We start from the raw sequence: 51,649 nt of genomic DNA, 5'->3' as shown, positions 1-51,649 counted from the left end.
GTGACGTGGACGAGCTCAACGCGCTGATCGGAAGCCTGCTGGGCTGCGGCCTGCCCGCACCCCTGGCAGGCGCCCTCGGCCCGGTCCAGCATCAGTTGTTCAATCTGGGCGGCGGGCTGGCGATGCCCGGCGAGAGCCTGCTGGAGCCGTCACATCTCACGGGGCTCGAGCAGGCGGTCACCGCATTGAACGCCGAACTGCCGCCGCTCAAGGACTTCGTGCTGCCCATCGGGCCGCAGACGGTGACGACGGCGCATCTGGCCCGCGCCGTCTGCCGCCGCGCCGAGCGTGCGGTCTGGAAGGTGATCGAAGCGGAGCCGGAGGAACCCCGGGATGCCGCGATCTATCTCAATCGCCTGTCCGATCTGCTGTTCGTGATCGCCCGTCATCTGGCGCGGGATGCGAATCCGCAGGAGACGACCTGGCAGGTTTGACCCGCGCCAGCACGGCGCATACCGCGCGGGCGCCCTGCGCCAGCCGCGGCCCCGGTCGGGCTAGCAGGTCCGGCGAAATCCGCGCCAGCGTGGCATCCAGCACCTGCCGATCGGCCAGCAGGGGTTGCCACGGCGCCGCTCCGTCTTCGCCGCTGTAGAGGATCACGTCGGGCCGCTCGGCCAGCACGGCCTCGCGGCTGACCTGCGGCGCCAGCACCGGAGCATCGGCGAAGATGTTGCGCCCGCCGCAGAGCCGGATCACGTCCGAGGCGGCATGCTCGCCATTGAGCGAATACAGCGGCACGGCGGACACCTGGTAGTAGACACGCAGCGGTTCCTCCGTGACCACGCGCAACGACTCGATCTGTTCGGCGAAGGACCGGGCCGCGGCCTCCGCGGCGGTCGGCGTCCCCAGCAGACGACCGATGTGGCGCAGCGCGTCGGCGACGTCGTTCAGGCGTCGGACATCGACCGCATCCACGCGCAGTCCTAACGCCTCGAGACGGCGAATCTCCGGTTCCGGCGTTCCACCCGCCCAGGCCAGCAGCCGCGTCGGCCGTAGCGCCAGAATCTGTTCATGGTTCAGATTGAAGGCGTCACCGACTACCGGCAGCGACGTGACCTGTGGCGGATAGTCGGAATAGCGGATCACGCCGACCAACTGGTCCCCGGCACCGGCCTCGACCACCAGTTCGGCGAGATGCGGCGCCAGCGTGATCACCCGCTCGGCCGCCCAGGCCGGCACGGCGAACAATACCGCCAGCGCCAACAGGCCGATTCGGCCTCCGAACGCAATCACCCCAGCCAGCCACCGATGGTCGGCAGCGCAAGCAGTGCGAGCAGCACCAGCAGTGCCCGGCCACGCAGGCCCAGCACGGCCTCCAGCGCGGCATCCAGCGAGCGCGGCGCCACCGGTGCATCGCCTTCGTCCTCGACATTCAGCGCACCGACTCCGACCACCGCCAGCTGCCGCCAGGTGTCGGACACCCAGTCCAGTGCGGGTTTCTGCATCACGCGATGCCGCTCGGACAACGCATCGTCGGTACTGCCCGCCAGGGCGTACAACATCTGCGTGATGCGTGCGGGGACCCAGGCCATGATGGCGTGCAGGCGAGTTGCGGGTTCCAGGCTCCTCGGCGACTCGTCCATCAGCGCAAGCACGCGCGGCAGACCCGCCACCAGCCGATACCCCAGGGCGCCGATTGGCCCGAGCACGAAAAACCACATCAGCACGGCGAAACTGCGCTCATGCGCCTGAATGCAGATGGCGGCCACCACGGACCGCCGATCCGCGCCCTGGCAGCTCTGCGTCAGCCGCCCCGGCGTTTCCAGCAAATCCTGCCGGATGCGCTCGGCGTCCTCGGTATCACCGCGCTCCCGGGCCGCGAGCAGGGCACGGACTTCCTCTCCAAGATCGCGAGGTCCCAGGGACAGCAGCAACACCAGCGTCGAGAACACGAACCCCAGCACGCCGTAGACCGCCTCCGCCAGCAGATGCTGCAGCAGACCGGTGACCAGCAGCGCCGGCGCCAGCAACACGATGACCATCAGCGGGGAATTCCAGGTCTTGCGGCTTACCCTGCCATGGACCCAGCGCACATGGCGCTCAAACAGCGCGTGCTCGCGCCAGCCCTGCAGATGGCTGAGCACGCGTTCGAGCAGCAGCGCGAGCACCATGGACAGCAGAATCATGCGGCCTCTCCCTGAATCGACCGCCGATATCTCGCCCAGTCGAAAGCATTCCCCGGATCCGTCTTGCGACCGGGCGCGATATCGCTGTGGCCGACAATCCGATCCTCCGTGATCTCCGGATACGCCACCCGGATCGCCTGCGTCAACTCCGCCAGACGATCGTACTGCGCATCAGCGTAGGGCTGGTCATCCACCCCCTCCAGCTCGATGCCGATGGAAAAGTCGTTGCAGCGCTCGCGGCCACCGAACGTCGAGACGCCCGCGTGCCAGGCACGCCGCGTCGTCGGCACGAACTGAATCAGAGATCCGTCGCGCCGCAGAAGAAAATGCGCGGACACCCTCAACGCGTGAATCTGCGCAAAGTACGGATGCCGCCCGGGATCCAGTCGGTTGGTGAACAGATCGGCGATCCAGGGGCCACCGAACTCACCGGGCGGCAGACTGATGCCGTGAATCACCAGCAAGTCCACGGCCACGCCGGCCGGCCGCGCGTCGCAATTCGGCGAGGGGCAATGCTCGCCCTCATCAATCCACCCGGTCTGTTCGTTCAAGCGCAGCATGTCACGTAGCTTAGCGAGGCCGGCCTGCCTGCACACTTCTCTTTGAGCGCCCGCGCGACACGGACGGGGCTGTTCCGGGGAGAGCACCCGTCGATTCACCCTTGGCGGTGCAAATGGAGCAGTGTTTCCCTAGGCTTGTCGATCCCAGACGACCATCGCCATTGCCCATGCGCCAGATTCTTAGCGCGGCCGCCGCCATCGCTCTACTCGCCGGATGCGCCGCGATCCAGTCTCCCCGACCGGAACCCTCCAAGGCCGCGAAAACCGCGGACACGGCGATTCCGTCACTGGACATCCCCTACAGCGAATTCGTGCTCGACAACGGCCTGCGTGTCGTCATTCACGAAGACCACAAGGCGCCCATCGTCGCCGCCAACCTCTGGTACCACGTGGGCTCCAAGGACGAGGTGCCCGGCAAGACCGGGTTCGCCCATTTGTTCGAACACCTGATGTTCAACGGCTCGGAGCACCACGACGACGAGTTCTTCCGACCGCTGGAGAACGTCGGCGCCACCGGCCTCAACGGCACCACGAACGTCGACCGGACGAATTATTTCGGCACGGTGCCCGCGCCGGCGCTCGATCTGCTGCTGTGGCTGGAGTCCGACCGGATGGGGCATCTGCTCGGCGCGATCACGCAGGACAAGCTCGACGAGCAGCGCGAAGTCGTCAAGAACGAAAAACGCCAGGGCGAGAACCAGCCCTACGGCAAGGTCTGGGACACCATCGTCCGCTCCACCTACCCGGAGGGTCACCCCTACAGCTGGTCGACGATTGGCTCCATGGATGACCTGGAAGCCGCCTCGCTGGACGACGTGCATCAATGGTTCCGCAGCTACTACGGCCCCAACAACGCGACGCTGGTGGTCGCCGGCGATGTCGACACCGCCGCCGCCCTGGAGCGGGTGAAGCACTTTTTCGGCGGCATCGAACCCGGACCGCCCGTCTCGCGCCGCACCCAGTGGATCGCGAAGATGGAGGGAGAGCGGCGCGAGGTGCTGATGGACAACGTGCCCCAGCAGCGCATCTACAAGATCTGGAACGTCCCCGGCGTCAACACCCGCGCGGTCGAGGAACTGGATCTGTTCAGCGACGTGCTGGGCAACGGCAAGAACAGTCGCCTCTACCAGCGCCTGGTCTACGAGGATCAGATCGCCACGGGCGTCAGCGCCGGACTGTGGCCCAAGGAACTGGGCTCGCAGTTCATCATCAGCGCCACCGTCCGGCCGGGCGGTGACGCCGAAGCGGTCGAAGCCGCGCTCGACGAGGAACTGGCCCGTCTGATCGAGACCGGCCCGACGGCCGACGAGCTCGAACGTGTCCGCGCTCGGGTTGGCGCGGCCTTCATTCGCGGCGCCGAACGCGTGGGCGGCAGCTCCGGCAAGTCCGGCATCCTCGCCCGTTCCACCGTATTCGGTGGTTCCCCGGACGCCTACAAGCGTTATCTGGACGTCGTGGAGACCGCCACGGCGACCGACCTGCAGCGGGTCGGCCGACAGTGGCTCACCGATGGCGTCTATGTGCTGACCGTACAGCCGATGCAGGAGCTGGCGGCCGACGCCGACGCGGTAGACCGCAGCCGGCTCCCGACCACCGGCACGCCACCGGACCTGCGACTGCCCGCCGTCGAGGAAACCACGCTGAGCAGCGGCATGCGCGTGCTGCTGGCCCGGCGCGACGCGGTCCCGCTGGTCGAATTGCGGCTGCTGTTCGATGCCGGCTATGCCGCCGACCAGACCGCCCGACCCGGCACCGCATCAATGACCATGGCCATGCTCGACGAGGGAACCGCGCGACGCGACGCGCTGGGCCTGTCGGCGGAGCTGGAGCGCCTGGGCGCGAATCTGTCGGCCGGATCCAACGTGGACCAGTGCCATGTCAGCCTGTCCGCCCTCACGCCGCAACTCGATACCGCCATGGATGTCATGGCCGATGTGGTCCGCTCGCCGGCCTTTCCCCAGGAGGAACTCGACCGGATCAAGCCCCGCTGGCTGGCCGGCATTCAGCAGGAAAAGACGCGCCCGAACTCCCTCGCGTTCCGCCTGCTGCCACCGCTGCTCTATGGTGAGGATCACGCGTATTCTCAGCCGCTGACGGGTTCCGGAACCGAAACCGCGATCTCGGCACTGACCAGGGATGATCTGGTGCGCTTCCACCAGCGCTGGATCCGGCCGGAGCAGGCGACGCTAATCGCGGTCGGCGACATCGACATGGCGACGCTCAAGCCCATGCTGGAACGTCACTTCGGTGACTGGACACCCAGCGGTGACGCGGCACCCGCGAAGTCGCTGACCACGGTCGAACGTCCCGCGCAGCCCAAGGTCTTCCTGATCGACAAGCCACACGCCGAGCAATCCGTGGTGCTGGCCGGCGAGCTGATCCCCGGACGTGGTGACGTGGACGAGGCCGCCCTGCGAGCGATGAACGCGATGCTCGGTGGCAACTTCACCGCGCGGCTCAACATGAACCTGCGCGAGGACAAGGGCTGGTCCTACGGCGCCAGCAGCTTCGTGCCATCCACGGCCGCGCAACGCCCGCTGATTCTGTTCGCGCCGGTGCAAACCGATCGAACCGCCGAAGCGATGGAGGAAATCCTGCGTGAGGCGAAGACCTTCGGGGCGGATCGACCAGTGTCGGCGGAGGAACTAGCCGCCGCGAAGAACGGACTGACGCTGGAGCTGCCGGGTTCCAACGAAACCAGCGGACAGGTCGCGAGCACGCTGGCCGAGTCGGTGCGATTCGGCCTCGATCCGCGCTGGTACGAACAATTCGTCTCCCGCGTGCAGGCGCTGGACACCGCGACCGTCGACACGCTGGCGCAAACGCTGATCGCTCCGGAATCACTGACCTGGGTGATCATCGGCGATCTCGATGTCATCGAGGCGGATGTTCGCGCGCTAGGCCTGGGCCCGGTTCAGGTGCTGGACGTGGACGGCCAGCCCGTCGCGACCCCCTGACCGACCGCATGTTGCTGACCCTGGTCACCGCCTGCGTGGCGATCGCCGCTCTGGGCGGACTGGCGCTCGTCCTGGTCGCGGAAACCAGCTCGCGTCGCTGGATCATCCGCTGGACGCACGCCGCGTTCGGCGTGGTCGCGCTGGTCGGCGTCTTCGCCGGCGCGCATGACGCCGGCATCGCGGCGCAGGGACCGACGATCGGTTTGCTGGGATTCGCCACCGCCAGCGGGGGCCTGCTGTTTCGTCAGCGCACCCGGGCGGGCGCCACCACCCGACCCGCCCGGCTCACGCACGCGGCGCTGGGCCTCGCCAGTCTCGGACTGTTGATCGGGATCGGCTGGCACTGAGGGCACCGGCCGCGCGGTCGTTCAGTCCGATTCGCCCAGCGGTCGCGTGAAGGTGAACTGCGCCGGCTTCACGACCAGCGTGTCCGCGGCATCCAGCGGCGACTTGCCCTGAATGGCGGAAAACGGCACCGACAGCACGAACAGCCCCGCACCCGCGACCGTGGTGACCAGTCCCAGCGGGCGGACGATCAGCAAATCGAAGGTGATGGCACCGGCGGACGGTTCTTCATGCGGAGCGGAGGCACTGCCCGCCGAAGCGGTGGTGACACTCAAACTCAGTGCGGCGGCAAACAGTACGGCGATCCAGCGTCTCATGGCTCACTCCCTGCTGAGGATGGCTCGACGGTAGGTCGCCGACAGTCCGGAGTCAATCGGCGCTGGGCTCATCCCGGCGCGGCCTGGCGGCCGGCACTGCACCGTGCGGCCCGGGCTCCTGCTCGGGACTCTCATCCTCGTGGGTAAGCGCCCGCGAGGCGGACAGAGGCATGTCACCGGCACCGAAACGCCGCGCGCCTTCCGCCAGATGGGCGTAGACATCCTGATAACCAGTCGCCAGATGATCCATCAGCGTCGCGGTTTCGCGCAGATGGGCTTCCATCTCCCGCTTCAGGGCGGCCTGCGCGTCGGCACTGTTCTTCAACGCCTGACGATCACGCGACACGCTGCCACGACCGATGGCGAAACCGAGCGCCCCTCCGATCAGCAGTCCGAGAAACAGGGCAACCAGGCTGATTTCAGGTCCGAACTCCATCGGGCAGTCTCCATCTGCAAACGGGCATTCTTGTCTGTCGGCACACCGGGTCAGACCATCTCTGGCGCCCGGTGTTTCCGTGGGAACCGCGGTTTTTCGCGGCCCGTTACAATCGAGTCGATGCAGCATAACAAGCCTTCCCCGACGCTCGCCGACTGGCTGGCCCTGGCCCCCTTCGGGCTCACGCTATCGTCCGGATTCTTCGGCTTTTTCGCCCATGCCGGCGTGGTACACGCGCTGGAGGAGCGGCAGTTGCGGCCGGCGCGCATCAGTGGTTCCAGCGCCGGCGCGCTCATCGGCGCCAGCTGGGCGGCCGGGCTGACACCATCGGCGATCTCCGAGCGCCTGCTGGGCATCCGCAAGCAGGATTTCTGGGACCCGTTTCCGGGGCCAGGGCTGATCCGCGGCCGGCGCTTCGAACGTCTGCTGGATGAATGGCTGCCGGTGCGAACCTTCGCGGACTGCCGCATCCCCCTCGCCGTCTCCGTGTACGACGTCATCGGGCGACGCACCCGGGTGGTCGATTCCGGCCCGCTGTCTCGCGCGATCCGGGCATCCTGCGCGGTCCCGCTGATGTTTCATCCGGTGTGGATGCGCGGTCGGCCCTACCTGGACGGCGGCGTGCTCGACCGGCCGGGCCTGGTCGGCATGACCGCGGATCGCGTGCTCTACCACCACCTGTCCTCGCGCTCGCCCTGGCGCGCGGCGGACGGCGCGCAAACTGTGATCCCGGAGCGGCCCGGCCTGCTCGCGCTGACCTTCGACGACCTTCCGCGCGTCGGCCCGGATGCGCTGGACCAGGGCGTCGAGGCCTACCACGTCGCGCTGAACCTGACCCGCGAGGCGCTGGACCAGCCCGCGCCCGCCCACGTACTGCGGCTGAGCGCATGAAGTGCGTCTACGAGGCCTCCGATCCGGTCAACGCCGAGATCGTCAAGGATTACCTGGCCTCCTGGGGCATGGATGTGTTCATCCAGGGCGTATTCGGCTGGGGCGGGCGCGGCGACCTGCCCGCGAACGCCTACCCGCAGGTCTGCGTCGCCCGTGATGCGGATGCCGGGCGAGCCCGCGATCTGATCCGGATGTGGGAGCGCGGCGAGGACCCACGGCCACCCTGGACCTGTGTCGACTGCGGCGAACGCATGGACGGCCAGTTCTCGGACTGCTGGCGCTGCGGCGCGGAAAAACCGTGACTGACACGCCGGCGGCGCAGTTAGCCATTGCCCTGTTCGAACCGGAGATACCACCCAATACCGGCAACGTGATCCGGCTTTGCGCCAACCTCGGCGCCGAGCTGCATCTGGTCGAGCCGCTGGGATTCGAAATGGACGATCGCCGGCTGCGGCGCGCGGGACTGGACTATCACGAATTCGCGCCAGTGAAACGCCACGCCAACCTCGACGCACTGCTGGCCGATCAGGGCCATCGGCGCTGGCTGCCCTGCTCCACCCGCGGCGCGCGGCGCTACGACCAGGTGCGTTACGACACCAACGACCTGCTGATCTTCGGACCCGAAACCCGCGGGCTGCCGCAGGCCGTGCTCGACGCCCAGCCCGCTACGCAACGCCTGCGCATTCCGATGCGCCCGGACAATCGCAGCCTCAATCTGTCGAACGCCGTGGCGGTGATCGCCTACGAGGCCTGGCGCCAGCTCGGATTCGCGGGCGGCGGCTGAGCCAGGACCTGTTGACGGGGCCTACTACTCCGTCTCGGCGCGCTGCGGCCGTGACGACAGGCTCAACACGGCGGCCACCGGCGCCACGCCTTCGTAGAGCACCTGATAGACCTGTTCGGTGATCGGCATCTCGATACCCAGCGAGCGCGCCAGCTCGCGCACCTCGCGGGTGACACGGTAGCCCTCGACCACCTGCCCGATCGCCTCCATCGCCTCGTCCACCGACTCGCCCCGAGCCAGCGCCAGGCCAAAGCGTCGATTGCGTGACTGGTTGTCGGTACAGGTGAGCACCAGATCGCCCATGCCGGACAAACCCATCAGGGTTTCCGAGCGCGCGCCCAGCGCCTCACCCAACCGACTCATCTCCACCAGACCACGCGTAATCAGCGCGGCACGGGTATTGGCGCCCAGATTCAGACCGTCGGCGATGCCGACACCGATCGCCAGCACGTTCTTGACCGCGCCGCCGATCTGCACGCCAACGATGTCATCGGTGGTGTAGGCCCGGAATCCGGCGCCGTGCAGCGCTTCAGCGAAGGCCTCGGCGACCTCGATCGGGCTTGCGCCGATGCTCACCGCGCTGGGCATGCCCTGGCCGATTTCCCTGGCGAAGGTCGGACCGGAAATCACCGCCAGCGGCCAGGACTCGCCCAGCACCTCGGCGATGACATCCAGCGGCAGCTTGCAGCTCTCCGGCTCCAGGCCCTTGGCGGCACAGGCCACCGGCACCTGGTCGCCGATATGCGCGCCGATCGCGGTACAGGTTTCGCGCAGGGCGTGACTGGGCACGGCGACGATCACCGCATCGGCACCGTCCAGCGCCTGCTTCAGATCGGACAGCGGGCGCAGCGACTCCGGAAACGGACAACCGGGCAGATAGCGCTCATTGAGCCGCTCGGCATCCATCTGCGCCATGGCGTCGGCATTGCGCCCCCACAACCGCGTCGGATGCCCCTGTCGGGCGACCTGAATCGCCAGCGCGGTGCCATAACTGCCGGCGCCGATGACCGCGATGGTGGCCGGCTCACTCAATGTCGCGTCCCGTCTTCGCCCTTCTCCGCGCTCTGCGCCAGATGCTGCTGGTAGATGGCGTCGAAGTTCACCGGCTGAAGCAGCATCTGCGGGAAGCCGCCGCGCTGCACGAAGTCGTTGACCGCCTCACGGACGAACGGAAACAGCACGTTCGGGCAATAGGCGCCGAGGATGGCGCGACGCTCGGCGTCGTCGGCAATGCCCTGCAGCACGAAAATCCCGGCCTGCTGGATCTCGCAGATGTAGGCGACCTCCTCGCCCACCTTCGTCGTCGCCGTCACGGTCAGTGTGACCTGATAGGTTTCGCCCTCCACACGCTGCACCGCGGTGTTGATGGACAGGTCCACCTGCGGCTCCCATTTGCGCGTGAAAATCTGTGGCGCCTTCGGCACCTCCAGCGAGGCGTCGTGAATGAACACCTTCTGCATGACGACCTGCTTGCCGCCTGCCTGTTCCTCTGCCACCTGTTTCTCCGTCGTCGGTTTGCCCGCCCGGTGTCGGGCGGAACGTTGTCTGAAATCAGCCCTGTTGCTGCAAGACGCGCGTCAGCTCGCCGCTCGCATCCATCGCGTGCAAGTCGTCGCAGCCACCCACATGCGTCTCGCCAATGAAGATCTGCGGCACCGTGTGACGCCCTGCGCGCCGGGTCATCGCCCGCCGGGTGTCCGGATCCTCGTCCACCGCGATCTCGTCGAACGCCAGGCCGCGCGCCTGAAGCAGCCGTTTGGCCATCAGGCAGTAAGGGCAGTAGCGTGTCGTGTAGATCTCGATGCGAGGCATTATCTCGCCTTGGAAACGGGCAGCCCGGCTCCCTGCCATGCGTTGAGACCGCCGCGCAGCGGGAAGACCTCGTCCCAGCCCTGCTTCATCAGCTTTTCGCGCGCGGCGCCGGCCGCGGTGCCAATCGCGCAGTAGAGCAACACGGGCTTGGATTTGTACTTCGCCAGCTCCTTCTCGGCCTCGCCAATCCGGGACATCGGCAGATTCACCGCGCCGATGATATGCCCCTTGCGGTAGTCAGACTGAGAGCGCACGTCGACGATCACGGGCTCGCGATCGTTGATCAGCCGCACCGCGTCGGCCGGCGAAAGCTTGTGGCCGGAACGCAACGAAATCGCGATTTCGTTGCCGATCACCGCCACGAGCACGACAATGAGCGCGGTCGTCAGGACCGGATGCCGGGCCAGGAAGTCGAGTATCAGGTCCATACGTCAGGGATCGGACTGGATTGGGGAAGGGCGTTCGTGCAAAGCACACGATTATCGCATTGGGGCGCCATCGGTAGAAGGCCGGGATTCGTCGCGCGCGTCATTTGGGGCGTCGGGCTGCTGACTGCGGCAGCTCTGGCCTCTCCGGTTTTCGCGGAGCCCGACGGCGATCGCATGGAGCAGACGACGGCGGAACTGGAGCGCGTCCGCGCCCGCCTCCAGGCGCTGAAGAAGGAAGTCGACCGTGACCGTTCACGCCGCGGCAAGCTGTTCCGCGAGCTTGAGGCCACCGAGACCAGGATCGGCGAGCTGAGCCAGACGCTGACGACACTGCAAGGCGACATCAACTCGGCGGAATCCCGCATGCAGCGCACACGCCGCTCGCGCGATCAGGCGCTCAAGGACGTGGAGCGCGAGCGCGAGACGCTCAAGCACCAGATTCGCGCGGCCTACCAGATCGGCCGCCAGGGCCGGACCAAGTTGCTGCTCAACCAGGAAGACCCCGCCGCGATCGGTCGCGTGCTGACCTACTACGACTACCTGGCCAAGGCCCGCAGCGAGCGGATTCAGTCCTTCACCACCGCCGCCAAGGCATTGCGCAAGCTCGAGGACCAGCTCGCCGGCGAAATCCGCTCGCTGGAAGCCCTGTTCGCCAAGCGCAAACGATCGCTGGATGCCCTGGAGGAGACGCGCGAGCAACGGGAACAGGCCGTGGCCACGCTGGAATCGAAGATTCGCGACTCCGTACTGGAAGTCGAACAACTGGAGGCCGACGAGCAACAGCTGCGGGATCTGCTCGCCAGCCTCGAGGACGTGCTCGCCGACATCCCGCTGGTGCTGGACGACGACGAGCCAATCACCCAGCGCAAGGGTGCGGTGGACTGGCCGCTGCGCGGACGGTTGCTGGCCGGATTCGGCCAGCCCAAGGCCGGCAATATTCGCTGGAAGGGACTCTGGATCGCCGCCGACGAAGGCGACCCGGTCAAGGCCGTGGCGAGCGGCCGCGTCGCCTATGTCGGCTGGATGCACCGCTACGGCGTGCTCGTGGTACTCGAACACGACGATGGCTGGTATTCGCTCTACGGACACAACCAGACCGCCTATGTGCAAATCGGCGAATGGGTGCGCAGCGGTGAAGCCGTCAGCGCCGCCGGAAACAGCGGCGGACACCGCGAGAGCGGCGTTTATTTCGAACTGCGCAAGGGGCAACGGGCCGTCGACCCGATTGGCTGGTTGGCCTCGCGTTGAACAAGGCGCGGGCTCAGATGGTCTGATCCTTCGGACACGCCCGGCCAACGCCGGTCGGGCGGCACCGACCATCAGGCGGTTGGGCCTGATCAGGCATAGGCCTTGCCTGATCAAAGCCCCCAGAATGACCCTGCCCCTTCACGGGGCTGTACTATGATGCGGAGAAGGTCGGGACACACCGCGACATCCCTCCCGACCCACGGAGATCACAACAGCATGAACAACACCGTCAAGACCGCTCTGCTGCTCTGCACGGGCGCGGTGGTCGGCATATCCATGACCTTCACGCAGGGCGTGTTTGCCGGGCGCGAGACCGCCTCCGAACTGCCGCTGTCCGAGTTGCAGACCTTCGTCGAGATTCTGAACCGGGTTCAGCAGGACTACGTCGAACAGATCGACGACGACGCGCTGCTCGAATCCGCCATCCGCGGCATGCTCTCCGGTCTGGATCCGCATTCGGCGTATCTGGATGCGCAGGAATTCAAGGACATCACCATCTCGACCTCCGGCAAGTTCGGCGGTCTGGGTATCGAGGTCCAGGGACAGAACGGCTTCGTCCGTGTCATCGCCCCCATCGACGACACACCGGCCCAGCGCGCCGGCGTGGAAGCGGGCGACCTGATCATCAAGGTCAACGACACGGCGGTGAAGGGCCTGACACTCAACGAGTCCGTACGACTGATGCGCGGCGAACCCGGCACCAAGGTCACGCTGGAGGTGGTCCGCCAAGGCGAACCCCAGCCGCTGGAAATCGACATCGTCCGCGACATCATCGAAGTACGCAGCGTGCGTTCACGCATGCTTGAGCCCAACTACGGCTACGTGCGGATTTCCACCTTCACCGGTGGTACCGGCCGCCTGCTGGAAGAGGAAATCCAGAAGCTGCGGGAGAAGAACGAGACCGCGCTGCGCGGACTGGTGCTCGACCTGCGGACCAATCCCGGTGGTGTCCTGAACGCCGCGGTGGATGTCTCCGACGCCTTCCTGAACAAGGGCAAGATCGTCTCGATCAAGGGGCGCAGCGATCAGGCCAACCGCACCTTCAACGCCACGCCGGGCGACCTGCTCGACGGCGTGCCGATCGTCGTGCTGATCAACGAGGCCTCCGCGTCGGCATCGGAAATCGTCGCTGGCGCATTGCAGGACCACAGCCGCGCCGTGCTCGTCGGCGCCAAGACCTTCGGCAAGGGCTCGGTACAGACCATCGTGCCGCTCAAGAACGACGCCGCGATCAAGCTGACCACGGCCCGTTACTACACGCCGTCCGGTCGCTCGATCCAGGCCGAAGGCATCAACCCGGACATTGCCATCGAGCGCGTCAAGGTCGAGAAGCGTGATGGCCCGAAAGCCATCACCGAGGCCGATCTCGCTGGCCGTCTCGATAACGACCAGCTGAAGGATCTGCTCGAAGCCGACGATGAAGAGGGCGGGATCAAGAGCGACCCCAACCTCGCCGAGAACGACTTCGGCCTGTTCGAGGCGCTGAACATTCTCAAGGGTCTGTCGATTCTCGAGCAGGCCAGACGCTAGACTTCGCAGCCGAACGCCTCGCCGCCGCCCCGCGGCGGGGCGTTTTCGCGACACCGGGGCCAGGGACAGCAGAGCATGCGCGGCACGCAACGGGCCAGGGACGCCGACTGATGCGACGACGGGGAATCCGGGGGCTCTGTCTCGTGGCGCTGGCGTTCGCGCCGGTGCTGGCGCATGCCCAGGCGCGCATCGCCATCATCATCGATGACCTCGGCTACAACCGCGCGAGCGGGGTCCGCGTGCTGCAACTGCCCGGCCCGGTTGCCTGCTCATTCATTCCCGATGCACCGTTTTCCGCCGAACAGGCGGAGGTCGCGTTCGAGCTGGACAAGGAAGTGATGCTGCACATTCCGATGCAGCCGCATGCCGGCGCGCGCGCCCACCCGAATACGCTGACGATCAACAGCAGCGCGGACGACGTGCGCCACCTGCTTCGCGCCGCGATGCTGCACATCCCGCACGCGGTAGGCCTGAACAATCACCAGGGCAGCCTGCTGACCGAACGCAGCGCGTCGATGCGCTGGCTGATGGACGCGATGGATGCCTACCCGCAACTCTATTTCGTCGACAGCATGACCAGCCCGCACAGCGTCGCGCTGAACTCGGCCCGGGCCGCACAGATTCCCAGCACGCGTCGCAACGTGTTCCTGGACCACGACCCGCGACCGGAGGCCATCGACGCCCAGTTCGACCGGCTGGTACGACACGCCAGACGCCACGGCACCGCGTTGGCCATCGGTCATCCTTACGATGAGACGCTGGACGTGCTCGAACGCCGGTTGCCCGCGCTCAAGCGCCAGGGCATTCAGATCGTCGCCGTCAGCGACCTGATCCACACGCGCATGGCCCAGCGCGACGATCAGGGGTGGCGGGTCAGTCTGCGTCTGGGCGACGTGCCGACAGCCACAACGCCAGACCGGATGCTGCAAGCAGCCAACTGATCGCGGGCATCCCGTTCCAGATCGCCGGGCGATAGCCATCCAGCCCGAAGATCACCAGGGCCGACAGCATCAGCGTGGCGCCGATCATGGTGCGGCGATTGCGCTGCTGCTCCCGCCGGAACGACTGCGTCAGCCGCTCCAGGTCCGCCCGGGAGACCCCACCGGATTCCCCTTGCGCCAGACGTGACAGCGCGCGCGGGAGTTCCTCCAGCAGCTGCGGCCCCTGACGTCGCAATTGCGCCATGACCCGCTTGGGACTCATGCGCTCGCGCATCCACTCCGTCATCAACGGCTTGGCGGTTTTCCAAAGATCCAGATCCGGATATAGCTGTCGCCCCAACCCTTCGACCTGGAGAATGGTCTTCTGCAACAGGACCAGCTGCGGCTGCACGGTCATGTCGAAACGCCGGGCCACCTCGAACAGGCGCACCAGAAACAGTCCGAACGACAGCTCGCTCAACGGTTTGTTGAAGATCGGCTCGCAGACGGAGCGGATCGCGCCCTCGAACTCGTCCACGCGCGTCTCGGCGGGAACCCAGCCGGACTCCACGTGCAGCTCGGCGACACGACGGTAGTCCTGATCAAAAAAGGCGACGAAATTCTCGGCGAGATAACGCTGATCATCCGGGGTCAGCGAACCGACGATGCCGAAGTCCAGCGCCAGCCAGCGAGGATTGTCCGGATCGCTGGTATCCACGAAGACGTTGCCGGGATGCATGTCGGCGTGGAAGAAATTGAAGAAGAAGACTTCACGGAAGAAGATCTCCACCCCGCGCTCGGCCAGCAGCTGAATGTTCACGTTGCGTTGCCGCAGCGTGGCGATCTCGTCCACCGGCACCCCGTGGAGCCGCTCCATCACCATCACGTTGGGCCGGCACAGCTCCCACACCACCAGCGGGTGATAGATCAGCTCGCTGCCCAGCCAGTTGCGCCGCAGCTGACTGGCGTTGGCCGCCTCGCGCAACAGGTCCAGCTCGTCGAAGATGACCTTCTCGTACTCGGTGACGACTTCCTTCGGACGCAGACGCGGCGCCAGCGGCGAAAACCATTCAGCCAGCTGCGCCAGCGCGTGCAGCAAATCCACGTCGCGCCGAATCTGCTTGTCGATACCGGGGCGGACCACCTTGACCACGACGTCGAAGCCGGGCTCGTCGCCCTCGCCCTTGAGCCGCGCCGCGTGCACCTGCGCGATCGACGCCGAAGCCAGCGGCTTGTCGTCAAAGATCGCGAACACCTGGCCCACCGACTTGCCCAGCGCCTGCTCGACCAGCGCACGGGCCTCGGCGCCAGGAAATGCCGGCACCTGATCCTGAAGCTTCGCGAGTTCACCGGCCAGCTCCGGCGGCAGGATATCCGGCCGTGTCGACAGCGCCTGACCGAATTTCACGAACACCGGCCCCAGCTCTTCCAGCGCCTTGCGCAAGCGGACGCCGATGGGTTCGGGGAACGAACGCCGAACCGGTTTGCCGAGGGCTTCCGCCAGTCCATAGCGGCGATATACACGCCGAATCTGCCAGAGACGGCGCAACTGTCGAGGTGAGAGCATGCGCGCATTCTCGCCGCGCCGCGCGCGCCGGGCAAACATCGGACGACGAGGCCCGGCGTTGACCCGCCGTGGGCATGTCGTACCATGCGGACGCAACGGGGAGACACAAATGAAAACAATCACCTTGCTGGCCTGCCTGATGGCCGTCGGCATCATTCCGGTCCACGCCGCCGAGACCACGTATCCGGTCAAGGACGATCCGTTCACGCGCACGCTGCGCAGCCCCACACCGGACGACCTGGCCTCCAAGGGCTTTCCGATGGGGGTTTACCGCGGCTCGCCGAAGGTCCAGGCCGACGCCCAGTGGTACGAGGACAACTTCTACAACACCCTCGCGGCCAAGAAGATCTGGCACGAGGGCACCAGCCCGGCGACGCACGAGCGCAACGGCCCGATCACCTGGGACATCGCCCCGATCCCGCAGGCGCCGCCACCGACCTGCGACAACCCGCAGCCAACGAAGTACGACGCGGAAGGCTGTCGCATCGTCGGCGCGCTGTTCGAGGACGTGGAAGCCGAAGATCCCGACAAGGCTCGCCGACTGCGGGAGGCCGTGCGACGCGGTCGTGACGTCTGGTTCAAGGGCACCTTCGGCAACCAGGATCTCAACGACATCCACCTCGCCCGCACCATCGGCTACGAGAACATGCACTACGGCGAGTGGATGCACACCAGGCACCGACCTTACCGCTACACCAAATGGGGCCTGATCAACGATCCGGATTGCGAGCAGGGTGACGCCTCGACGTACTGGCTGGACCGCTGCGACGACCCGAAATCCTCCGGGGTGATCGGCTACCGCAAGTATTTCCGCGACCCGACCGTCGACGAGGCGGGAAATGTGGTCTACGACCCGCGCACCGCACCCTATGAAGACGGCGAGATCGAGTCGCAGAAGCGCTTCATGATCGGCCACCCCTGCGTGCAATGCCACGCCGCGTTCGACCCCACCAATCCGCCGGCGAATCCCAATGAGCCGGAGTGGGAAAACATCATGGGGCTGATCGGCAACCAGTACGTGAACCAGCCGCTGGCGGCGTTCCTGTCCGCCGTGCCGCGGGACAACTTCGCGGTTCAGGCCGTGGGCGCAGCCCGCGTCGGCACCGTCGACACCTCGCTCAACCCCAATGATTTCCAGCACAACCCCGGCACCCAGAACAACATCACCGACTTCATCAACAAGCGCATCTTCCAGCACGAGATGAAGCACCCGCTCACCGGTGAAATCAGCACCGCGCCGACCCAGCATGTGCTCAAGGGCGCCGAGGATTCCGTGGGCGACCGGCTGGCGCTGCTGCGCGTCTACATCAACATCGGCATGTGCACCGAGGAATGCTGGGTGCCAAACTTCCCGGTGCCGGGCGATTTCTTCGGTGACGGCTCGACCCAGAAACCCATGTCGATCCAGCAGTGCGCGATCGACTGCGACGCCTGGAATTACGCCGACGCCAAGATGGAGGATCTCGCCGCCTACCTGCTGACCGGTGGACCGACCTACCTGCTCCACGCTACCGATGTGGACGGCACGCCGGGTGACACGTTCATCGACCTCGAACAGGTGCCGGCCGGCCGCAAGGTCTACGCCCGCAACTGCGCGCAATGCCACTCCACCAAGGTGCCACCCGACGCCATCGTCGGCGACCCCGACGCGCTGGAGCGCTTCTACGAGGGTCACGTGTTCGGCTCCGAGGATTTCTGGCGGCACGAGTTCACCGACGCCCAGCTCGAATCCGAAACCTTCCGCGAGCAATACCTGGTGCGGACCGGGGACGACGAATGGCAGCCGAAGCAATTCGCCGAGAACGGCGTGTTCGGCCAGGACTGGCTGGGCAACGACGAGCCCACGGCCTACAACGTGGTCGGCGTGAACAGCTGCCGCGCTCGCCATGACAACCATTCCACCGGCCACATCTGGGAGGAATTCGCCTCCGAGACCTACCGCGACCGGCCGTCACCGGGCTCCGAGCCGAAGAAGATCAACCGCATGGTGCCGCTGATCGGCGGCAACGAAGTGGGCACCAAGACCATTGGCGGCCCCGCCGAGCAAGGGGAGACCTTTGCCGACGACGGCGCGGGCTACTACCGCAACATTTCGCTGATCAATGTCTGGGCAATCGCGCCGTTCCTGCACAACAACGCGCTGGGCGAGCTGACCTATCTGGACGACGGCGGCATCGACTACACGGTGGCGGGCCGAATCGCGCAGTACGAAATCGCGATGAAGCGGCTGCTGATGTCGGATGACCCCAACGACGAGCCGCACCGGCCACAAAAGGTCTCGGTGACCACGACCGACATCAAGGTCGCGCCACGCGAGGATGGGCAAGGCCTGATCCAGCTGCCAGTGAAGACGGGGACGCCGGTGGCGTACTTCGCCAGTTCCGATCCCCACAAGCCCGTGTTCCAGAAATGCGATGACCTGATCGAGAACAAGGGGCACCAGTTCGGCGTGGACCTGCCCGCCGAAGACAAGGCGGCGCTGACCGAATTCCTGAAGCTGATGTAGCCGTTGCGCATGTTCGGCCCTGGACAGCGGCGGCATCACGCGACCCGACGTCGCAGACTGCCGCCCATGAAGACCGTCGTCGCCGCCGCGTTCATCGCACTGCTCGCCACCGGATGTGGCGGCGGTGATGACAGTGTCGGCGTTCACGATCTGGCCGAACGGCTGCCGCCGCTTTACGACCCGGCCAGCCTGTCCGCACGGGTGATCCCGAATTCGGACCTGCCGCCCGAGGGCACCCGATCACTGTTCGACCAGCTCGTCGCGCAGAACGGCGCGCTGCCCTACCCGTTCGAATCCGTCGTCGACTGGCTCGCCACACTGGATGCCCAGGGCCGGCGCCCGACCACGGTACTCATCCCGCACGGCCGCTCGCTGCAGAAGGGACGCTCCTCCTTCGCCGATCCGCGCGTCGTGCTGTCGGCAGACATCACGCCGCCGCCCGGCTCCGCCCTGGCTCCGCCACTGCGGGGGCGGTTGTTCCTCGGCTTTGTCGACGCCGCCGACGAGATCGAGGTGCTGTCCTACAACGAGGCCGCCGGTCGCTACGAATTCCAGCTCGTCCAGGACTACTGCGAAGGCTGCACGCCGCGCATCGTCTATGCCCGGCGCGGGGTCTGCCTGACCTGCCACCAGAATGCCGCGGCGATCTTTCCGGTCCGCCCCTGGGAAGAAACCAACGCCGCCCCGGTGATCGCGGAACGCATCGTCGCGGCGCATCCCGAGGCCGCCAACCTGCACGGCGCGCCGACCAGCGTGCGGCTGGCCGCACCCGAAGCCATCGACAACGCGACGGACATCGCCAACATGATCCCTCTGGCCCAACGCATCTGGCTGGATGGCTGCGGCGAAGGCGGCCCCGGCGATCAATGCCGCCGCGAGCTGCTGACCGAGGCGCTGCGCTACGCACTGGCACCCGGCAGCTACGACCCGGCGTCGGAGTCAGCCACCGCACTGGCAACCCGTCTGGCCACCAACTGGCCCGAGCGCGGTTTCGAGGTACCGGACAACGACCTGAACAACCGCAACCCGCTGGAGGATGACCTGTACCAGGGCGGTTGGCTGGCCGGCCTCAAGCGCGCCGTGTTCGGCCGCGATGCTGGCGGTGACGACCAGCGCGGGGAGGACAAGCTGGAGGCCTTCGACGCGCTGCCGCCGCTGCCGGCCGAGTTCGATCCACTGACCCGGCGCCCCCCGGCACGCTGGGCGCAGCCGCGGGACCTGGATGCGGTATACGCGCTGGCGCAGGCCTTCACTCCAACGGACATCGACCGCCTGCGACGTACCGGAGGGGTCAACGCTATCCTCGCCGCGCTGAACGACTCATCGCTGAACGAGCACGTTGGGGCGGTTCCGTTCCGTCGCACCGAGATCATGCTGGCGTTGCTGGCCCGGCTGGGTGCGGATGCCCGAGCGACGCGCTGGGGCCTGCCGCTCACCGAACTGTCACCGCCCATACGCGAGGGCGAACCCCCGCTGCAACTGGCCGCCGACTCGCCGCTCAAACCCTTCGAGACCTACTGTTTCGGCTGTCATCGTGACAATCCCAACGCCCGCCTGAACTTCATGGCCGGCGGCACCGAGGCCGACGTGCTGGATCACATCCAGGCCACCGACAAGATTCGTGACGCGCTGGACTACGAGCGCTATCGCGGCACGCGCAAGGCCGGCCAGTTGATGCCGCCGGAAGGCTCCTGGCAACGTGAACATCTGGAACAGGCGCTGGCCAACGGCGACGACCCGCTGACACCGATGCGCGAGCAAATCCCCGCGCTGTTCGATTTCTGAGGACGACCGATGCGCCCCACCCCGTTTCGCAGGCTCGCACTACCCACGCTGATCGCCGCGGGCTGGCTGCTCGGCACGCCGGCGCAGGCGGAGCCCGCCTTCGCGCGGCTGTACAAGAACCAGTTCGGTTACATGCCCTCCTGCAACGCCTGCCACAAGGACGGCGGCGGCACGCCGGTCAACCAGTATGGTCAGCAGTTCAAGGATGCCGGCCTGAATGCCGGAGCCTTCGCGAAGATCGCGGCGCTGGACGCGGACGGCGACGGCGTCCGAAATGGCGCCGAGTCGGAGGCGCGATCCAGTCCTGGTTCGGACAGTTCGACCCCCGACGCGCCCGGCGACTGGCTGGACACCAGCAACCTGATCCCGAAAGCGGTCCGCGCGTTGTTCCCCGACGTGACGACCTACAAGCTCGTCGACGCGATCTTCACGGACCGGGAAATCGCCCGCGCCGCAGCCCGCGGCGTAACCCTCGCCGCCGAGGACGAGAACACCATCTACGTGCCCGTCCGGGAACGCCGCCCGATCGGCACGGCCATCATCGTGCCCGGGCAACACGAAGGACAGCAGTTCTTCGTGCTGCTCGCCACCGATCGGCAGCTGCGAATCACGCATGCAAGCGCAATCGACGCCGGCAGCCTGGAGGCGGCGCGGCGCGAGGCTCTGTACGACGGCTTCATCGGCCAGTCGGTCGAAACGCTGGAACCGCCGGACGCGGACGACGCCGTTCCCGCCGCGGTGAACCGCACGGTGCAAAAGGCCGCGACGATGTTGCTGGTGCGACTGAAATCCGGCTGATGCCGTCAGCCGCCTGACGCTGGCGAACGCACGGCCGCAGCGGGCTGCCGGGACCCAAACTTGCCTCTCCAGGGCAATGGCCGGCTCAGCCGGCAGGCTCCCGTTATCGTCCGGACCAGCGACCAGCAGTGAAACTCGAACGCAAGGCCAAGCGGATCATCGCCATCGGCGGCGGCAAGGGCGGCGTCGGCAAGAGCATCGTGTCGACCGCGCTGGCCTGTCACTGGGCGCGCCAGCAGCGGCGCGTCGTGCTGATCGATCTGGACCTCGGCGCCGCCAACCTGCACAGCTACCTGGGCATCCGCCGGCAGACACCGACACTGGCGGATTTCCTGCGTCGGAAAACCGACAGCCTGGAGCCGCTGCTCATCCCCACCGGCCTGCCCCATCTGCGACTTTGCAGTGGCGCGGAGTCATTCCCGGGCATGGCCAATCCGCCGCACTGGCTCAAGCAGAAACTGCTCCGTCACATTCGCGCGCTGGACGCCGATGTGGTCATGCTCGACCTCGGCGCCGGCGTCGCCTTCAACACGCTGGATTTCTTCGACGCGGCGGACGACGGCGTGATCGTCACCGAGCCCGAGCCAGCCGCGGTGATGAACGCCTATGGCTTCATCAAGAGCGCGTTGCTGCGCACGCTGCAATCGGTGTTCCGACACCACGAAACGCTGGGCGAGGCGCTGGAAGCCGATCTGGCGCTGCCGGAGGATCGACGCGCCTTCAGCCTGGACTGGCTGCGGCAGCAGGCCCGGGCGCAGGCGCCCGACGCAGTCGCGCTGATCGACGAGGTGCAGCAGGCGTTTCGTCCCGCGCTGCTGGTCAACCGGCATTCGGCCCAGGCCAGTCCGGTGCTGATCGACAATCTGCGGATGCTGTGCCGGCAAAAGCTGGGCGTGGAACTGGACTGGCTGGGCCACCTGCCGGACATGCCGGACCTGCGGCGATCGCTGCTGAACGTGCCGGGCTTTCTGGACTCACCATCGGGTTCGCCCCTGCGCAAAGCCGTGGCCGCAGCCGCCCAGCCGCTGGAAACCCATTTCCCTCCGGAAGCACCGCCGCGTGACTACTCCGATGATGACGTCCAGGCACTGCTGAACATGGTCGACTGGCTGGACGATCACGCACTGGGCGGCAGGCCCCGAGATGCCTGGAAGCTGCGTGTGTACTTCCGCCCGGAAGAGGTGGACGCCCATCTGCGCAGGCATGGCAGCGGCCTCGCCGCCTGAGACCAAACTGGCGGCCGCGCCGACTACGCCTCGGAATCGTCGAGCAGCTGCGCGAGAGGCTGCGGGCGTGCGTAACCAAACCCCTGCCCCCAGCCACAGCCCAGCTTGTAGAGCTGGCGACCTTCGGCATCGGCCTCGATGCCCTCGGCGACCACACGCAGCCCCAGTTCGTCAGCCATCGCCGAAATCCCTCGGACGATGCGGGCGCCGCTGGGGCCTTTGCGAACCTCGCGGGCGAAGCTCAGATCGAGCTTGAGCACATCCGCCGAGAACGTGTGCAGGTAGGCCAGCGAGGAGTAGCCGGTACCAAAATCGTCAATGGCGATGGAGATTCCGAGCTTCTGCAATTCGGCGAGCAATTCCGCCGCGTGGTCCGGGTCGGACATCACCACGCCTTCGGTGAGCTCGATCTGCAACCGCTCCGGCGGCAGCCCGGTGGACTGGAGCGTCGACTCGATCAGGTCGTAGGCCGTCGGTTGCGCGAACTGACGCCCGGACAGGTTCACGCTGACGTACTGGCCGGCCAGCCGCCGCCCCTGCGCCATGAAGTCCATACAGGCGCGGCGGATCACCCAGGCATCCAGTTCCAGAATCAGCGATGTCTGCTCGGCCAGCGGAATGAACTCGGCCGGCGAGATCACGCCGCCGTCGGCCACTGGCCAGCGCACCAGTGCCTCGTAGCCCACCGGCTTGCCCAGCGGCAGCTTTACGATCGGCTGGTAGTGCAGTTCCAGCGCATCCGCCGCGATGGCATCGCGCAGCCGCGCCTCCATGCGACTTTGCTGCAACACCCCGTGGCGCAGCGCCTCGTTGACCGGCGCATTCGGCAGGGCTTCGGCTTCAGGCACACGCCGCGGTGCAGGCTCCTCCTCGCCGCTACGCACGCGATGCATGGCCACGCGGAATCGGCCGAGCATGCTATGCAGCACGAGCTGAACCATCGGATCAACGGATTCCAGGCGATCGCTCAGGCCTTCGCGGCTGATCACGGTGAGCTTGGTGGTGCCGATGGCGCGGACGCTGGCGGAACGCGGCCGGGTATCAATCAACGCCATCTCGCCGACGATCTCGCCCGGCCCCAGCGTCGCGAACACCGTGCGCTGGTCACCGGAACCGGTGAAGACCTCGACGGCACCATCGTCCAGCAGATAGGCCACGTCGCCGGCATCACCCTCGGCGAAGACCAGTTCCCCGTCTTCGTATGTGCGTCGCTGACCCGCGTCGAGCATCGAATTTACCCCCCGGCGAACATTACGGCGCGGGCATTCCGGGCACAAGCGATTAGACTGACAAAAAACAAGGGGGAGACCACGTGAAAGCCATCTGGATGCTGGCCGTTCTGGCCATCGCCATCTTCGGGCCGGAATGGGCCCACGCCCAGGACGACCTGTCCGTGCTCGACGCGCTGGACATGGACGACCTGGTCGAAGTGGAGCCACCGCCACCAGCCTGGCAGTCCATCGGCAGCCCAATCGCGCTGGGCGCCTTCTTCTTCTTCGTGCTGTGGCTGGGCCGGCTGGCCGTGCCGTTCCGGGTCAGCAAGGAATCACTGACGCTGTTCTATTTCCCCACCGGCGTAAAGCGCGGGCTGGCCCTGGCGATCACCCTCTACGGCATCGCGTTCGCCTTCGGCGCGGCGGAAATCGCCTACCAGCTTCATCTGCACGGCAGCGCCGAGGCGTACTTCGCCAACATGTCGCAGGGCAAGCTCATCGCCTTCACCCACGCCCATTTGTTCGGGTTCACGACCAGCTTTCTGGTCATCGGCATCCCGTTCTCGATGCAGTTCAACCACCTCTGGATCTACCAGTGGGTGTTCCCCATCGGCCTGGCCGCCGCGCTCACCGACGTGATGTCGTGGTGGGGCATCAAGTACGTGAGTCCGAATTTCGAGGTCATCTCCATCGTCTGCGGAATCCTGTTCTCGCTCAGCTACCTGTACATGCTGATCGGCCTGCTGCGCGTGCTGCTGTTCCCACAGGTGATCTGGGCGACGGACAAGGATCGGGAAGAGCGGCTCAGCAAGAAGGAGCTGGATCCGACGAGTCATACCGGCTATTGAGTCGGGCGCTACCGTCGAGCAAGCACCTCAACATGATCGAAGCCATCTTCATCGCCGCACGCAGCGGGGAGCCGCAGGTGTCGGTTGACCGGGTTTCCGTCATCCCTGGAAAGGGCATCGTCGGCGATCGCAATTTCGACCGGTCGGACTGGCCCGGCCAGAACATCACGTTCATCGAAGCCGAGGCAGTGGAAGACTTCAACAGGACATTCAATCTCACGATTTCCCCCGGAGACACACGCCGCAACGTGGTCACACGGGGTGTTCGTCTGAACGATCTGGTCGGACGGTTGTTCGAGGTTGGCGGGGCGCGGTTCTACGGCGTCGAACTCTGCGAACCGTGCGCGACGCTGGGCGACGAACTGGCCACCGACACGCTGCCTGCCTCCCGGGTCGTGAAAGCCTGGGTGCACAAGGGCGGCCTTCGGGCGAATGTGATCTCGGACGGCGAATTGCGTTGCGGAATGCGATTCAGCGTCCAGGCCATGCCTGACTGAATCTCGTCACCTCGAATGCCCCGTGCTATCGCAGCAGCCAGCCCGCATCCGCCGCCGCCTCAAGCCTCGCCTTCAACCTGTTCCAGACATCCGGCAACGGCCCGGCGACACCGCCGTTGCGATCCAGCACCTGCGTCAGACGGATGCCGTGCCGGCGCCAACCCTGTCCTTCGGTGGCGAGATTCAGCAGAACGGGATTGACCCGATCCACGGCCTTGGCGAATTGCGCGTCCGGGGTCTCGCCGGCCTCGAATTCATCCCACAGCGCCCGGTCGGCGCTGCCCTGCTCGAACGGCAGCATGCCGAACAGGCGATCGGCGGCCTGTTGTTCACGTTCGGCCTGATCGGCCGCGGCTTCGGCGTCGTAGAGAAAGGTGTCACCGGCATCGATTTCGACGATGTCGTGCAGCAGCAACATGCGGATGACGCGGTCGACGTTGACCGGGTAGACGGCGAACGGCGCCAGCACCATGGCCGACAGCGCGGCATGCCAGGAGTGTTCTGCGGAATTTTCCTGCCGGGAGCCGTCGGTGATCCACGATTGCCGTTGGATCGTCTTGAGCTTGTCGACCTCGATCAGGTAGTCGAGCGTCTGTTCCAGCGACCGGCTCACGCCTCGGCGGTTTTGCGTTCCAGGCGCCGGATGCGGGCTTCGAGCCGGTCCGTTCCGGTCCGCAGGTCGTCGACGGCATCCATCCAGTCGTTGACGTCGTCGCCGTGGACGAGATCACCGGTTTCCTCGCGCAGGAACTCGATGGTGTCATCGCCCAGGGTCTTCATCGCCTCACGACCCCAGCCGAAAAAGCGCCGCGCGGTCTGACCGATGCGGTGGGCGGCGATCGGCCCGAACATCCGCTCCAGCGGCGCCTCAAGGTCGATATCCAGCGCCTCGAACACCTCGGCGAAGCGCTGCGCCAGCACGGCGTCGCCCTCGATACGCACGCCGCCGGACAGCAATTCGGCCTGCTTGTCGGCGCCCGACGCGGCCAGGCGCGCGAAGTCACCGAGGCGTCCGCTGAGCCGCACGTCGGGTTCGTCCGGCCAGAACACGGAGAGCTGCAAACGATCGACCACGGGCACGGCGAACACGGTCTGGTCCCAGCCGGAAATGGTCACGGCGATGACGCGGCCGTCCAGCTTGCGCAGGCGATCGGCGACCTCCGGGTCCAGCGCCAGCGCGCGGTTGAGCCCGGCCTCGACCACGGCGACGCCGTTGGCGATCAGGCTCATGCGCCAAAGCCCCGGTGCACGGCGCAGATGCCGCCGGCGAGGTTGAAGTACTGGCAGCGCAGGAAGCCGGCCGTTTCCATCATGCCCTTCAGCGTGTCCTGATCCGGATGCATGCGGATGGACTCGGCGAGGTAGCGGTAGCTGGCCTCGTCCTTGGCGACGTAGCGGCCCAGCGCCGGGAGCACCTTGAAGGAATATTCGTCGTAGAGCTTGCCGAAGCCGGTCGAGGTCGGCTTGGAGAATTCCAGCACCAGCGCGCGGCCGCCCGGCTTGGTCACGCGCTGTATTTCCTCCAGCGCCGCATCCTTGTCGGTGACGTTGCGCAGGCCGAAAGCCATGGTGACGCAGTCGAAGTGATCGGTCGGGAACGGCAGTTCCTCGGCGTTGGCGATCACGTAGTCCATGCCCTGAACGATGCCGCGGTCGATCATGCGATCCCGACCCACGCTGAGCATGGACGGGTTGATGTCGGAGGCGATGACCTGCCCCTCCGGCCCGGCCTGACGGGCGAACTTGCCAGCCAGATCGCAGGTGCCCGAGGCCAGGTCCAGCACCCGCTCACCGGGCCGGACAGCGGCCAGATCGATGGTGAAGCGCTTCCAGACGCGATGAATGCCCATCGACATCAGGTCGTTCATCAAGTCATAGCGCGACGCCACCGAGGCGAACACTTCACCGACGCGGCGGGTCTTGTCGGTGGCGTTGACGGTCTCGTAACCGAAATGCGTGGTCTTGCTCATCAGGCCTTGCCCGCGTTGGGGTTGTATTGCTTGACGACGGAATCGAGCGTGCGCACACCGGGGTCGCGACCCACGCCGGCGGCGTCGAGCCGGGCCAGGTAGTTCTGCCACAGCGCGTCCTGGTTCATGCAGAACTCGTGCAGCAACTGCCACCCGTAGAGGCCGCTGTCATGCCCGTCGTCGAACACGGGACGGATCGCGTAACTGCCCACCGCCTCGATGTGTTCGATGCCGACACTGCGCTTGCCCCAGACCAGCTTCTCCTGCCCGGGGCCGTGACCCTTGACCTCGGCCGATGGCGAATAGACGCGCATCAGCTCGGCGGGAATCGAGTAGGTGGACCCGTCGTCATAGGTCACGTCCAGCACGCGCGATGCGCGGTGCAGAGTCAGCTTGGTGGGAACCGGAATCATCAGGTCAGCAGTCAACAATCATGAGGCGCGCACGATAGCACCGCGGGCCCGTCCTCACGAGGCGCGGCGACCATGAGCCGGCTCAATCGGCCGGATCGCGACCGGGTGCATGGCTGGGCGCATGCCCGGTCCAGCGCTTGTAGGCGCGGGTGAAACTGCTGGCGTCGGAAAATCCGACCAGGTAGGCCACCTCGGTGATCGAGCAACGCCCGGCGGCGAGATGGCGATCCGCCAGCTCGCGGCGTGTGGTTTCCACGAGTTGACGGAAGCTGGTGCCGCGGTCGGCCAGCTTGCGTTGCAGGCTGCGCTGGCTGACGTGGAGCGCATCGGCAACCGCCTGCTGGGAGCAGGCGTTGCCCGGAAGCAGCCGTGAGATCGCGTCACGCGCGGTGGACACGATGTCGTCACGCATCCGGTGCCGGAGCATATCGTCGAGCAACGCCTCGTTGACGGCGCGCAGCGCCGGGTTCGCCGTTTCCAGCCGGCGCTCGGCCAGTTCGCGGGTGTAGATGATGCGCGTGTGCCCGACACCAAAGCTGACCGGACAGCGGAACATCTGCTCGAACACCGCTGGCTGCGCCGGCACCGGACGCGCGAACTCGGCACGCTCCGGCCCACAGTCCTTCCCGACCAGCGCCCGCGCGGTACGAACCATGATCGCCGCGAAGGCATCCACGGCCTGCCAGGCTGGCGGCGGCTCCACCGGCACGTGTCCAAGCCGCAGCCAGCAATGCCCGTCATCCTCACCGTACTCGAGCCGCGCGGCATCGGTGACGACACGACCGTAACGCGACATGCGCTGCATGGCATCGCGCAGCGAGTCACTGACCAGCGTGGTGACGGTCAACGCATGAAAGGTCGTCTGGTTCACATGGCGAGCCACGCGCAGCCCAAAGGCCTCGTCGCCAGTCGCGGCGACCACGGCGGCCCATAACCGCGTGGTCTGGCTGAGCGGAATGCGAGCATCGGGGTCGGCCAGACAGTCCGGATCGATGCCGGCCGTGCGAAACAGCGGCACCCAGTCGATCCCGGCATCCTGAAGCGCGGCGCGGATCGCGCGCGCCCAGCTCGCCAGCGTGGTGATGTCGTCCGCGGAGGTCATCAACCGGCCAACCGGACCGGATTGGCGCAAGCGATCATGCGAATGGCGCGTTCGGCCCTGCCGAGGTGTTGCGAACACCGGACACTGGCGACAGTCACGGTAGGAGAACTCTTGTCATGGAAACCCGCAATCTGTCGGATAGCGACAAACAGAAAATCCAGACCATTCGCGCCGGCATCAGCGCCGCGTCGGATGATTTGCGCCGGCGCCATCGCTGGCTGCGCCATCAGAACGCCATCGGCGCGCTGATCATGGCGGGTTCCATCGCCGGCGCCGTGGCCAGCGGCTGGGCATATGTGGCGGGTGTCATCCCCTGGTATGTCTGCATTCCCCTCACCGCGGTGTTCCTGTCGTTCATCCACGAACTGGAACACGACCTGATCCACCAACTGTACTTCCGCAACAGTCCGCGCGCCTACAACCTCATGATGGCGCTGTGCTGGATCACCCGGCCGAGCACCATCAGCCCCTGGGTGCGCAAGCGCATGCACCTGCACCACCACAAGTACTCGGGCACCGAATCGGATATCGAGGAGCGCGGCATCACCAACGGCGAACGCTGGGGTCTGCGTCGCCTGATCATGACCGGCGACAACATGCTCGCGGTCTACCTGCGTCCCAAGACGATGTACCAGACGGCAAAGGCGTTCATCCGCGCCCAGAACCCGACGTCACAGGAGGAAGTGAAGCGGTTGGCGAGAGAACAACGCCGCGGCTATTTCCCGCTGGGGCTCATGCACTACCTGTTGTGGCACAGCTTCGTGCTGTTTCACCTGGTCAATGGCGTGGCTCTGCTCATCGGCAACGGCATCCCGCTGTCCGCCGGCATGGAAGCGGCGATCGGCCTGCTGAACACCACGGCCGTCGTCTACCTCGGCCCGAACATGCTGCGCACGTTCTGCCTGCACTTCATCAGCTCGAACATGCACTACTACGGTGATGTCGAGGCCAAGAACATCATCCAGCAGACCCAGGTCCTGAATGTCTGGTGGATGGCACCGCTGCAGTTGTTCTGCTTCAACTTCGGCTCCACCCATGCGATCCACCACTTTGTCGTGAAGGAACCGTTCTACATCCGCCAGGCCACCGCCAGGGCAGCTCATCGCGTCATGCGTGAGAACGGCGTGCGGTTCAACGACCTGGGGACGTTCCGGCGGGCGAATCGCTACGCGCCGGAACACGCCGAACAGCCATCAGTCGCCGTCCGGCCTTCGGAGTCGGTGGACGCCTGACCGGAAAGAAAACACCGCGGTGCGTCAGCGACGCACCGCGGCAAACCGGAGATTGATCTCTCTTCCAACCACGCACCAGCCATATCCACTGACGGGTTTCTCTGGACGTGGGCACTTCAAGGTTGTGTGAACGGTGGACTGCTACGGCGCCGTCTCAGGTTCGAGAAACGCGGTAAGAAACTCGGTGATCACGTGGCATTCGTCGCTCTCCACCAGAACACCTCCGACCGACCAGTCCACATAGCCGTCGTGACGAACATTCACGACAAAAACGCCCGGGGCTTCATAGGCCGTCGCGACGGGGTCGCCAACCGCCTCGAACGCATACTGGACGCCATCCTGGTCGATCACCTCCCCCTCCGCGGTTTCGGCAATGGATGCCCCGGATGAGGCATCCCGAATCTCGATGACGATGCCCGGTACGAGTTGCGTGGTACACACAATCTCGTCGCTATGAGGCGAATCCGAGCAGGCGGAAAGGAGCAGTGCGACTGATAGCGCAACGATTGATCCTAAGCGCATCTGAATCTCCTGTTGTTTGCGGTAACTACGGCCTGACGTCGAGCGCTCGTCCGTGGATTGCTCGACCCACTACAACAAATGACTATCCGGCACTCTCCTCGTCCAGGTACACCGTCGCATGCGTTCCGTCGGTCGCTGTACCGCCCGGGCAACTAGAGACATACGCCGTGAATTGGGCATCGATCTGTTGGGTTGTAGACAAATACCCGGGGGCCGAGGCTGAGAACTCCCACGGTTCGGAAACGATTCCGAACGAACACGGCAACACGCAACGCAGACCGTCGGTTTCGACCGTGACGTTGGAGTTGAAGTCAGATTGGTCAAAGACGTCTTGTGCTGACCCCTCGACATCCGCGTATGTGAAATCAGACAGCAAAACCTCACCAATCACCGCGTCCGTGGAGGACCCGCGAGCCTGGTCGAGAGAAATCACCGCGGCACCAATGCGAAGGGGCATCGTGCAAGCCTGCAAGTCATCAGCCGCACTATCCGAACCGCAAGCAGCAAGTACCAGCAATGCAGGGACGGTTGAGGCTAGATTGAACGATTTCACGTTTTCGGCTCCCGGCAGCTAGCTGCTGCCTACGTTGTGACTCGAACCGGCCATCTCCTCGTAGTACGCATAGCGATTGTCGTAGAAGAAAACGTCTGTCTGGAATCCGCCATCCGGCGCGCCGGAATAAGGGGCTGATAACTCCGTGGTCAGCTCGATGACGGACACGTCATCATCTGATCCGGAACAGGCGACCAGTCCCGATGCCAGAAGCATCCGCGCACCAGAGAACAACAGCGCCCCGCCGGCCTCTCGATATCCCGCATTTGAAGGCCCGAAGCGGTACGACATCACTCAAACGCCAGCGTCGCCAGCTCAGACCCGGTGGCCACATCAGTCACGATCAGGAACGCATTGGATAGTGTGTAAAGCGTCTGGCTGGTGGCATCCGTCGCGATGACCGACCGCAGCGGCTCGTTGTAATAAATCGGCGCGAAGCTGGTGCAGCCTCCCTCATCGCCTTCAGCCGTGGGCGGGCAGGCATCTCCGCCGCCGGTCTGCTTGTGGTCCACGCGCAGGTCTTCGGTGATCGTGCCGGCGGTGTCGATGTTCCAGGTGATGAAGCCGGAGAACGCCCGCGACTCCGATGGCGATCCGATATAGGCCGGAATGCTCAGCAGCCCGGTTGTGTCGGTAGACGGCGCGTAGGTGAACGCCAGCGGCTCGTGTTCGGCCAACGAATAGGCGTAGTCGTCCGGTTCAATGGCCGGCGTGGCCGCGGCGATCCGCGCCGGGTTCGTCAGGTCCGAGACATCGAAGAGCTGGAGCTGAAACGCGTTACCCGTCCCGACACCACCCTCTCCGCCTTCGCGGCCGATGGTGAGCAGCACGTCGTCGGACACCGGATGGATGTACGAGGAGAAACCGGGAATCTCCACCTCGCCCAGCAAGGTCGGGTCGGCCGGATCGGACAGGTCGAAGGTGAACAGCGGATCGATCTGCCGGAAGGTAACGACGTAGCCGACATCGCCAACGAACCGCGCGGAGAACACGCGCTCGTCGTTACCGAATCCGGTCACGTTGCCGACCTGGGTCAGAGCGTCGTCATCCAGACGCAGCACGGTGACGTCATTGGTCGGCACGCTGGCTTCGGCGGGACACGCTTCATTGGGATTGACGCTACCGCAGCTGTCGGCCCGCGATGTGGCCAGCCGCAGATGACCGTCGAACTCGCTCATCGAGTAGCGGTTGAGCAGCCAGCCGTCGACGGCGCCAGCGCCCCGGGGCACGGCCGCGCCGCTGTCACTGATCTCGAAACGCTGGACCGCGGTCTGGTCGACCTGGAACGGCGCGAAGAACCAGCCGTTGCTGGTCTGCGCCAGATACAGGTTGTCCGCCGAGGCGTAGACCATCCAGGCGTTATTGACGGTGCCGATGGCCGCGTTGTTGCCGCCGTCGGTGTCGACGCTACTGATGGTCAGCGTGGCCATCGCGGTGGCGACGTCCGGCCGGTACAGGTCGTCACAGGCCATCGGGGTGAAGGCGGCACCAACCCCGCTGGCGACATTGGGGACGAGATCCGCCAGCGGCGCCGCATCGGCCTCGGACTGGGCCAGTGCAACCAGCTCCTCGCGCAGTTCGTCCGCACGCTCGGAATCACCCTCCGACTCCGCCTCGAACCAGGCGCTGACGCGGCTGGTGAACGCATCATCGGAGTACAGGCCATCGAGCCCCGTGAAGTAGTGACCGGCGACCAGATGGATGCGTGAGTCGATCCGTCGCGAGCTGATGTAGTAGCCGTCGACACGGTACTGGCCGATCCGCACCGGGGCGGCGGCATCCGAGACGTCATAGAAATCCAGCCGGGTGCCGATGTTGTCGGCGACCACGGTGGTGAGCCGTTGTGTCGTGGTGTCCAGATACTGTCCGTGCAGATAGACGGAATCGCCCAGATCGATCCGGCCGACCTCGTGACTGAGCGCCGCCGGCATGGCGTCAATCACGCGGACACTGGCCGTTTGGCGATGCATCGCGAAGATCAGGCCGCGCGCGCTGTCCGTCTCGATCAGGTCGGCCTCGTCCACGCCGACCTCCTGGGTGTTGGTTTCGGTGAAATCCGGGGCCGCCGCCTCTCCACCCGCATCGGCGGCAACCGGTACGGCGCCATCTTCGGCGTAGAAGTAGATCGGACTGATCGCGCGCTCGACGAAACTTTCCGCCGCGAACGTCCGCCAGTCGGCGCAGCTGGCGACTTCCTTCAGGCGCAGTTGGGCCGCGGGTGTTCGCTTCGCCGTCAGCGTGAGGCGTTCGCCACCATCGAAACCATCACCCGATCCACCACAGGCCACGAGCACCGTGGTGCTCACCGCCAATGTCAGTGCCGTGCAAATCCGTCCGTTCATCGTGCGTCTCCCGCGGGGCTGTCGCCCCAATTCGCAATCACCAGGGTGGATTGAGTGTCGTCTTCGCGGCGTCCGATGCCGCTGACCCGCCCACGACTGCCGTCCGGGTCGTAGACGGCGTTGATCACCAGGTCGCGCTGCTCGTAGCTGGCCGCGTCAACCGAGTCGTACTGGAAACTGCCATTCAGCGCTTCGGCATCCAGGCGTTGGGTGAAGCTGGTCTCGTTCGGCTGGAATGCGACCAGCTTCACGTCGAAACCTTCATCAAGGCGGCCATCGTCGGTGGTGAACTGCACCGACACTGGAATCAGCACATAGTCGGGACAACCGGCGTCGGGATTGTCATCGGCCGGTTCCACGTCCACGAGTTCGACCTCCTCGCCCGTATCGGTCACGGTGAGCGTCAACCCCGTTTCATCCGACTCGGTGAACTCGAGCATGCTGCGATCGGTTCCGACCGCGAGATTCAGCGCCTGACGCGGGGTGAAGCCCATCGGCGTCAAGGTGTCGCGGTCGATCGCTTCGCGGCTGATCTCCGCGCACCCGGCCAGCCCCGCGCTGTCACCCGATGTCGGGCTTGTCGGGTCACCACCAATCGGCGACTCGCTGCCCGACTGTCCACCAGCGCAGCCCGACAGCAGCAGCGCCACCAACACTGGCGGCAGCAGCGCGAGAATCGGGCGTCGACACATGCGGGTGTCCTCGGGACGGTGAGTGACATCATTATTCGCCGATCGCGAGGCTGGTTCTACAGCTTTTGTGCACATATCATCTGGCGTTAACGCGATTTCATGTGCATTCTCGCCATATGCCCGAGGCCCTTGACGCACAGGCTGTCAGCCGAGAACTGCTGCGATGCTGGCGCGGCCGGCGATCGCAACCTGCGCAGTCCCGGCGCCTGGGCTACACCAGCAACGTCGCCTACGCCTGGGAGTCGGGCCGACGGTCTCCCACCGCGGTGGAAGCATTACGATGCGCCGCACTCGGCGGCCGGCCGGCGGAGTCGATCTGGGTGGCGTTTCACGGCAATCGGCCGGCATGGCTGGACCATGTCGCTCCGGATTCACCGGAAGGTATCGTCGCCGCACTGAGCGATCTGCGTGGACGCACCCCGATTGACGAGATCGCGGACCGCGCCGGTCTCAGCCGGTTCGCCGTATCCAGAGCGCTGTCCGGCCAGACCATGCCGCGCCTGCCAACGTTCCTCGCGTTGATTGAAGCGCTGAGCCTGCGCCTGCTGGACTGGCTGGCCGCCGCGGCGCCCATCGCCCGCCTGCCCAGCGTGGCGCCCGCATGGGCCCAGCTCGAAGCGCAGCGCCGCGCCGCCTACGCGCTGCCGTGGACACAAGCCGTGCTGCGGGCGCTGGAACTCAGTGAATACGAGCACCTGCCCGAACATCGGACCGGCTGGATCGCGCGTCGGATTGGGGTTCCCGACGCCGTGGAGCAGGACTGCCTGGATGCGCTGAGCGCAGGCGGGCAAATCACCTGGGACGGCCGGCACTGGCGCGTATCGGGCAGCGAAGCCCTGGATACGCGGCGGGATCGCACGCTGGGCATTCGCAACAAGCGCTTCTGGGCGCAAACCGGGCTGGAGCAGCTCGGCGCCCAATCCGACGGACTGTTCTCTTACAACGTGTTTTCGGTGTCGGAGCGCGACCTCGAACGGCTGCGCCGCCTGCATCTGGCCTATTTCCGGCAGCTGCGCTCGGTGGTCGCCGAATCCACGCCATCGGAGCGCGTGGTGGTCGCCAACGTCCAGTTGTTCGCGCTGGACCGTGGCGCGCTGGGCCGTCCGGCCGAGACGCCGGACGAGACCGAGGATGCAGTTGCGGTCACGCCGGCAACACGGGACGCTACCAACTCATGACTAACCGCTGGAGAAGGGCGCCGTGACCGAGACCTGGTTAGAACACCCGTTCTGGCTCGGCGTGCTGGGCAGCACCGTGGCCGGCGCCTGCACGGCGATCGGCGCCGCGGCCGTATTCGGCATCCAGCAACTGTCCCCCAAGCTGGAGGACATCATGCTCAGCGCGGCCGCCGGCATCATGCTCGCGGCGTCGTTCTTCTCGCTAATCCTGCCGGGTCTGGACATGGCCACCGAGGTGACCGGCAGCAGCACCATGGCGTCCCTGGTGGTGATCGCCGGCGTGCTGATCGGCGCAATCGGCCTGTGGATGCTGCACGAGCATGTGCCGCACGAACACTTCATCGGCGGGCACGAAGGACCGGACAGCCACGAGATCAAGCGCATCTGGCTGTTCGTGATCGCGATTACCCTGCACAACCTGCCGGAGGGCATGGCGGTCGGCGTCGGTTTCGCCACCGGGGATGTCGGCAACGGCATGGGGCTGGCGATCGGCATCGGGTTGCAGAACATCCCCGAGGGGTTGGCGGTTTCGGTCTCGCTGCTGGCGATCGGGTATTCCCGGCTGTCGGCCTGCGGCTGGGGCGCGCTGACAGGGCTGGCGGAACCACTTGGCGGCGTAATCGGCGCCGCCGCCGGCGGTCTGGCCACGCTGGCGCTGCCATCCGTGCTCGGCGCTGCCGCCGGGGCGATGCTCTACATCATCAGCGACGAAATCATCCCGGAAACGCATCGACGCGGGTTCGAGACACCCGCAACATTCGCGTTGATGACCGGGATGGTCGTGATGATGTTTCTGGACACCACGCTGGGATAAGCGCGGCGACCTGAATCGGGTCAACAGGCCCTTCTAGTCGGGCCGCCCGTGCTCCTTGAGCTTGCGGGTCAGCGTGTTACGCCCCCAACCGAGCAGACGCGCCGCTTCCTGCTTGTGCCCGTGACTGTGTTCGAGCGCCACGTCCATCAGCGTCTGTTCCAGTTTCAGCAGCGCGTCCTGCGCCACGCCCACCGACCCGTCGGCCAGCGACTGCCGGGCCCAGGTCGCGAGCTGGGCATCCCAGGCTCCAACGGGTTCGCTGGATATCGCGGCGGTCGACACCGGCGCGACTTCCTCTCCGCCGGACGACCGGATCGACGTCGACGGCGTCGCGCCGAGAATCTCGGGTGGCAGATCATCGGCGTGGATGTCCTGCCCCGGCGCCATGACCGTCATCCAGCGGCAGACATTTTCCGCCTGGCGCACGTTGCCGGGCCAGTCGAACTCCTGAAGCCGTGTCATCGCATCCGGCAGGATGCGCTTCGGCTCCACATCCAACTCACGCGCCGCACGCGCCATGAAGTGCGTCATCAGCAGCAGGAGGTCGGTCTTGCGTTCGCGCAGGGGCGGGATGCGCACGCGAATCACGTTGAGGCGGTGGTACAGATCCTCACGGAACTTGCCGGCGTCGACCGCCGATTCCAGGTCCTGGTTGGTCGCCGCGATCACGCGCACATCGACCCGCACCGGAATGTGACCGCCCACGCGGTAGAACTCACCATCGGACAGCACACGCAGCAGGCGCGTCTGAAGATCCGCCGGCATGTCGCCGATTTCGTCCAGGAACAGGGTGCCGCCGTGGGCCTGCTCGAAGCGACCACGGCGCAGCGCGGTTGCACCGGTGAACGCCCCTTTTTCGTGACCGAAAAATTCGGATTCCATCAAATCTTTCGGGATTGCGGCCGTATTGACCGCAATGAACGGTTTTCCCGCCCGGGGGCTGTGTTCGTGCAGGGCGCGCGCGACCAGTTCCTTCCCGGTTCCGGACTCCCCGGTGATCATCACCGTGATCTGCGAACGAGTCAGCCGGCCGATGGCTCGAAAGACCTCCTGCATCGCAGGCGCCTCGCCGACGATGATGGCATCGCGCTGCTCGGCATCCAGCCCTTCCGCCTGCGACTCACCGGCGATCCGCGCCGCGCGCTGCACCAGCTCGACCGCGTCATCCACGTCGAACGGCTTGGGCAGATATTCAAAGGCTCCCTTGCGATAGGCCGCCACCGCGCTATCCAGGTCGGAGTGCGCGGTCATGATGATGATCGGCAGTTCCGGCGCGCTGGCCTTGACCCGCTCCAGCAGCTTCAGCCCGTCGATGCCGGGCATGCGGATGTCGGTCAGCAGAACGTCCGGAGAATCCGACTCCAGTTCGTCCAGCATCTCCACACCGCCGGGAAAGCTCTTGACGTCCACATCGTGTGCGCCGAGTGCGCGTTGCAGCACCCAGCGAATTGATTCGTCATCGTCGACAATCCATGCCTTCACGTTTCTCGGCCCTCCGACGATATCGGGAGAAATACGGAAAACACCGTACGCCCCCGCCGACTGCTGCATTCGATGAATCCCCCGTGGTTCTGGACCAGATACTGAGCAATTGACAGGCCAAGTCCGGTTCCGTCCGCGCGGGAGGTCACCAGGGGGTAGAAAATCTTGTCGATCATGTCCTGATCGATACCAGGCCCGTTGTCCTCGATATCGACCTGGGCCACAAGGCGATGCCGCGTCGCGCCGATCGTGAACTGCCGTCGCGCGCGGGAGCGGATGAAGATGGTGCCGCAGCGCACGGCGGTGGCGTCGAGCGCCTGCACAGCATTGCGGAGAATGTTCAGAAACACCTGAATCAGCTGCTCTCGGTCGCCATAGACGTTGGGCAGGCTGGGGTCGTAGTCACGGACGATGATGATGTCGTGCAGGCCATCGATCTCAACCAGTTGCCGGACATGTTCCAGCACTTCGTGAATGTTCAGTTCCGTGGGCTGGGGACGCCGCGATGGCCCCAGCATCTGATCGACGAGACGCTGCAGGCGATCCGCCTCCCGGATGATGATGCGCGTGAATTCGCTCAGTCCCTGATCGGGCAGTTCCCGCTCGAGCAACTGCGCGGCGCCGCGCAGGCCGCCCAGGGGATTCTTGATCTCGTGAGCCAATCCGCGAACGATCTCGCGATTCAGCTTTTGATGCGCCAGGGTCTGCTCGTCGCGCGAAATGCGCATATGGCGCTCCAAACGAAAGAATTCCAGCAGCAACAGGGCACGACGCTTCGAATCCGCCAGCGGCGAAAACGTGCAGTCAACGATGATGGCATCGGTATCGCTGCGCTTGAGCGCCAGCTCGCGTTCGATCATCGGAGCGCCCAGCTCGATGACCTCCTGGCAGCGCGCCTCCAGCGGCGCCAGATGCGGAATGCCGGCCGTCACGGGCTCGCCCAGCACATGGCGGGCACCGACACCGAACAGCATCTCCGCGGCGGCGTTGACAAAGACGACACGCAGATCCTCGTCCAGGCAGACCACCGCCGTGCTCAGACCATCGAGGATCGTGCCCAATTTTGGGGAAGTTGCACCAAGCGACAACATATGGGATTCAACGCAATGAACACGCCATGGTTGCGCACCATTATAGTGCGCCCCGCTGCCGTGGTGGACGCGAGCCTATCGGCTCACGGTCGGGGGTTTCATGAACACCGTGCGGGTGCCCGTCTGGCCGATCTGGCGGCCGTTCTTGTCGGTGACGACCACCTGAACCGAGTGCGTGCCCCGGAAGACATCGGTCAGTGTCCGGCTGGTGGACGTCGTCGGCGAGCCAACCGGCCTGCCGTCGAGAAAATACTGCAGGCGATGCCCCGCCTTGGTGCGCAACGCCGGTGTCAGGCGCACCGAAACAGTGAGCGTGTGACTGGGATCCCGGATGGTCTCCTCGGACCGCGGCCGAACAAGCGCGACCGTCTCGTATCGCGACGACGCTTCATCCTTCTCGGCGCGCGTCGGGGGCTCGGGCGTGACCGGACTCCGGGCCGCGTCATAGGTCTGAACACCGTCCAGATCCAGTCGCTCGGCGCTGCGCTCGTACTCCGGCGGCGGTTCATCGGTGTAGTGAACGCGACCGCTCTCGTCCACGTAGCGATACACCTCACCAGCCATCCCGGCCGCCGGGACCGCGCACAGAAGAACCAGACTGAGAATTCGCTTGCTCATGCCGCTTGGACCCGATCCGATCCCAGGGATTCCTTGCACCGCATCATACTCACTACGACGCACCCGACAGCCGGTGCATCGGTCGGACCGCATGCCCCGGGCGACAAACGCGCCGACCGCACATGCCTTCCCGCTCTCCCAAATGCACAAGCCCCGACCAGGTCGGGGCTTGCACGCTCCGGCCCCGCCGAAGCAGCGGGGCCGGAACAGGCCGATCAAAGCCGAGGCGGAACATCCCGCCCGGCCCAAAAGACCTGCTTACAGCGAGTAGTACATCGCGAATTCGACCGGATGCGTGGTCATCTTCAGCAGCGTGACTTCCTCGTTCTTCAGTTCGATGTAGGCATCGATGAGGTCGTCGGTGAACACGCCACCAGCGGTGAGGAATGCACGGTCATTGTCCAGCGACTCCAGCGCCTGCTCCAGGCTGTAGGCAACCTGCGGGATCGCGGCTTCCTCTTCCGGCGGCAGATCGTAGAGATCCTTGTCCATCGGGTCGCCCGGATGGATCTTGTTCTGGATGCCGTCCAGACCCGCCATCAGCATCGCCGCAAACGCGAAGTACGGGTTGGCGGTGGAGTCCGGGAAGCGGACTTCAATACGGCGACCCTTCGGGTTGGCGATGTAAGGGATACGGATCGACGCGGACCGGTTGCGGGCCGAGTAGGCCAGCAGGGTCGGCGCCTCGAAGCCCTTGACCAGACGCTTGTAGCTGTTGGTGGAGGCGTTCGCAAAGGCATTGATCGCCTTGGCGTGCTTGATGATGCCACCGATGTAGTAGATCGCCGTTTCGGACAGGCCACCAACACCGTCGCCGGAGAACAGGTTCACGCCGTCCTTGGAGATGGACTGGTGGACATGCATGCCGTTGCCGTTGTCACCGACCAGCGGCTTGGGCATGAACGTCGCGGTCTTGCCGTAGGCGTGCGCCACGTTCTGGATCGCATACTTCAGCGCCAGCACTTCGTCAGCCTTTTTGACCAGCGTGTTGAACTTGACGCCGATTTCGCACTGACCGGCCGTGGCCACCTCGTGGTGATGCACTTCGGTCGGGATGCCCATGTCTTCCAGCGCCAGGCACATGGCCGAACGCAGATCCTGCAGCGAGTCCACCGGCGGGACCGGGAAGTAACCACCCTTGACGCCCGGGCGGTGGCCCATGTTGCCGTCTTCGTAGACCTTGGCCGAGTTCCAGCTGCCTTCCTCGGCGTCGATCGAGTAGAACGCACCCTTCATCTCGGCGCCGAACTTCACGTCGTCGAACACGAAGAATTCGTTTTCCGGGCCGAAGAACGCCGTGTCACCGATACCGGTGGACTTCATGTAGGCCTCGGCGCGCTTGGCCAGGGAGCGCGGGTCGCGCTCGTAACCCTGCATGGTGGACGGCTCAACCACGTCGCAGCGGATGATCAGGGTCGATTCTTCGAAGAACGGATCCATGACCGCGGTTTCGGTGTCGGGCATGAGGATCATGTCCGATTCGTTAATGCCCTTCCATCCGGCGATGGAGGACCCATCGAACATCTTCCCGCCTTCAAGTTCGTCGGCATCCACGGTGTGTGACGGCACCGTGACGTGCTGCTCCTTGCCTCGCGTATCGGCAAAGCGGTAGTCGACAAACTTGACGTCTTCGTCCTTGATCAGCTTGAGAACGTCTTCGGCTTTCATCCACCCTCTCCAACATTTGTATGTGTAGGTACCGGCGCTGAGGGGGTCGCCCCATGATCGCGCCCGGGTTCGAAGAAAAGCAGCATTTATGCCAACGAACGGGGCAATTCCGCGCACAGAACCGAGCCCGCGCCGGTATACTCGCGCGCTCTCGATTGCACTGAATCAAACCCGTCGCATGCAACGGCTGACCTTTCAGGACCTGATCCTACGCCTCCAGAACTACTGGGCAACCCGGGGCTGCGTGATCGTCCAGCCACTGGACATGGAAGTGGGCGCCGGAACGTTTCACTGGGCCACGTTTCTGAGGGCGATTGGCCCCGAACCATGGAACACCGCCTACGTGCAACCGTCGCGTCGCCCCACCGACGGCCGCTACGGTGACAACCCGAATCGCCTCCAGCACTACTACCAGTTCCAGGTGTTGATGAAGCCGTCACCACCCGACTTCCAGCAGCTCTACCTGGATTCCCTGGTCGAGCTGGGCGTTGACCCGCTGGTCCACGACATCCGCTTTGTCGAGGACAACTGGGAGTCGCCGACGCTGGGCGCCTGGGGCCTGGGCTGGGAGGTCTGGCTCAACGGCATGGAAGTCACGCAGTTCACCTACTTCCAGCAATGCGGCGGCATCGAATGCAAGCCCGTGGCGGGCGAGATCACCTACGGCCTCGAACGCCTGGCGATGTACCTGCAGGACGTGGAATCGGTGTACGACCTCGTCTGGGCCGAAACCCCGAACGGCACCGTGACCTATGGCGACGTGTTTCACCAGAACGAGGTGGAACAGTCGACCTACAACTTCGAGCACGCCAACACCGACGCCTTGTTCACCCAGTTCGCCGAGTGCGAGGCCGCCTGCGGCCGGCTGGTCGAGGCCAGGCTCCCGCTGCCGGCCTACGAGCAGATGCTCAAGGCCAGCCACCTGTTCAACCTGCTGGACGCGCGCAAGGCAATCTCGGTCACCGAGCGCCAGAACGTGATCCTGCGCGTGCGCGCCATGGCCCGTGATGTCGCCCGGGTCTACTACGAGGCTCGTGAGGCGCTGGGCTTCCCGATGCTGCAACAAGCCGCCGACGCCGCCTGAACCCGCTGCATACCCCCATGACATCAGATCTGTTGTTTGAACTCGGCTGCGAGGAGCTGCCGCCCGGCCCGCTGCAATCCATGGCCGCCGAACTCGGCCAGCGTCTGAGCGACGGCCTGCGCGAACTCGGCATCGAGCAGGGTGACGCGCGCGTGTTCGCGACACCGCGCCGCCTGGCCGTACTGATCCGCGAAGTCGCCGACCGCCAGCCCGATCGCGATATCGAGCGCCGCGGCCCGTCGACCAAGGCGCCGGACAAGGCCGTCGCCGGCTTCGCCCGCTCCTGTGGCGTCGATGTCGACGCGCTTGAGACCCTCGAAACCGACAAGGGTCCGTACTACGTCTTTCGCGGGCGGGAGACCGGCAAGCCGCTGGGCGAGGTCCTCCCCGCGCTGATCGTCGAGTCGATCCACAAGCTGACGACGCCCAAGCGCATGCGCTGGGGCGACCTGGACGAGAGCTTCCTGCGCCCGGTGCAGTGGATGGTCTGCCTCCACGGCGAGACGGTGATCCCGGTCCAATTGTTCGGCCTCGTCGCCGACCGGACGACCTCGGCGCATCGCTTCCACGCGCCGGAGCCGGTCGCGCTGGCCGCGGCATCCGACTACGAAATCACCCTGTTCGATCATCAGGTCATCGCCTCATTCGAGGAGCGCCGCAAGATCGTGAAGCAGCAGGTGACCCGCACCGCGGAGCGCGCCGGCGGCACCGCGCAACTCGACGCCGACCTGCTGGACGAAGTGACCGCGCTGGTTGAATGGCCGGTGGCGATCTCGGGGGGCATCGACGCACGCTTCATGGCCATGCCGCCGGAAGTGCTGATCACCACCATCGAAAGCCACCAGCGCTACTTTCCGGTCCGCGACGGCGAGGGCACGCTGCTGCCGCAGTTCGTCACCGTCGCCAATGTGGAATCGCTGGACATCAAGCAGGTGATTGCCGGCAACGAGCGCGTGGTGCGACCGCGCCTGGAGGACGCCCTGTTCTTCTGGGAGAAGGACCGCAAGCAACCGCTGGCGGACTATCTGCCGCGCCTGGACAAGGTCACCTTCCAGAAGGGCCTGGGCAGCTACGCCGACAAATCCGACCGGCTGGTCACGCTGTCGGGCCGGCTCGCCGAGTCGCTGGGCACGGACATGAACACCGCCCGCCGCGCGGCCGAACTCGCCAAGGCCGACCTGGTCACCGACATGGTGTTCGAGTTCACCGAGCTCGAGGGCATCATGGGCGGCCACTACGCCCGGGCGGCGGGCGAAACCGATGCGGTCGCGGCGGCCATCGCCGAGCACTACCAGCCGCGAGGCCCGTCGGATGCGATTCCGGCCAGCGCCGGCGGACGGGTTCTGGCGCTTGCGGACAAGCTGGACACGCTAGCCGGCCAGTTCCGGCTCGGCAACCGCCCCACCGGCGACCGCGACCCGCTGGGTCTGCGCCGCGCCGCGCTGGGCGTGCTGCGCATCACCCTGGAAGCCGGGCTGTCGCTGAATCTGCGGGCGGTCTGCCGGGATGCCCTGACCGCGCACGACGACGAAGGCGACAGCGACACGCTCGACGCCCTGCTCGCCTTTTTTCACGATCGCCTCAAGGGCCTGCTGCTCGATCGCGGCATCGGCCCGGATACCTTCGAGGCGGCGTACATGGACCAGGAGTACGAGCCGCTGGACCTGTACGCCCGGGCGAAGGCCGTGCAGGCATTCCGCGACACCGACGCCGCGCAGAGCCTGTCGGCCGCGCACAAGCGCGTGCGCAACATCCTGAAGAAGAACGGCGGCGACGAATCCGCGCCGCAACCGGCCAAGTTCACCGAAGACGCGGAGCGCGCGCTGTTCGAGGCGATGGGACGTGTGGAAACCGACGTCACCGCCGAACTCGAGCGCGCCGACTACACCGCGGCCCTGAACCACCTCGCCTCGTTACAGGGTCCGGTGGATACCTTCTTCGACGAGGTCATGGTCATGGTCAAGGATCCGGCCGCCCAGACTAACCGACTGCGACTACTGACCCATCTGGACACACTGCTGAGCTCCGTCGCGGAGATCGCGGCGCTGTCGATCTGATCCGTTTGACCCGCAGCGTCGGCGACAGGTCGGCGCTACACTGTCGGCCATGAAACTGGTGATCCTCGGCCGCGACGGCGTCATCAACGAACCGGTGGACGGCGGCGTTCGCCGCCCGGCGGACTGGCGCCCCATCCCCGGCAGCCTGGAAGCCGTGGCGCAACTCAATCAGAGCGGTGTGCGCGTCTGCGTCGTCACCCATCAGCCATTGCTCGGCAGCGGCGAGTTGACGCACGACGACTTGTTCGCGATTCATCAACGCATGCAGGACGCCGTGAGCCAGTTCGGTGGCCGCTTCGACGCCATCGCCTTCAATCCGCATTCCGACGCCGAGGACCGCCAGGCGGGCAAGGCTGCGCTGATCCAGGACATCGCCCGACGGATGCAGATCGATGCCGAAACCATCGCGGTGCTGGGCGATGAATGGAACGACGTGCAGGCCGCCCGCTCGGCCGGCACCCGGCCGGTGCTGGTTCGCACCGGTCACGGCGCGGCGACCGAGGCAGAGCATGGTGATGCGCTCAGCGGCGTACGCTGCGTCGAAAGCCTCCACGCATTCGCGCAGAGGATGGCGGGCTAAACCGGCGCTTGCTCCGGCGTCCAGTCGACTCGCGTCAGCGCTGCGGGGCCGGACTGCGCCATGGCGCGCCACAACGCCGCGTAGGTTTGCCCGTCGACCGGGTGTCGCTGCTCCGGAGCAAGATCGGCCAGCGGCTTCAGCACGAACGCGTATTTCAGGATCTCGTCGCGCGGCACATCCACCGCCGGATCATCCGACACGTAATCCCCGTACAGCAGCAAATCGAGGTCCAGCGTTCTCGGGCTGAACTTCGGCCCGCCGCGATCACGGCCGCAGCGATCCTCGATCTCGCGCAGATCGCGCATCACCCCGGCCATCGGTTCGTCAGTCGCCAGGCGAATCACGAAATTCAGAAAATCATCGCCGGCGAACCCGACGGCCGGATTCCGGTACACCGGAGAACAGCTCACCGCCCCGAACCGCTCCCGCAGCAGCCGTACGCCCCGGGCGAGATTCTCTTCCGCGTTCTCGTTGCTCCCGGCACCGATGAACACCTCAGCCATCGGCATAGTCCTCCGGGCGACGCTCGATGATGACGCCGACATCCCGCGAGCCGCGCACCGCGCCCTGCTTGTTCACGGTGACCTTGACGTAGGGCACGGCGAACTCGGTGATGATGATCCGGGCGATGCGGTCGGTCAGCGTCTCCACCAGTTCGAATTTCGCTTCCTCGACAAATCCGATGATGCGTTTCGCCACCGACTTGTAGTCCAGCGTGTGGTCAATGGCATCGGTTTCCGCCGCTCGGCGAATATCGGTGCCCATCTCGAGATCGATCACGACGGTCTGCCGAATCTCGCGCTCCCAGTCGAAGATGCCGATGACGGTCTCGATGCGCAGATCGCGCAGGTAGATCAGGTCCATGGGTGCTCGGTGCGGTGCAAGGAGTGAGAGGTCAGGTGCTGGCCCCGGCGGGCGGCGCCAGTGTATCGAGCGGCCAGCGGGCGCGAGCGGACATCGCGGTCGGACGGGCAATCGCATCGCTGACTCGCAGCGCGCCGGCGTGCGCGATCATCGCGCCGTTGTCGGTGCACAGATTCAACGGTGGCGTGTGCAGTCGTACGCCGGGCAACGCGGACAGGGCCGCACGCAACCTCCGGTTGGCGGCCACACCTCCGGCGATCAGCAAGTCCTGGCAGCCCGCCGCATCCAGCGCCCGGGCGCATTTGGTCGCCAGCGTCTCGACCACCGCCTCCTCGAAGGCGCGTGCGATGTCGGGTCCGGCGTCCGGTTCGTCCTGCGCCAGCAGATAGACCGCGGTCTTGAGCCCGGAAAAGGAGAAGTCCAGACCCGGCTTGTCCAGCATCGGGCGCGGCAGGCGGAACCGGCCCGGATCGCCAGACTCGGCCAGCCTCGCGACGGCTGGGCCACCGGGATAATCCAGGCCGAGCAGCTTGGCGGTCTTGTCGAAGGCCTCGCCGACCGCATCGTCCCGGGTCTGCCCCAGCAGGGTGTAGCGGCCGATGCCGTCGACCCGCACCAGCAGCGTGTGCCCGCCGGAGACCAGCAGCGCGACAAACGGAAAGGCCGGCGCCTCGCCGCTCATCAGCGGCGCGAGCAGGTGGCCTTCCATGTGATGCACCGGCACCACCGGAACGTCCCATGCAGTTGCCAGACCGGTCGCGAACGAGGCACCGACCATCAGCGCCCCGATCAGGCCAGGCCCCGCCGTATAGGCAATGACATCGGTCCGGAGCAGCTCCGCCTGGGCCAACACCTCGTCGACCAGCCCGGACAGTCGCCGGACGTGATCCCGCGAGGCCAGTTCCGGCACCACGCCGCCGTGCTCGGCATGCAGCCTGATCTGGCTGTACAGCGCCTCGCCCAGCAAACCGCGCCGCGTGTCGTAGACAGCCACGCCGGTTTCGTCGCAGGAGGTTTCGATGCCGAGTACGGTGGTCAAGTCGTCAGGTTGGGTGGGGGTTCGAGCAACCGCGAAAGCCTTGAGGGAACGCGGGAAGAGGCCGGATTATCCGTGCTTTGACGGCAATGTAAATTTGTCGTTGAAAATCACGCGCCCCGCCATTAGAATCCGCGTCCCTTTTTGCCAAGCCTCCCAGGATAGGCCACGGAGCTGATCTCAACATGCCTAGCGTTCGCGTCAAAGAAAACGAGCCTTTCGAAGTTGCTCTGCGCCGCTTCAAGCGCACCTGCGAAAAGGCCGGTGTGCTGTCCGACGTGCGCAAGCGTGAGTTCTTCGAGAAGCCCAGCCAGGAACGCAAGCGCAAGAAGGCGGCTGCTGTAAAGCGCCATGCCAAGAAGCTGTCCCGCGAGACGGCGCGCCGGACCCGCCTGTACTAGAGGCGGTATCCAGGCAGCCATTGGCGCCTGACATTGCGTACTCAACTAGCGGCTGCGGCCGCTAGTTTTGTTTTGAAGCCCCCGAACCGAACGAGGAACACCCCATGTCCGCCCTGAAGGAACGCATCACCGCCGACATGAAGACCGCCATGCGCGAGAAGGACAAGGAGCGCCTGACGACCATTCGCATGCTCACCGCCGCGATGAAACAGCGCGAGGTGGACGAACGCATCGAACTGACCGACGACGACGTGATCGCCATCGTCGAGAAGCTGGTCAAGCAGCGCCGCGAGGCCGAAGCGCAGTACCGCGACGGCGACCGCAACGATCTCGCCGACCAGGAAGCCGCCGAAGCCGCCATGCTGGCCGAGTACTTGCCGGAGCAGCTTGGCGACGAGGAACTGGCCGCGCTGATCGACGAGGCCATGGCCAGCACCGGCGCCGAATCCATGCGCGACATGGGCAAGGTCATGGGCTACCTCAAGCCCAAGGTCGCCGGCCGTGCCGACATGTCCGCGCTGTCGGGTCAGATCAAGGCAAAACTGTCCGGTTGAACTAGATGCGTTCCCGCGGGCGGGAGATCAACGTTCCGCGGGAGCGTATAGTGCAACCGGAGTTTCCCCAGGTGGAGGTTGCATGAACCCTGGCACCCAGAACGAAAACGTACCGGAGCCCGAGGACCGCAAGGACGAGACTCCGAAGGAACACGAAGACAAACTGATCGACGAAGCCGGCAGGGAATCCTTCCCGGCCAGCGATCCACCCGCGGTCAGCCCTGGCACGGACGACTGAAACGGACGAGCGAGAATCGCAATATCAGGAACGGAGGTAGCCGCATATGAGGACCATCGGCATCCTAAGTACAGTCATATTGCTTGGCGCATGCTCCTCACTGAGCGGCACCATGACCACATACAATTGCCCCGACTACGATGGGGCTGTGGATTGCCGCTCGCCTTCAGACCGCACTCTTGCTCGCACACTACTCGTCGTCGACGACATCACCCTTGGCGGCATTCGCCCCAAATCAAGCGACGGGGAACCGAAGGTCACCGCCAGTCACTGCTCGAACGTGTGCGGGGCTCCGGTCGTCGAAATTGCATGCGTGGAGCCCACCCTCCCGGCCTGTAGTTGTGGCGACAGCCTGACAGCCTGACAGCCCATTGTTCCAAGGTCTGCACGGCGGAGGTCACGGAGGTGTCCTGCACGCTCCCTGCGCTCCCGGCGTGCGATTGCGAGGCCACGCCTGTCGCCAGTTGCATCGTCCCACCCGAGGTCGCGTCCTCAGAGGATTAGTGACCGCGAACCGCGGCGCGCTAGACTCCCCGTTCGCCCCGAACCGATGAGTCGCCGCCCGTGAGCATTCATACGCATTCCGCAAAGACCATCGACGGTCAGGAGCAGTCGCTCGGCGACTATGCCGGCAAGACGCTGCTGATCGTCAACACCGCCAGCAAGTGCGGGTTCACTCCGCAGTACGAGGGCCTCGAAGCCCTGTACCAGGAGTACAAGGACCGCGATTTCGCCGTGCTGGGCTTTCCCTGCGACCAGTTCGGTCACCAGGAACCCGGTGACGAGAACGAGATCAAGAACTTCTGCTCGCTGACCTATGACGTCAGCTTCCCGATGTTCGCCAAGATCGAGGTGAACGGCCCCAATGCGCATCCGCTTTACCAGAGCCTGAAGACGGCCAGGCCGGGCGTGATGGGCTCCAAGGGGATCAAGTGGAACTTCACCAAGTTTCTGGTCGACCCCAAGGGCGAGGTCGTGAAGCGCTACGCGCCGACCGACAAGCCGGCGTCGCTGCGCAAGGACATCGAAGCCCTGCTCTGATTGCCGGCCGGCTCGCCATGGCCCGAATCCCGCAAAACTTCATCGATGATCTGCTGGCGCGGACGGATATCGTCCAGCTGATCGACGGTCGCGTGTCGCTCAAGCGGCAGGGCAGCGAGTACGCGGCGTGCTGCCCGTTCCACGACGAGAAGTCGCCCAGTTTCACCGTCTCGCCGACCAAGCAGTTCTATCACTGCTTCGGCTGCGGCGCGCACGGCACGGCGATCAGCTTCCTGATGGAGTACGACCGCCTTGAATTCCGTGACGCCGTGGAGGAACTGGCGCGCATGGCCGGCGTCGAGATTCCGCAGGACGCCGCCGATTCCGGGCCGCGGATCGACCCGAAGATCTGGGAAGCGCTGAACACCGCCCAGGGCATCTTCGCCCACTCGCTCCGAGGCTCCGACAAGGCCATCGACTACCTGAAGAGCCGCGGTCTGGACGGCCGTACCGCCAAGCGCTTCGGCATCGGTTACGCGCCGGCGGCGTGGCAAACCGTGGTCGACGCCATCGCCGACACCCGCATCGCCGTGCAGGCCGGCCTGGCGATCCGCAAGGATGACGGCCGGGCCTACGACCGGTTTCGCGATCGCGTGACCTTCCCCATCCGCGACCTGCGCGGCCGGGTGATCGGCTTTGGCGGCCGCGCCTTCGGTGACGAAAAACCCAAGTACCTGAACTCACCGGAAACGCCGGTGTTCCACAAGGGCACCCAGCTCTACGGCCTGTACGAGGCCCGGCAGGCCAGCAAGGAACTGCCGCATCTGCTGGTCGTCGAGGGCTACATGGACGTCGTCGCCCTGTCGCAGTTCGGCATCCACTGCGCGGTAGCCACGCTGGGCACGGCCACGACCACCGACCACATCAACCTGATGTTCCGCTCCACGTCGCGGATCGTGCTGTGCTTCGATGGCGACCGCGCGGGACGCGAGGCCGGCTGGCGTGCCGTCGAGCGGGCATTGCCCGCCATGCGCGACGGTCGCGAAATCCGCCTGCTGTTCCTGCCCGACGGCGAGGACCCGGACACGCTGGTGCGCAAGGAAGGCGCCGACGCCTTCAACGCACGTGTCGCCGGTGCCGAACCCCTGTCCAGCTTCCTGCTCAACCGGCTGACCGAACAGGTGGACCTGTCCTCCGTCGACGGCCGGGCGCGGCTGGTCGCGCTGGCGAAACCGCATCTCGAAGCGCTGGCGCCCGGCGCGTTTCGCAAGGGACTGGAGCAGCAGGTCTCCGAGATCGTCGGCTTCGATATTCACGACATGACCTCGGCGCCGCCGATGCGCCCTCCTCTTCCCCCACCACCCGAACCGCAATCGGTCGACGAACACGAACCGCCGACGCTCAGCCCGAAAGTCCGGCGCGCCGCCCGCGCCCTGCTGGAGCAGCCGGGACTCGCCGCCGAACTGCCGTCGATCCCCCGCCTGGCCGACGCGCCGGATCAGCAGTTCCTGGAACAGTTGATCCACGCCTTCGCCGCGAAACCATCGCTCACCGCTGCCCAGTACCTGGAACGACTGCGGGGCGAGCCGGATGAGGCGACGCTGGAGGACGTGCTGAACGGCGACGCCGTCCCGGCCGGCTTCGACCCGAAGGCGGACTTCCAGGAGGCGCTCGGGCTGATCACCCAGGACAACGCCCGGCGACGGATTCAGGAGCTCAGCGCACTTTCAGGCACCCGTGAACTGACGCAGGCGGAACGGGACGAACTGCGGGCCGCTTACCAGCGCTGAAACGATTCTTTGCGAACCACCCCTTGAACCGCCGCGAAGGCGCACCATATAGAGGTCCGCGTCAGGGCGCCCAGGCTATGCGACGACGATTCGCAGTGGTGCAACACCACAACCTCGATGCCGATCGGGCCTTGAAAACGTGTAGTGCCACGGCACTGAGTCAATCTGAACCTGCGAGCGCTTGGCCGCAATGTCGCCGACACCCGCGACCGGACGGGATCGATTCGATCCGTCGCCGGTCCAAATGTTTTGAACGGCAGACCTTGCCTCACCTTGCCTAAGCTGGTACCGGCTTAGTAAAATGGCGTGTTCTGCCGGCGTCTCTGCGCCGGCTTCCTACTTTTCAAGACCGTTTCCTATGACCGTCGAGAAGCAATCTCAGCTCAAAGCGTTGATCGCCCGTGGTAAAGAGAAGGGCTATCTGACCTACGCCGAAGTCAACGATCACCTGCCGGACGACATCGTCGATCCGGAGCAGATCGAAGACATCGTCAACATGATCGCCGACATGGGCATCACGGTGCACGAAGAAGCACCGGACGAAGACCAGCTCATGATGGCCGACGCTCCCGTCACCGACGACGAGGACGATGACGACGCCGCCGAGGAAGCCGCCGCCACGCTGGCCGCGCTGGATTCCGAGCTGGGTCGCACCACCGACCCCGTGCGCATGTACATGCGCGAGATGGGCACGGTGGAACTGCTGGACCGCCAGGGCGAAATCCGCATCGCCAAGCGCATCGAGGAAGGCCTGGCCGAAGCGATGTACGCACTGGCCTTCCACCCGGAGACGGTCGCCATCCTGCTGGAGGAATGGCAGAAGGTCGCCGACGGCGAACGCCGCCTGACCGACTTCATGGTTGGTTTCGTCGATCCGGAAACCGGCGATCCGGTCGTGGCCGACGAGCCCGAAGAGGAAACCACCGACTCCGCCGACGACAGCGACGGCGACGATGACGGCGACGCGGATGACGACGACGATGACGACAGCAACGACAAGCCTGTCGACACCGGTCCGGACCCGGAAGAGTGCCGGATCGCGTTCGAGAACCTGCAGGGTTACTTCGACACCGTCGTCAAGCTGCTGGAAACCAAAGGCACCGGGCATCCGGATACCCAGGCCGCGCGCGAAAAGCTGTCGCATGAATTCATGCGCTTCAAGCTCACGCCGCGCACCACCGACCAGTTGACCGGCAATCTGCGCGAGGCCATCGAGAAGATCCGCGCCGCCGAGCGCGAGATTCTGGACATCTGCGTCAACCGCGCCGGCATGCCGCGCAAGACGTTCATCGACAGCTTCCCGGGCAACCTCACCAACGAGGCCTGGGTCGAGAAACTGGTGCGCGCCAAGCGCAAGTACTCCTCCGGCATCAACCAGCACGCCGAAGACCTCGGTCGCATCATGGCCCGCATGGGCCAGATGGAAGTCGACACCATGTTGACCGTCGAGGAAATCCGCGAGATCTACAAGAAGATGTCGCTGGGCGAGGCCAAGGCCCGTCGCGCCAAGAAGGAAATGGTCGAGGCCAACCTGCGCCTGGTGATCTCCATCGCCAAGAAATACACCAACCGCGGCCTGCAGTTCCTGGACC

55 protein-coding genes are annotated in these 51,649 nt (G+C 65.6%); 27 read left to right on the top strand and 28 right to left on the bottom strand.

Annotated elements, in window-relative coordinates:
* Positions 1-434, top strand: a 434-nt coding sequence (locus ABNS06_RS01035; RefSeq protein ID WP_348672075.1) for a cob(I)yrinic acid a,c-diamide adenosyltransferase, incomplete at its 5' end; no start/stop codon positions are given.
* Here ABNS06_RS01035 and ABNS06_RS01030 read toward each other — a convergent pair.
* The 3 genes from ABNS06_RS01030 to ampD are packed head-to-tail and all read right to left on the bottom strand — an operon-like array spanning position 349 to position 2,686.
* Positions 349-1,203: a helical backbone metal receptor gene (locus ABNS06_RS01030; RefSeq protein WP_348672074.1), complete on the bottom strand. Its 855-nt coding sequence runs from the start codon at positions 1,201-1,203 to the stop codon at positions 349-351. The genes ABNS06_RS01035 and ABNS06_RS01030 overlap by 86 nt on opposite strands.
* A 26-nt stretch (positions 1,204-1,229) precedes the next feature.
* Positions 1,230-2,126, bottom strand: a complete 897-nt coding sequence (ampE, locus tag ABNS06_RS01025) for a regulatory signaling modulator protein AmpE (RefSeq protein WP_348672073.1) — start codon at positions 2,124-2,126, stop codon at positions 1,230-1,232.
* Complete coding sequence (ampD, locus tag ABNS06_RS01020) at positions 2,123-2,686, bottom strand: 1,6-anhydro-N-acetylmuramyl-L-alanine amidase AmpD (protein WP_348672071.1); 564 nt, start codon at positions 2,684-2,686, stop codon at positions 2,123-2,125. The genes ampE and ampD overlap by 4 nt, the downstream gene beginning before the upstream one ends.
* Before the next feature lie 167 nt (positions 2,687-2,853).
* On the opposite strand from ampD, the gene ABNS06_RS01015 reads away from it, so the two are divergent.
* Positions 2,854-5,643, top strand: a complete 2,790-nt coding sequence (locus ABNS06_RS01015) for a pitrilysin family protein (RefSeq protein WP_348672069.1) — start codon at positions 2,854-2,856, stop codon at positions 5,641-5,643.
* 8 nt (positions 5,644-5,651) lie between these two features.
* Positions 5,652-5,990, top strand: a complete 339-nt coding sequence (locus tag ABNS06_RS01010) for a hypothetical protein (protein WP_348672068.1) — start codon at positions 5,652-5,654, stop codon at positions 5,988-5,990.
* Positions 5,991-6,011: 21 nt separating this feature from the next.
* On the opposite strand, the gene ABNS06_RS01005 is transcribed toward ABNS06_RS01010, so the two are convergent.
* Together ABNS06_RS01005 and ABNS06_RS01000 are read right to left on the bottom strand one after the other, a co-directional pair.
* Positions 6,012-6,305, bottom strand: a complete 294-nt coding sequence (locus ABNS06_RS01005; RefSeq protein WP_348672067.1) for a hypothetical protein — start codon at positions 6,303-6,305, stop codon at positions 6,012-6,014.
* 52 nt (positions 6,306-6,357) lie between these two features.
* On the bottom strand, positions 6,358-6,741 hold the full coding sequence (locus tag ABNS06_RS01000; RefSeq protein WP_348672065.1) for a DUF1043 family protein: 384 nt from the start codon (positions 6,739-6,741) through the stop codon (positions 6,358-6,360).
* A gap of 120 nt (positions 6,742-6,861) precedes the next feature.
* On the opposite strand from ABNS06_RS01000, the gene ABNS06_RS00995 reads away from it, so the two are divergent.
* Genes ABNS06_RS00995 through ABNS06_RS00985 form a run of 3 tightly spaced genes read left to right on the top strand, consistent with a single transcriptional unit; the run spans position 6,862 to position 8,416 of the window.
* Positions 6,862-7,632: a patatin-like phospholipase family protein gene (locus tag ABNS06_RS00995; protein ID WP_348672063.1), complete on the top strand. Its 771-nt coding sequence runs from the start codon at positions 6,862-6,864 to the stop codon at positions 7,630-7,632.
* Positions 7,629-7,934: a DUF2007 domain-containing protein gene (locus ABNS06_RS00990; protein WP_348672061.1), complete on the top strand. Its 306-nt coding sequence runs from the start codon at positions 7,629-7,631 to the stop codon at positions 7,932-7,934. Before ABNS06_RS00995 ends, ABNS06_RS00990 begins: the two co-directional genes overlap by 4 nt.
* On the top strand, positions 7,931-8,416 hold the full coding sequence (locus tag ABNS06_RS00985; RefSeq protein WP_348672059.1) for a tRNA (cytidine(34)-2'-O)-methyltransferase: 486 nt from the start codon (positions 7,931-7,933) through the stop codon (positions 8,414-8,416). The genes ABNS06_RS00990 and ABNS06_RS00985 overlap by 4 nt, the downstream gene beginning before the upstream one ends.
* Positions 8,417-8,440: 24 nt before the next feature.
* Here ABNS06_RS00985 and ABNS06_RS00980 read toward each other — a convergent pair whose 3' ends face one another.
* The 4 genes from ABNS06_RS00980 to ABNS06_RS00965 are packed head-to-tail and all read right to left on the bottom strand — an operon-like array spanning position 8,441 to position 10,656.
* Entirely contained in the window at positions 8,441-9,448 is a 1,008-nt protein-coding gene (locus ABNS06_RS00980; RefSeq protein WP_348672057.1) for an NAD(P)H-dependent glycerol-3-phosphate dehydrogenase, read from the bottom strand.
* The gene (gene secB, locus ABNS06_RS00975) at positions 9,445-9,912 is read right to left on the bottom strand and encodes a protein-export chaperone SecB (protein WP_348672056.1); all 468 of its coding nucleotides are present in this window, start codon (positions 9,910-9,912) and stop codon (positions 9,445-9,447) included. Before secB ends, ABNS06_RS00980 begins: the two co-directional genes overlap by 4 nt.
* 55 nt (positions 9,913-9,967) lie before the next feature.
* Positions 9,968-10,228: a glutaredoxin 3 gene (grxC, locus tag ABNS06_RS00970; RefSeq protein ID WP_348672054.1), complete on the bottom strand. Its 261-nt coding sequence runs from the start codon at positions 10,226-10,228 to the stop codon at positions 9,968-9,970.
* Entirely contained in the window at positions 10,228-10,656 is a 429-nt protein-coding gene (locus tag ABNS06_RS00965) for a rhodanese-like domain-containing protein (protein ID WP_348672052.1), read from the bottom strand. Before ABNS06_RS00965 ends, grxC begins: the two co-directional genes overlap by 1 nt.
* 174 nt (positions 10,657-10,830) lie before the next feature.
* Here ABNS06_RS00965 and ABNS06_RS00960 point away from each other — a divergent pair, with 174 nt between their 5' ends.
* From ABNS06_RS00960 to ABNS06_RS00950, 3 genes are all read left to right on the top strand, one after another.
* A complete protein-coding gene (locus ABNS06_RS00960; RefSeq protein WP_348672050.1) occupies positions 10,831-11,904 on the top strand; it encodes a peptidoglycan DD-metalloendopeptidase family protein in 1,074 nt (357 codons plus the stop codon).
* A 216-nt stretch (positions 11,905-12,120) separates the two neighbouring features.
* Positions 12,121-13,434 carry a S41 family peptidase gene (locus ABNS06_RS00955; protein ID WP_348672049.1) on the top strand — a complete coding sequence of 438 codons (1,314 nt, stop codon included), beginning with the start codon at positions 12,121-12,123 and terminating at the stop codon, positions 13,432-13,434.
* A gap of 110 nt (positions 13,435-13,544) precedes the next feature.
* Complete coding sequence (locus ABNS06_RS00950; protein WP_348672048.1) at positions 13,545-14,375, top strand: divergent polysaccharide deacetylase family protein; 831 nt, start codon at positions 13,545-13,547, stop codon at positions 14,373-14,375.
* Here ABNS06_RS00950 and ubiB read toward each other — a convergent pair.
* Entirely contained in the window at positions 14,308-15,921 is a 1,614-nt protein-coding gene (ubiB, locus tag ABNS06_RS00945; RefSeq protein WP_348672047.1) for a ubiquinone biosynthesis regulatory protein kinase UbiB, read from the bottom strand. The two genes, ABNS06_RS00950 and ubiB, sit on opposite strands and share 68 nt — an antisense overlap.
* A 109-nt stretch (positions 15,922-16,030) precedes the next feature.
* On the opposite strand from ubiB, the gene ABNS06_RS00940 reads away from it, so the two are divergent.
* The 4 genes from ABNS06_RS00940 to ABNS06_RS00925 all read left to right on the top strand — a co-directional run bounded on the left by ABNS06_RS00940 (position 16,031) and on the right by ABNS06_RS00925 (position 22,236).
* The gene (locus tag ABNS06_RS00940) at positions 16,031-18,427 is read left to right on the top strand and encodes a hypothetical protein (RefSeq protein WP_348672046.1); all 2,397 of its coding nucleotides are present in this window, start codon (positions 16,031-16,033) and stop codon (positions 18,425-18,427) included.
* Between the two features lie 66 nt (positions 18,428-18,493).
* Positions 18,494-20,212: a hypothetical protein gene (locus ABNS06_RS00935; protein WP_348672045.1), complete on the top strand. Its 1,719-nt coding sequence runs from the start codon at positions 18,494-18,496 to the stop codon at positions 20,210-20,212.
* Between the two features lie 9 nt (positions 20,213-20,221).
* The gene (locus ABNS06_RS00930) at positions 20,222-21,010 is read left to right on the top strand and encodes a hypothetical protein (protein ID WP_348672044.1); all 789 of its coding nucleotides are present in this window, start codon (positions 20,222-20,224) and stop codon (positions 21,008-21,010) included.
* A gap of 128 nt (positions 21,011-21,138) precedes the next feature.
* Complete coding sequence (locus ABNS06_RS00925; RefSeq protein WP_348672042.1) at positions 21,139-22,236, top strand: P-loop NTPase; 1,098 nt, start codon at positions 21,139-21,141, stop codon at positions 22,234-22,236.
* A gap of 23 nt (positions 22,237-22,259) precedes the next feature.
* Here ABNS06_RS00925 and ABNS06_RS00920 read toward each other — a convergent pair whose 3' ends face one another.
* The gene (locus tag ABNS06_RS00920) at positions 22,260-23,465 is read right to left on the bottom strand and encodes an EAL domain-containing protein (RefSeq protein WP_348672041.1); all 1,206 of its coding nucleotides are present in this window, start codon (positions 23,463-23,465) and stop codon (positions 22,260-22,262) included.
* Between the two features lie 83 nt (positions 23,466-23,548).
* Here ABNS06_RS00920 and ABNS06_RS00915 point away from each other — a divergent pair, with 83 nt between their 5' ends.
* Entirely contained in the window at positions 23,549-24,298 is a 750-nt protein-coding gene (locus ABNS06_RS00915; RefSeq protein ID WP_348672039.1) for a hypothetical protein, read from the top strand.
* A gap of 32 nt (positions 24,299-24,330) precedes the next feature.
* Positions 24,331-24,795, top strand: a complete 465-nt coding sequence (locus ABNS06_RS00910; protein WP_348672037.1) for an MOSC domain-containing protein — start codon at positions 24,331-24,333, stop codon at positions 24,793-24,795.
* Positions 24,796-24,820: 25 nt separating this feature from the next.
* On the opposite strand, the gene ABNS06_RS00905 is transcribed toward ABNS06_RS00910, so the two are convergent.
* From ABNS06_RS00905 to ABNS06_RS00885, 5 genes are all read right to left on the bottom strand, one after another.
* On the bottom strand, positions 24,821-25,408 hold the full coding sequence (locus ABNS06_RS00905; RefSeq protein WP_348672036.1) for an HD domain-containing protein: 588 nt from the start codon (positions 25,406-25,408) through the stop codon (positions 24,821-24,823).
* On the bottom strand, positions 25,405-26,025 hold the full coding sequence (locus ABNS06_RS00900) for an SCP2 sterol-binding domain-containing protein (protein WP_348672035.1): 621 nt from the start codon (positions 26,023-26,025) through the stop codon (positions 25,405-25,407). Before ABNS06_RS00900 ends, ABNS06_RS00905 begins: the two co-directional genes overlap by 4 nt.
* A complete protein-coding gene (gene ubiE / locus ABNS06_RS00895) occupies positions 26,022-26,765 on the bottom strand; it encodes a bifunctional demethylmenaquinone methyltransferase/2-methoxy-6-polyprenyl-1,4-benzoquinol methylase UbiE (RefSeq protein WP_348672033.1) in 744 nt (247 codons plus the stop codon). The genes ABNS06_RS00900 and ubiE overlap by 4 nt, the downstream gene beginning before the upstream one ends.
* Complete coding sequence (locus tag ABNS06_RS00890) at positions 26,765-27,178, bottom strand: DUF971 domain-containing protein (RefSeq protein ID WP_348672032.1); 414 nt, start codon at positions 27,176-27,178, stop codon at positions 26,765-26,767. The genes ubiE and ABNS06_RS00890 overlap by 1 nt, the downstream gene beginning before the upstream one ends.
* Positions 27,179-27,260: 82 nt before the next feature.
* On the bottom strand, positions 27,261-28,280 hold the full coding sequence (locus tag ABNS06_RS00885; RefSeq protein ID WP_348672030.1) for an AraC family transcriptional regulator: 1,020 nt from the start codon (positions 28,278-28,280) through the stop codon (positions 27,261-27,263).
* Positions 28,281-28,396: 116 nt separating this feature from the next.
* On the opposite strand from ABNS06_RS00885, the gene ABNS06_RS00880 reads away from it, so the two are divergent.
* Entirely contained in the window at positions 28,397-29,512 is a 1,116-nt protein-coding gene (locus ABNS06_RS00880; RefSeq protein WP_348672029.1) for a fatty acid desaturase, read from the top strand.
* Positions 29,513-29,653: 141 nt separating this feature from the next.
* Here the strand turns inward: ABNS06_RS00880 and ABNS06_RS00875 are convergent, their stop codons facing one another.
* The 5 genes from ABNS06_RS00875 to ABNS06_RS00855 form a co-directional block, all read right to left on the bottom strand.
* Positions 29,654-29,953 carry a hypothetical protein gene (locus tag ABNS06_RS00875; RefSeq protein WP_348672028.1) on the bottom strand — a complete coding sequence of 100 codons (300 nt, stop codon included), beginning with the start codon at positions 29,951-29,953 and terminating at the stop codon, positions 29,654-29,656.
* Positions 29,954-30,116: 163 nt separating this feature from the next.
* Positions 30,117-30,587, bottom strand: a complete 471-nt coding sequence (locus ABNS06_RS00870) for a hypothetical protein (protein WP_348672027.1) — start codon at positions 30,585-30,587, stop codon at positions 30,117-30,119.
* A gap of 18 nt (positions 30,588-30,605) precedes the next feature.
* Positions 30,606-30,803, bottom strand: a complete 198-nt coding sequence (locus ABNS06_RS00865) for a hypothetical protein (RefSeq protein WP_348672026.1) — start codon at positions 30,801-30,803, stop codon at positions 30,606-30,608.
* Positions 30,804-30,877: 74 nt separating this feature from the next.
* On the bottom strand, positions 30,878-32,929 hold the full coding sequence (locus tag ABNS06_RS00860) for a beta-propeller domain-containing protein (protein WP_348672025.1): 2,052 nt from the start codon (positions 32,927-32,929) through the stop codon (positions 30,878-30,880).
* Positions 32,926-33,621: a hypothetical protein gene (locus tag ABNS06_RS00855; RefSeq protein ID WP_348672024.1), complete on the bottom strand. Its 696-nt coding sequence runs from the start codon at positions 33,619-33,621 to the stop codon at positions 32,926-32,928. Before ABNS06_RS00855 ends, ABNS06_RS00860 begins: the two co-directional genes overlap by 4 nt.
* A 116-nt stretch (positions 33,622-33,737) precedes the next feature.
* Here ABNS06_RS00855 and ABNS06_RS00850 point away from each other — a divergent pair, with 116 nt between their 5' ends.
* Together ABNS06_RS00850 and ABNS06_RS00845 are read left to right on the top strand one after the other, a co-directional pair.
* Complete coding sequence (locus ABNS06_RS00850) at positions 33,738-34,799, top strand: DUF4423 domain-containing protein (RefSeq protein WP_348672022.1); 1,062 nt, start codon at positions 33,738-33,740, stop codon at positions 34,797-34,799.
* Positions 34,800-34,821: 22 nt separating this feature from the next.
* Positions 34,822-35,613 carry a ZIP family metal transporter gene (locus ABNS06_RS00845; protein ID WP_348672021.1) on the top strand — a complete coding sequence of 264 codons (792 nt, stop codon included), beginning with the start codon at positions 34,822-34,824 and terminating at the stop codon, positions 35,611-35,613.
* A 33-nt stretch (positions 35,614-35,646) separates the two neighbouring features.
* On the opposite strand, the gene ntrC is transcribed toward ABNS06_RS00845, so the two are convergent.
* The 4 genes from ntrC to glnA all read right to left on the bottom strand — a co-directional run bounded on the left by ntrC (position 35,647) and on the right by glnA (position 40,472).
* A complete protein-coding gene (gene ntrC, locus ABNS06_RS00840; protein WP_348672019.1) occupies positions 35,647-37,095 on the bottom strand; it encodes a nitrogen regulation protein NR(I) in 1,449 nt (482 codons plus the stop codon).
* Positions 37,092-38,156 carry a nitrogen regulation protein NR(II) gene (glnL, locus tag ABNS06_RS00835; protein WP_348672017.1) on the bottom strand — a complete coding sequence of 355 codons (1,065 nt, stop codon included), beginning with the start codon at positions 38,154-38,156 and terminating at the stop codon, positions 37,092-37,094. Before glnL ends, ntrC begins: the two co-directional genes overlap by 4 nt.
* Positions 38,157-38,261: 105 nt before the next feature.
* Positions 38,262-38,804: a DUF4124 domain-containing protein gene (locus ABNS06_RS00830; protein WP_348672015.1), complete on the bottom strand. Its 543-nt coding sequence runs from the start codon at positions 38,802-38,804 to the stop codon at positions 38,262-38,264.
* Between the two features lie 258 nt (positions 38,805-39,062).
* The gene (gene glnA, locus ABNS06_RS00825) at positions 39,063-40,472 is read right to left on the bottom strand and encodes a glutamate--ammonia ligase (protein WP_348672014.1); all 1,410 of its coding nucleotides are present in this window, start codon (positions 40,470-40,472) and stop codon (positions 39,063-39,065) included.
* Between the two features lie 178 nt (positions 40,473-40,650).
* Here glnA and glyQ point away from each other — a divergent pair, with 178 nt between their 5' ends.
* Genes glyQ through ABNS06_RS00810 form a run of 3 tightly spaced genes read left to right on the top strand, consistent with a single transcriptional unit; the run spans position 40,651 to position 44,193 of the window.
* Complete coding sequence (gene glyQ, locus ABNS06_RS00820; protein ID WP_348672012.1) at positions 40,651-41,556, top strand: glycine--tRNA ligase subunit alpha; 906 nt, start codon at positions 40,651-40,653, stop codon at positions 41,554-41,556.
* A gap of 17 nt (positions 41,557-41,573) precedes the next feature.
* Positions 41,574-43,613 carry a glycine--tRNA ligase subunit beta gene (gene glyS / locus ABNS06_RS00815; RefSeq protein ID WP_348672011.1) on the top strand — a complete coding sequence of 680 codons (2,040 nt, stop codon included), beginning with the start codon at positions 41,574-41,576 and terminating at the stop codon, positions 43,611-43,613.
* Between the two features lie 49 nt (positions 43,614-43,662).
* Positions 43,663-44,193, top strand: a complete 531-nt coding sequence (locus tag ABNS06_RS00810) for an HAD-IIIA family hydrolase (protein ID WP_348672010.1) — start codon at positions 43,663-43,665, stop codon at positions 44,191-44,193.
* Here ABNS06_RS00810 and folK read toward each other — a convergent pair.
* Genes folK through tsaD form a run of 3 tightly spaced genes read right to left on the bottom strand, consistent with a single transcriptional unit; the run spans position 44,190 to position 46,096 of the window.
* A complete protein-coding gene (folK, locus tag ABNS06_RS00805) occupies positions 44,190-44,696 on the bottom strand; it encodes a 2-amino-4-hydroxy-6-hydroxymethyldihydropteridine diphosphokinase (protein WP_348672009.1) in 507 nt (168 codons plus the stop codon). The genes ABNS06_RS00810 and folK overlap by 4 nt on opposite strands.
* Positions 44,689-45,057 (bottom strand): dihydroneopterin aldolase, encoded by a 369-nt coding sequence (gene folB / locus ABNS06_RS00800; protein WP_348672007.1) that lies wholly within the window; start codon positions 45,055-45,057, stop codon positions 44,689-44,691. Before folB ends, folK begins: the two co-directional genes overlap by 8 nt.
* Before the next feature lie 31 nt (positions 45,058-45,088).
* Entirely contained in the window at positions 45,089-46,096 is a 1,008-nt protein-coding gene (gene tsaD, locus ABNS06_RS00795) for a tRNA (adenosine(37)-N6)-threonylcarbamoyltransferase complex transferase subunit TsaD (RefSeq protein WP_348672005.1), read from the bottom strand.
* Positions 46,097-46,278: 182 nt separating this feature from the next.
* On the opposite strand from tsaD, the gene rpsU reads away from it, so the two are divergent.
* The 6 genes from rpsU to ABNS06_RS00765 all read left to right on the top strand — a co-directional run.
* Positions 46,279-46,494 carry a 30S ribosomal protein S21 gene (gene rpsU, locus ABNS06_RS00790; protein WP_291514928.1) on the top strand — a complete coding sequence of 72 codons (216 nt, stop codon included), beginning with the start codon at positions 46,279-46,281 and terminating at the stop codon, positions 46,492-46,494.
* 104 nt (positions 46,495-46,598) lie between these two features.
* Positions 46,599-47,048 carry a GatB/YqeY domain-containing protein gene (locus ABNS06_RS00785; RefSeq protein ID WP_348672003.1) on the top strand — a complete coding sequence of 150 codons (450 nt, stop codon included), beginning with the start codon at positions 46,599-46,601 and terminating at the stop codon, positions 47,046-47,048.
* Between the two features lie 82 nt (positions 47,049-47,130).
* On the top strand, positions 47,131-47,286 hold the full coding sequence (locus ABNS06_RS00780) for a hypothetical protein (protein ID WP_348672002.1): 156 nt from the start codon (positions 47,131-47,133) through the stop codon (positions 47,284-47,286).
* A 564-nt stretch (positions 47,287-47,850) separates the two neighbouring features.
* Complete coding sequence (locus ABNS06_RS00775; protein WP_348672001.1) at positions 47,851-48,327, top strand: glutathione peroxidase; 477 nt, start codon at positions 47,851-47,853, stop codon at positions 48,325-48,327.
* 17 nt (positions 48,328-48,344) lie between these two features.
* Entirely contained in the window at positions 48,345-50,057 is a 1,713-nt protein-coding gene (gene dnaG, locus ABNS06_RS00770; RefSeq protein ID WP_348671999.1) for a DNA primase, read from the top strand.
* Between the two features lie 358 nt (positions 50,058-50,415).
* The coding region (locus tag ABNS06_RS00765; protein WP_348671997.1) for an RNA polymerase sigma factor region1.1 domain-containing protein at positions 50,416-51,649 on the top strand (1,234 nt) is incomplete at its 3' end.

This window comes from uncultured Abyssibacter sp. (genome assembly GCF_964000955.1).
GTDB lineage: Bacteria > Pseudomonadota > Gammaproteobacteria > Nevskiales > OUC007 > Abyssibacter.
Note: the sequence above shows the minus strand (reverse complement) of the source record. Positions and strands in the feature narration are given on the sequence as shown.

Excerpts from the sequence above, each read along its gene's own strand:
- ampE (WP_348672073.1), bottom strand. The coding sequence starts at position 2,126 with ATGATTCTGCTGTCCATGGTGCTCGCGCTGCTGCTCGAACGCGTGCTC.
- ampD (WP_348672071.1), bottom strand. The coding sequence starts at position 2,686 with ATGCTGCGCTTGAACGAACAGACCGGGTGGATTGATGAGGGCGAGCAT.
- ABNS06_RS01015 (WP_348672069.1), top strand. The coding sequence starts at position 2,854 with ATGCGCCAGATTCTTAGCGCGGCCGCCGCCATCGCTCTACTCGCCGGA.
- ABNS06_RS01010 (WP_348672068.1), top strand. The coding sequence starts at position 5,652 with ATGTTGCTGACCCTGGTCACCGCCTGCGTGGCGATCGCCGCTCTGGGC.
- ABNS06_RS01005 (WP_348672067.1), bottom strand. The coding sequence starts at position 6,305 with ATGAGACGCTGGATCGCCGTACTGTTTGCCGCCGCACTGAGTTTGAGT.
- ABNS06_RS01000 (WP_348672065.1), bottom strand. The coding sequence starts at position 6,741 with ATGGAGTTCGGACCTGAAATCAGCCTGGTTGCCCTGTTTCTCGGACTG.
- ABNS06_RS00995 (WP_348672063.1), top strand. The coding sequence starts at position 6,862 with ATGCAGCATAACAAGCCTTCCCCGACGCTCGCCGACTGGCTGGCCCTG.
- ABNS06_RS00990 (WP_348672061.1), top strand. The coding sequence starts at position 7,629 with ATGAAGTGCGTCTACGAGGCCTCCGATCCGGTCAACGCCGAGATCGTC.
- grxC (WP_348672054.1), bottom strand. The coding sequence starts at position 10,228 with ATGCCTCGCATCGAGATCTACACGACACGCTACTGCCCTTACTGCCTG.
- ABNS06_RS00965 (WP_348672052.1), bottom strand. The coding sequence starts at position 10,656 with ATGGACCTGATACTCGACTTCCTGGCCCGGCATCCGGTCCTGACGACC.
- ABNS06_RS00960 (WP_348672050.1), top strand. The coding sequence starts at position 10,831 with ATGGAGCAGACGACGGCGGAACTGGAGCGCGTCCGCGCCCGCCTCCAG.
- ABNS06_RS00955 (WP_348672049.1), top strand. The coding sequence starts at position 12,121 with ATGAACAACACCGTCAAGACCGCTCTGCTGCTCTGCACGGGCGCGGTG.
- ABNS06_RS00950 (WP_348672048.1), top strand. The coding sequence starts at position 13,545 with ATGCGACGACGGGGAATCCGGGGGCTCTGTCTCGTGGCGCTGGCGTTC.
- ubiB (WP_348672047.1), bottom strand. The coding sequence starts at position 15,921 with ATGCTCTCACCTCGACAGTTGCGCCGTCTCTGGCAGATTCGGCGTGTA.
- ABNS06_RS00940 (WP_348672046.1), top strand. The coding sequence starts at position 16,031 with ATGAAAACAATCACCTTGCTGGCCTGCCTGATGGCCGTCGGCATCATT.
- ABNS06_RS00935 (WP_348672045.1), top strand. The coding sequence starts at position 18,494 with ATGAAGACCGTCGTCGCCGCCGCGTTCATCGCACTGCTCGCCACCGGA.
- ABNS06_RS00930 (WP_348672044.1), top strand. The coding sequence starts at position 20,222 with ATGCGCCCCACCCCGTTTCGCAGGCTCGCACTACCCACGCTGATCGCC.
- ABNS06_RS00920 (WP_348672041.1), bottom strand. The coding sequence starts at position 23,465 with ATGCTCGACGCGGGTCAGCGACGCACATACGAAGACGGGGAACTGGTC.
- ABNS06_RS00910 (WP_348672037.1), top strand. The coding sequence starts at position 24,331 with ATGATCGAAGCCATCTTCATCGCCGCACGCAGCGGGGAGCCGCAGGTG.
- ABNS06_RS00900 (WP_348672035.1), bottom strand. The coding sequence starts at position 26,025 with ATGAGCCTGATCGCCAACGGCGTCGCCGTGGTCGAGGCCGGGCTCAAC.
- ubiE (WP_348672033.1), bottom strand. The coding sequence starts at position 26,765 with ATGAGCAAGACCACGCATTTCGGTTACGAGACCGTCAACGCCACCGAC.
- ABNS06_RS00890 (WP_348672032.1), bottom strand. The coding sequence starts at position 27,178 with ATGATTCCGGTTCCCACCAAGCTGACTCTGCACCGCGCATCGCGCGTG.
- ABNS06_RS00885 (WP_348672030.1), bottom strand. The coding sequence starts at position 28,280 with ATGACCTCCGCGGACGACATCACCACGCTGGCGAGCTGGGCGCGCGCG.
- ABNS06_RS00880 (WP_348672029.1), top strand. The coding sequence starts at position 28,397 with ATGGAAACCCGCAATCTGTCGGATAGCGACAAACAGAAAATCCAGACC.
- ABNS06_RS00865 (WP_348672026.1), bottom strand. The coding sequence starts at position 30,803 with ATGCTTCTGGCATCGGGACTGGTCGCCTGTTCCGGATCAGATGATGAC.
- ABNS06_RS00860 (WP_348672025.1), bottom strand. The coding sequence starts at position 32,929 with ATGAACGGACGGATTTGCACGGCACTGACATTGGCGGTGAGCACCACG.
- ABNS06_RS00855 (WP_348672024.1), bottom strand. The coding sequence starts at position 33,621 with ATGTGTCGACGCCCGATTCTCGCGCTGCTGCCGCCAGTGTTGGTGGCG.
- ABNS06_RS00850 (WP_348672022.1), top strand. The coding sequence starts at position 33,738 with ATGCCCGAGGCCCTTGACGCACAGGCTGTCAGCCGAGAACTGCTGCGA.
- ABNS06_RS00830 (WP_348672015.1), bottom strand. The coding sequence starts at position 38,804 with ATGAGCAAGCGAATTCTCAGTCTGGTTCTTCTGTGCGCGGTCCCGGCG.
- glnA (WP_348672014.1), bottom strand. The coding sequence starts at position 40,472 with ATGAAAGCCGAAGACGTTCTCAAGCTGATCAAGGACGAAGACGTCAAG.
- glyQ (WP_348672012.1), top strand. The coding sequence starts at position 40,651 with ATGCAACGGCTGACCTTTCAGGACCTGATCCTACGCCTCCAGAACTAC.
- glyS (WP_348672011.1), top strand. The coding sequence starts at position 41,574 with ATGACATCAGATCTGTTGTTTGAACTCGGCTGCGAGGAGCTGCCGCCC.
- ABNS06_RS00810 (WP_348672010.1), top strand. The coding sequence starts at position 43,663 with ATGAAACTGGTGATCCTCGGCCGCGACGGCGTCATCAACGAACCGGTG.
- folK (WP_348672009.1), bottom strand. The coding sequence starts at position 44,696 with ATGGCTGAGGTGTTCATCGGTGCCGGGAGCAACGAGAACGCGGAAGAG.
- folB (WP_348672007.1), bottom strand. The coding sequence starts at position 45,057 with ATGGACCTGATCTACCTGCGCGATCTGCGCATCGAGACCGTCATCGGC.
- rpsU (WP_291514928.1), top strand. The coding sequence starts at position 46,279 with ATGCCTAGCGTTCGCGTCAAAGAAAACGAGCCTTTCGAAGTTGCTCTG.
- ABNS06_RS00785 (WP_348672003.1), top strand. The coding sequence starts at position 46,599 with ATGTCCGCCCTGAAGGAACGCATCACCGCCGACATGAAGACCGCCATG.
- ABNS06_RS00780 (WP_348672002.1), top strand. The coding sequence starts at position 47,131 with ATGAACCCTGGCACCCAGAACGAAAACGTACCGGAGCCCGAGGACCGC.
- dnaG (WP_348671999.1), top strand. The coding sequence starts at position 48,345 with ATGGCCCGAATCCCGCAAAACTTCATCGATGATCTGCTGGCGCGGACG.